The sequence below is a fragment of the Rhizobium hidalgonense genome, assembly GCF_002914525.1.
Taxonomy (GTDB): Bacteria; Pseudomonadota; Alphaproteobacteria; order Rhizobiales; family Rhizobiaceae; genus Rhizobium; species Rhizobium hidalgonense.
The window spans coordinates 1-56,963 of the sequence record NZ_LODW01000062.1 but is presented as its reverse complement, the minus strand read 5'-3'; the positions used below and the strand labels follow the sequence as shown (position 1 = coordinate 56,963).

Here is a 56,963-nt window from a genome sequence, read left to right as displayed (position 1 = left end):
CTGCCGGCCGGGGAAGACGCGCAGGTCGATATCCAGCGCCTTGGCCTGGGCCTCAGCACCGGCCTGATAGGCCTGGAAGAAATCACCAGCCGAGATGTAGCTGATCAGTGCTACCTTCACGCCACCCTGGTCGAAGGGCGCCGGCGCGCCGGACAGGCCGTCGGCGCTTGCACCCTGAATGAAGATGAAGGGAATGACGGCGGCAGACAGTGCAAGCCGTGCGAGGGATTTCATCGTCGCGTTCCTTTTAGCAAAAAGAGGCGTCGTCTGACAGGACCGGCAGCCCTCGCGACGCGTTGGATTATTTAGATATAATCTCTATGTTTTTAGTAGAGTAAATGATCCGATTTTACCTGCTGCGGGAGATTCTTTGTTTCCCGCAGACAGTTTGCAAGGGAAAGGCGTGCCTGGAGTTCGACCGTCCGGAGAGGGCACACTCCCGATACCGATACAGCCCCGGACAGAATCGATGCCGCTTCTTCAGATCGAAAACCTCACCCGCAGCTTCGGCTCGACACGGGCACTTGCCGGTGCCGATCTTTCGATGGAGCGTGGCGAGATCGTGGCACTGATGGGGGCCAATGGCGCGGGCAAATCGACGCTGGTCAAGATCCTGTCCGGCGTGCTTGCGGCCGACGGCGGCAGGGTCAGTTTCGACGGCCGCCCCTTTGCACCACGCAGCCCGGCCGAAGCGGCAAGAGCCGGCGTCGTCACCGTGCATCAGTCGACCGATCTGGTCGGCGCCGCCGGACTGACTGTTGCCGATGCCCTGCTTCTCAACCGGTTCGCCGATCGCAGCACACCCTTCTTCGTCTCGCGCGCCGGCATTCGTCGCGCCGCACAAGCCATGCTCGATGCTGTCGGTTTCAGCCTTCCGCTCGATCGTGATTTCGGCGAACTCACCAGCGCCGACCGGCAACTCGTGGCAATCGCCCGAGCGCTTGCCAACCGCGCCGACCTCCTCATCCTTGACGAGCCGACGGCGAGCCTTTCCGGAGAGGAAAGCCGCCGCCTCTTCGATATTCTGCTCAGGCTTCGCGAGCGGGGCCTGGCAATCCTCTATATCTCCCATCGCACAGCCGATCTCGAAGCCATTGCCGACCGCGCGCTTGTCATGCGCGGCGGCCGCGTCGTCGGCACCTTCGCGCGGCCGATCAATTTTTGGGCCGCCATCGAGACGATGATCGGCCGCAGGCTGGATGCGGCCCGGCCGGATGCCCGGCCGGCGACAGGACCTGCGATTTTCGAAATGCGCGATATCAATCTTCTGCCCGGAAGTGTGACCTTCGATCTGTCGCTGCATGCAGGCGAGGTGGTGGCTGTGACCGGCGTGCTCGGCGCCGGCAAGAGCCGGCTGCTCCAGGCGATCTTCGGCGTGACGGCGCTTCACCGCGGTGCGATGTTCCTCGACGGCCGTCCCTACCGGCCGAAAAGCCCGGCCGAAGCGATCGCGGCGGGTATCGCGATGGCGGCCGAAGACCGGCATCGTTCCTCGCTGATGCCGCCGGCATGGCCCGGCCATTCGCTGTCGGCGACGATCAGCCTGCCGCATCTCGACAAATGGTATCCGCACGGTTTTCTCCTCGGCGGACGGGAGCGGCGCGAGGCCGAGCGGGCGATTGCCCGCCTCGGTATCAAGGCCGCCGGCCCGCTCGCTTCGATCTGGTCGCTGTCCGGCGGCAACCAGCAGAAGGCGGTGATCGCCCGCTGGGAGGCGGAACCAAGCCGGCTGCTGCTGCTCGACGAACCCTTTCAGGGCGTCGACGTCGGCGCCCGCCACGACATCATCCGGGCAATCCGTTCCCGCACCGACCGGGCGACGATGATCGCGACCTCCGATCCGGAGGAGGCCTATGAGGTGGCCGACCGCATCCTGGTCATCGACCACCACGTGTTGGAACCCGCTGCAAGCGGCTTTGCCGCTCTTTCCGCCACTCAGGAAATATCCGCATGACGACGATCGACAACGACACTCTTTCCCAGGCAAGCGCGCGGCCAAAGGCGCCGCCTGAAGCCGAGAGCGGCCGTCTCGCCGCTCTCGGGGCCTTCCTGCGGGTGGGCGCGGTGTTCATCCTGCTTGCGGCTCTCGTCGTGGGCTTTGCCATCGCCGAGCCCGCCTTCATCAATATTGCCAATCTGATGAGCATCCTGCAGGCAGTGTCGGTGGTTGCGATCCTCGGGGCCGGCGTCACCGTCACGCTGGCTGTTGGCGGCTTCGACCTGTCGATCGGCGCGGTCGCCGCATCAAGCGTCATGGCGGCGAGCTATGCGATGATCGTCTGGGGTCTGGATGCCTATGCGACGGTGCCGCTGGTGCTCGCCTTCGGCGCCTTGGTCGGACTCGTCAACGCCCTGCTGATCGTCCGCCTGAAGGTGCCGGACCTGCTGGCGACATTGTCGACAATGTTCCTGCTTTCCGGCCTGCAGCTGATCCCGACTGCCGGCCGGTCGATTTCAGCAGGCCTCACGCTGCCTGACGGCTCGAAGGCGACCGGCGCCTACGACCCCGTCTTCCTGCTGATCGGCCGCTACAGCATCCTCGGCACCTTGCCCGTTTCCGTGGTGCTGATGACGGCGGTCGCCGTCGCGCTTTTCATTCTCACCGAACGCACCCGCATCGGTCGGCTGCTGTTTGCGACAGGCGGCAACGAGGTCGCCACCCGGCTTGCCGGCGCCTCGACCGTCAGGCTGAAGACGCTGGCCTATGTCCTGTCGGGCACGCTGGCCTCGCTCGGCGGCATCGTCATTGCCGCCCGCGTCGGGCGCGGCGACATTTCCTCCGGCGGCTCGCTGCTGATGGATTCTGTCGCCGCCGCGCTGATCGGCTTTGCCGTTCTCAATCTGCGCCGACCGAACGTGCTCGGCACCATCGCCGGCGCCGTCTTCGTCGGCGTGCTCCTGAACGGCCTCACCATGCTGAACGCTCCCTACTACACCCAGGATTTCGTCAAGGGCGCCGTGCTCGTCGCAGCCTTAGCCCTGACCTACGGCCTCGGCCGCAGCAATTCTTAAATTCCAAGGAAGAAAAGACATGACCCGCCAAATCAGGCTGAACGCCTTCGACATGAATTGCGTCGGACACCAGTCGCCGGGGCTCTGGCGCCATCCGCGCGACAAGTCCTGGACCTACAAGGATCTCGACTACTGGGTGCATCTTGCAAAGACGCTGGAGCGCGGCAAGTTCGACGGGCTGTTCATTGCCGACGTGCTCGGCGTCTACGATGTGCTGAACGGCAATGTCGATGCGGCTCTTCGCCATTCGGCGCAGGTCCCGGTCAACGATCCGCTGCAGCTCATCCCGACCATGGCTTATGCGACCGAGCACCTCGGTTTCGGCCTGACGGCATCGCTTTCATTCGAGCATCCCTATACCTTCGCCCGCCGCATCTCGACGCTCGACCACCTGACCAAGGGGCGCGTCGGCTGGAATATCGTCACCTCCTATCTCAACAGCGGCGCGCTCAATATCGGCCAGCCCGCGCAGACAAGACATGACGATCGCTACGACCTTGCCGAGGAATATCTGGAGGTCTGCTACAAGCTCTGGGAGGGAAGCTGGGAGGACGGCGCGGTTGTCCGCGATCGCGAGACCGGCATTTTCACCCACCCTGATAAGGTTCATGCGATCGGCCACTCCGGCAAGCATTTCAACGTGCCGGGCATTCACTTGAGCGAGCCTTCGCCGCAGCGCACACCAGTGCTCTACCAGGCTGGCGCTTCCAGCCGCGGCAAGGATTTCGCCGGCGCCCATGCCGAATGCATTTTTGTGGCGGCGCCGTCGAAACCCGTGCTCAAGCGCTACGTCGCCAATGTCCGCGAGGCCGCCGAACGCATCGGCCGCAACCCGCGGGAAATCCTCGCCTTCAACCTGCAGACCGTCGTCCTCGGCGAGACGGATGCCGAGGCGCAGCGGAAGTTCAACGAGTACCGCAAATACGCCTCCTTCGAGGGCGCGCTGACGCTGATTTCCGGCTGGACCGGTATCGATTTCGGTCAGTTCGAGCCGGACGAGGTGCTGCGCCACCGTCATACCAATGCGGTGCAGTCGGCGGTCGAGACCTTCACGACAATCGATCCGGCCAAGGAATGGACGGTGCGCGAAATGGCCGACTGGGTCGGCGTCGGCGGTTTCGGCCCGGTTTTCGTCGGCTCGCCGCAGACCGTCGCTGATCTGATGCAGGAATGGATCGAGGACACTGATGTCGACGGCTTCAACCTTGCCTATGCCGTCACGCCCGAAAGTTTTGAGGATGCGGTCGATCTGCTGGTGCCGGAACTGCAGAAACGCGGCGTCTACAAGACCGACTATACCAAGGGGACGCTGCGGGAAAAACTCGGGCGCGCCGGACCGCGTCTTGTTGCCCCGCATCCGGGTGCGGCCTATCGCAATCTCTTCAAGGAGCCCGCCCGTTTCGCGGCCAGTGGTTGAGCGAATAATGGCTGGGTGACAAAAAATGTCTCGCGGTGTCCGAGGTTTAGAATTTAACCTCTATGACAATCGCCATTTCACCCTGAATATGAGCGCTTGAAATTCGATCGATCAGGAGGGGTCATGACCGTAGCATCTATCTCGCGGCGCACGCTGATGAAGGGCACCGCCCTGCTCCTCGCTTCGACGGCGCTCGCTCGCCAGGCGCTGGCGCAGGCCACGCCTGCCGGCGGCCGGCTGATCGTTGCGGCAGATTCCGAGCCGAAGAACCTCAACCCTGCCATTGTCGCTTCGAACGGCGTCTTCTTCATCGCCAGCAAGGTGATCGAGCCGCTGGCCGAGGCCTCGTTCGACGGCAAGGACGGGCTGGCGCCGCGGCTTGCCACCTCCTGGGAAGGGGCGCCCGACGGCCTCTCCGTCACCTTCAAGCTGCGCGACGGCGTCACCTGGCACGACGGCAAGCCATTCACCTCGGTCGATGTCGCCTTTTCCGCGCTCAATATCTGGAAGCCGTTGCAGAATCTCGGCCGCCTGGTCTTTGCCAATCTCGAAGCCGTCGATACCCCTGACGATTACACCGCCATCTTCCGCTTCTCCAAGCCGACGCCGTTCCAGCTCATCCGCAATGCCCTGCCAGTTGTTACAAGCGTCGTCGCCAAGCACATTTTCGACGGCAGCGATATCGCCACCAATCCGGCCAACAACAAGCTTGTCGGCACCGGCCCCTTCACCTTCGCCGAATACAAGCCCGGCGAATACTACCGGCTGGCGCGCAATGAGAACTACTGGGACAAGGATCAGCCGAAGCTCGACGAGATCGTCTTCCGCGTGCTGCCCGACCGCGCGTCGGCGGGTGCGGCACTCGAAGCCGACGAAATTCAGCTTGCCGCCTTCTCCGCGGTGCCGTTGGCCGATCTCGACCGCATCTCCAAGGTCGAGGGCATCAAGGTGATCTCCAAGGGTTATGAGGCGCTGACCTATCAGCTCGTCGTCGAGATCAATCACCGCCGCAAGGAGCTCGCCGATCTCAGGGTCCGCCAGGCGATCGCACAGGCGATCGACAAGAAGTTCGTCGTCGACACGATCTTCCTCGGTTATGCAGCCGCTTCCACCGGCCCGGTGCCGAAGAACGCGCCGGAATTCTATACATCCGATGTCGCGACCTATGAATTCGACCCTGCCGCCGCCAACGATATTCTCGACAAGGCAGGGTACAAACAAGGCGCGGACGGCAACCGCTTCAAGCTAAAGCTGCGCCCCGCACCCTATTTCAACGAGACCCGGCAGTTCGGCGATTATCTTCGCCAGGCGCTCGCCGTGATCGGCATCGATGCGGAAATCGTCAATGCCGATGCGGCCGCACACCAGAAGGCGGTTTACACAGATCACGATTTCGACCTTGCCGTCGGTCCGCCGGTCTTCCGCGGCGATCCGGCAATCTCCACCACCATTCTCGTTCAATCCGGCACGCCTGCTGGCGTGCCCTTCTCCAACCAGGGCGGCTACGTCAATCCGGAGCTCGACAAGATTATCAAGCAAGCCTCCGAGACCGTCGATACGGCGGCCCGCACGGATCTCTATCGAAAATTCCAGGAGCTCGTCGTCGCCGATCTGCCGCTGATCAACGTCGCGGAATGGGGCTTCATCACCGTTGCGCGCGACAGCGTGCTCAACGTCTCCGACAATCCGCGCTGGGCCGTCTCAAACTGGGGCGATACCGCGCTGCAGTCGTGATAGGATCGGCGGCAATTCTCTTCCAGAGGCCCTGTCCGGCGTGAAACGTGCAATCATCCTCCTGAGGCGCAGGGCGATCAGCGCCATTCCGGTGCTGCTGATCGTGGTCATCTTCACATTTTTCCTGCTCGAATCCGCCTCGGGCGATGCCGTCGACGCCTATCTCGGCTCGATCGGCGGCGGCGATGCGGCACTGAGGCAGTCGCTGCGTGAGAGCTACGGCCTCAACCAGTCGATGCTTGCGCGCCTCTGGCTTTATCTCACTTCTCTGGCGCGGTTCGATCTCGGCTGGTCGGTCGCCTTCAACAGGCCGGTCGGCGAACTGATCGCCGAACGCCTGCCCAATACGCTGCTCTTGATGGGCAGTGCGACGGCGCTCTCCTTCGGCCTCGGCTCGGCGCTCGGCATCCTTGCCGGCGCGCGGCCGGGCAGCGCAAGGGACCGGCTGTTATCGATCGGCTCGCTTGTTGTTTATGCCATACCGAGCTTCTGGCTTGGCCTCGTCCTCAGCATCGCCTTTTCGGTGAAGCTGCGCTGGTTTCCGATCGCCGGCATCGAGACGATCGCTTCGGGCAAGACAGGGTTTTCCCGGGCGCTCGACATATCGGCTCATCTGGTTCTGCCGGTCGGCGCACTCGCCTTGATCTATCTCGCTCTGTTCCTGCGAGTGACGCGCGCCGGCATGGCTGAGGCCTGGACATTGGATTTCGTTCTCTTCGCCCGCGCCAAAGGCCTGTCGCGCAGCCGTATCGTGCTGCGCCATGTCGCGCGCAACGCACTGCTGCCGCTCGTCACCATGCTCGGGCTGCAAGCGGCCGCCATGCTTGGCGGCAGCGTGGTGATCGAGAGCGTCTTTGCCATCCCGGGTTTCGGGCGGCTGGCACAAGAGGCGGTCAACGGCCGCGACGCGCCGCTGTTGATGGGGATTATCGTCACCAGCGCCGTCCTCGTCATTGCGGTCAATTTTCTTGTCGATCTCGCCTATGCCGCGCTCGACCCGCGCATCGGCACTTCGGAGGGTGGCGCATGAGCCGTTTCCGGCGCCTCCTCAGCACGCCGGAAGGCGTGGCCGGGCTTGCGATCCTTGCCGTTCTGCTTTTAGCCGCGCTCTCAGCTCCTATCGTCTCGCCGGGTGACCCGCTCAGGATTGCCGGCCGGGCGCTGCTGCCGCCATTCGCCGATCCGGCCTTTCCGCTCGGTACGGATCGCTTGGGTCGCGACGTGCTCGCCGGCCTCATTTATGGCGCGCGCACCTCGCTTGCCGTCGGCCTTGCCGCGGCGTTTTCCGCGATGATCCTCGGCGTCTGTGTCGGCATGGCGGCGGGTTTTGCCGGCGGGATCGTCGACGAGGCGCTGATGCGTGTGGTCGACGCCTTCCAGATCGTACCGGGTTTTCTGCTGGCGCTCGCCTTCGTCAGCACCATCGGTGTCTCGACGCCCGTTGTCGTTCTAGCCATCGCGCTCGGCGCCTGGGCCGATCCGGCGCGGCTGACACGGGCGCAGGTGTTGGCGATCCGCGAGCAGGACTACGTCGCCTCGGCAAGGGTGATCGGCATGCATCCTGTGGAGATCGCTTTCCGGGAAATCCTGCCGAACGCGCTGCCGCCGGTGCTGGCGCTTTCGGCCACGATCGTTGCCGGCGCAATCCTCACCGAGGCGGCGCTTTCCTTTCTTGGCCTCGGCAATCCGAATATCGCCACCTGGGGTTCGATGATCGCCGAAGGCCGCAGCGTCTTGCGATCGGCCGCCTATCTCTCCGTCATCCCGGGTGCGGCACTTGCCGTGACCGTGCTCGGCGTCCATCTGTTCAGCGAGGGTCTCGTCAACGCGCTTGGCGATGACGGCGGGAGGACGGCATGAGCGGCATTTTCTGCAGCCTCCGGCAGTTTTCGGTCACCTATGCGCGCGGCAACAAAGCTGCCGCGCTCGACCGCATCGATCTCGATATCAAGGCCGGCGAAAGGCTGGCGATCATCGGTGAAAGCGGCTCCGGCAAGAGCACGCTTGCCCGTGCGCTCGCCGGTCTGCTGCCTGACGGAGCGAAAGTCGGCGGCGAGATGCACTGGCCGGCACTCGGCCATCCGCCCCGCCCGGGCCGCGATTTCGGCTTCGTCTTCCAGGATCCGGGCACGAGCCTCAATCCGCTGCTGACGATCGGCGAGCAGATTGCCGAGGGCGCCAGGCGCCATCTCGGCCTCGGCTGGAAACAGGCCTTAATCAGAGCCGAGGAATTGCTCGGGCGGGTGCGGATGCCGCAGCCCGACAAGGTGCTGCGGGCTTTTCCGCACCAGCTTTCCGGCGGCCAGCGCCAGCGCGTGGCGATCGCGGCGGCAGTTGCCGCAAGGCCGGCGCTGCTGATCGCCGACGAGGCGACCAGCGCGCTTGACGTCGTGGTCCAGGCCGAGATTGTCCGCCTGCTCGACGGATTGGTGCGCGAGGACGGCATGACGCTTGTTTTCATCACCCACGACATCGCGCTCGCCTCCGGCTTTGTCGACCGGATCGCCGTCTTCCGCGATGCGCGCCTCGTCGAGGCAGGCCCGGTCCGTTCGGTGCTTTCGGCGCCGAAAAGCGACTATACCGCGGTCCTGATCGCCAGTCATCGCGACCTCTCAACGCCACCGCTGATCGCGGAGGCGTCCCCATGAGCCCGCTGCTTTCTATCGAAAATATCTCGAAAGGCTTTTCGTCGGCGGGCCGCCAGATCATCGCTCTCGATAATGTTTCGCTAACGATCGCAGCCGGGGAAACGCTCGGTCTGGTCGGCGGCTCCGGGAGCGGAAAATCGACGCTATCGCGTATTCTGCTGCGGCTAGTTTCCTGCGACGCCGGCTCGATTCGCTTCGACGGAGAGGATTGGCTGAGGCTGAAGGGTGCCGCCCTGCGCCGCAAACGGGCGCGCATGCAGATGGTGTTTCAGGATCCGCTCGCCGCCTTCAACCCGCTGGCGACGGTGGGCACGGTTCTCGACGATCCGTTGCGCATACACGGCATTGTCGCCAGGGACCGTCGCCCCGGCGAGATCGCAATGCTTCTCGAACGGGTCGGCCTGACCGCCGATCATGCAAATCGGCCCGTTCGTGCGCTCTCCGGCGGCCAGCGCCAACGTGTGGCGATTGCCCGGGCGATCGCGACACGGCCGTCGCTGCTGGTGCTCGATGAGGCGGTCTCGGCCCTCGACGTCACCGTGCGCGGCAGGATCCTCGAACTTCTGGTCGATCTGCAGAAGCAACAGGGCATTGCCTGTTTGTTCATTTCGCATGATCTTGCCGTGGTCCGCGCCGTCTCCCACCGCGTCGCCGTCATGGATGGCGGGCGGATGGTCGAGATCGGTCCGGCAGCGGCGATCGTTGCCGCGCCGCAATCGGCGGCCGCCCGCGCCCTTGTTGCAGCCGTTCCGTGTCTCGTGACCGACCCGTCCTGAAGGAGATGTCCATGTTCGACCCCGGTTGGAATCCCCTGCACGGCGTCCCCTCCTATCCGGCGGAACGCTACGGCGTCCTCGCCGACAGGATCGGCGGCATCTTGCAGAGCCGCAGCGACATATTGCTTGTGCAGGCCGAGGCGGTGGTGGCGCTGGAGGCGGTGGCAGCCAGCCTTGCACGCCCCGGCCTCTCCGCCCTCAACATCGTCACCAGCCCCTATGGCGGCTGGTTCGGGCAATGGCTGCGGCGGGGCGGCGCGACGGTTCGGGATATCGTCGCCGAACCGGGCCTGCCGATCGTAATCGAGGCCGTCGCCGGGGCGCTCGACGCCGATCCCGGGATCGATGTGCTGGCTGTGGTTCATGCGGAATCGGCGAGCGGCATCCTGAACCCTCTGTCGGAGATCCTGGCGCTTGCGCGTGACCGCGGCATCGCTACCGTCGTCGATGCGGTTGCCTCGGTCGGCGGTCATAGCCTCGATGTCGATCATCTCGGCATCGACATCGCGGTGATCGGCCCGCAGAAGGCGCTCGGCGGTCCGGCCGGTCTGTCCGCGCTCTCGGTCAGCCGCCGCGCATGGAATATGATCCTGAGCGACGGCGCGCCGCGCGATTCGATCTTGTCATTGGCGGATCTGGAGGCATGGCTCGATAATGGCCGATGGGCTCTGCCGGGGACACCGGCGCCGCTGGAATTCTTCGCGCTGGAGGCAGCGCTCGACCGCATCGAGGCTGAAGGTCTGGAAAATCTCGTCGCCCGCCATGCGCTGGCGGCATCGGCGACAAGGGCGGGGCTGGCAGCACTCGGCACTCCAGCCTGGGTGCCGGCGGCAAGGGCCTCGAACCTGGTGACGGCGGTGCCGGCGCCGGTGGGCTTGGCGCCCGTTGCGCTGATAGCGGCCGCCGGGCGGCTGGGGGTGGAGCTGACCGAAGGTGTCGGGACTGCGCCCGCCCGTCTCCTGCGGCTGAACCATACGGGTCAGCGCGCCGCGTTCCAGACGGTGCTCGCGAATGTCGTCGCCTACGGCGCGGCCTTGAGGCAGGCTGGCCATTCCTGCGATATCGCCGCCGCTTCCGAGGCAATATCCGCGACCTACAGCCGCTGAACGGCATTCGGCTCTTGATAAACACGCTTCGTCAAGGCAGGAGAGTGGCATCACGGAGACTTGCTGCAGATGACTGGATTGCTGGATGCGCAGGGCCTGGAGATTTCGCATTTGGGGCATCGCACCCGGCTGAAATGGCACCGCCTGCGCAAACGGTTTGCCGATCCGCTGTTTTCTGCCGAAGTGATGGCCGAGGGTTTTGCAGCCGGTGCCTCGATGGAACTCGATCTGCGGGTGCGCGCCGATGGCGGTTTCGTCGTGCTGCATGATGAAGAGCTCGAAGGCGAAACAACCGGGCACGGACCGATCGCCGAAAAGAGCATCGGTGACATCGGCGATATCAGGATGAAAGAGGGCGACCGGCCGCTGATCCTTAGCGAGGATCTCGCCGCCATGCTGCAATCGGCACACCCCGCCGCATTGCTGCAGTTCGACATGAAGGACGATTATGGGGCGATCGGTGCCAGGGGCATCGAGCACCTTGCCGCGCATTTCCGCGATATCGCCGCCTCGGTGATCGTCAGCGCCGGCAGTCTCGACCTCATCGTCGCGGTCAAGGAGAAGATTCCCAATCTCATGCGCGGCATCGATCCGACCAACAAGCTCGGCGACATCGGGCAGGCCAGCGGCTGGAAGGCTGTCGAGACGGAATTGCGCGCCGACCTGCGCGGCCCGACCGAACCGGATACGATCTATCTCCACTGGCAGCTGATCCTTGACGCCGCCAAAGGAGGTCTCGACATGATCGCGCTCTGCCAGGATCAGGGCAAACGGGTCGATGCCTGGACTTTTACGCTCAAGGATCCGGAAGCCGGTTTCAGCGAAGAGGAATGGCGGAATTTCCAGGCGCTGATGGCTTTGAAGCCGGATCAGATCACCACCGACGAGGCGCCGGCGACCGAGCGCGCCTGGAGCCGCCGCATGGCCGTTTAACCGGCAGGCGTCAGCCCCTCAATATCGAGGATGAAGGCGAATTCGCCGGCAAGCCCCGGCGCGTGGGCAACGACAGGTCCGCCCTGCGCAAGCATCCTATCGACATCAGGCATCGCCACCATCGCGCCGGCCTCTTTGGCGATCAGTGCGCCAGCGAGCATGTCCCAGGCATTGAGATGGCGTTCGTAATAGAGATCGGCAGCACCTTCGGCGACGCGAACGAGGTCGATCGCCGCCGCGCCTGTGCGGCGATAGTCCATGCCGCGTTCGTGAAGCCGCTTGGAGAGCGCGAGATGGTCGTCAAAACTGGTCTTGCGGGAATGGCCGAGAATGACGAGCGCATGGGCAGGATCGGCGGTCGCCGCCGCATGCACTGGAATTCCGTCCTTGAAGGCGCCGCCGCCGCGGACGGCGTGAAAGACCTTATCCTCGCTGGCATCGTAGACCACGCCGATTTCGACCTTGCCGCCAGCGACGAAGGCGATCGAGACGGCCCAGTGCCGGAAGCCCCTGATATAGTTGGTCGTGCCGTCGATCGGATCGACGACCCAGGTGCCGGCTCCGCCCGATCTTCGGCCGCTCTCCTCGCCCATGAACGTATCGTCCGGAAAGCGCGAGATGAGCCCGTTGCGGATAGCTTGCTCGGCTCGCCTGTCGGCGATGGTGACGAAATCCTGCAATCCCTTGTTCTCGACGGCAAGCGTACCGGGGTTGGAGTCGCGCCGAAACCGGGCGGCTTCCCGCCCGACCTCAAGGGCGACTGTGATCGCGACCTCTGACCGTGTGCGGATGGCGGCGGAATCGAATGCGGAACTCATCAGGCAGTCCTTCTTTTTATCAACGTTACCGGCGTGAATTCGACACGTGCCGTCAAGTCCGACTCTGCGATCCGGCTCATCAGCAGATCGACGGTCTGTTCGGCCTGGATATCGCAGGGTTGGCGGATGGTCGTCAGGTCGTAGGCGGTCCAGCTCGCCTGAGGAATGTCGTCATGGCCGATGATGGAGAGCGGCGGCGCATCATCGCGGCTGCGGCCCCGCATGACGCGGTCGACCACGCCGCAGGCCATATAGTCGTTGGCGCAGAACAGTCCATCGATGCCGGATGCCGCAAGGTCGGCTGCCGCATCATAGCCGCTCCGGTAATCGTTGATCCTGACCTGCAGCATCTGCGCTTCCACCCCGAGCTGCTTGCAGCGTGCCAGGAACGCTTCGCTGCGCCGCCGCGCCGTATAGGATATGGCGGGAGCCGCCATAACGGCGAGTTTCCGCGCGCCGCTTTCGATCAGGTGGCTGGCGGCGAGATGGCCGGCCATCCGATCGTCGGAGATGATGCGGTCGACGAAGGGGATATCGTTGCCCTTGTTGATCAGCACGATCGGCACGCCTTCGGCCGCACATTGCTCGCAAATCTCGGTCGGCGGCGCGTCGGAGGTAACGATGACGCCGGAGACGGCGTAATGCAGCAGCTGACCGATGACCGTCGAGGTGTCCGCCTCCTGCGAGGTCGGCAGCAGGATGGGGCGAAAATTGCGGGCGATCAGCACCCTTGCCAGATTTTCGATCTGCAGCGTTCGAAATGGATTGTCGAGGCCTGCGGCAACGACGCCGACCAGATCGGAGCGTTTGTTGGTGAGGCTTCGGGCAAGATAGTTCACCCGATAGCCGAGTTCCTTGGCAGCCTCAAAGACCTTCTCGCGCGTCTTCGGCGAGACGCTGGCATCCGGCGTGAAGGCGCGCGACACGGCGGCGCGCGAAACACCAGCCACCCGCGCCACGTCGAAGGAGGTTACCTTGCGCGGTCCTTTATCCCTGTCTGGCAACTGCTTTTTCCCTCTCTGCCGACGGCCGCATCAGATCGGGAAGATCCGTGCAGATGCCGAGAACCGGAAGCTTCATGATGTCATCGAGAATGCTCCGCCGTTCCTCGTGCCAGAGCACGATCTCGCGGCCGGCCTCAAAGGCGCGGTGCATCAGTGCTTCGGTCACCAGATCCTGCGGCCGCTCGCCTGCCCTCTCCCAGCAGAGATGCAGTATATCGGCGCCGGCCTCGTCACCGAGCGCATGCGGATCGTGGCCGACCCGGATCAGCACCGAAAGCGGGAAGTCGCAGCCAGCGTCGCTGAGTTCGCGTACCTGCGCCGTATCGAAGGAGCCGAGGCAGGCGAAACGCTGATTCATCTCAGCAAGATGTTGCCAGCATAGCATGCCGGTTCCGGGCGCCTTGAGCTCGACATAGAGACCGGTGCCGGTCTCGCGGCCGAGAGCTGCGACCTCCGAAAAACGCGGCACGTCGATGCCGTCGAGGGCGGCGAGTTCCGCCGCGGTCATTTCGGAAATGCGGCGGTCGATGCCAAAGACCCGCGCGAGATGGTCGTCATGCGAGACGACGACCACGCCGTCGCGGGTCAGCTGCGTGTCGAGCTCCCACATTTCGGCGCCGAGTTCGGCAGCGCGGCGGAAGGCGGCGATCGTGTTTTCGCGCTCATGGCCGCTGTCGCCGCGATGACCAATGCAGAAGGGCAGCCGGCCCTTGGCCGTCGGCCAGCCGTGACGCTCGAAGAATGCCTGGAAATCGCGGGTCATCAGAGCCTCCTGCCATTTTCGTCGAAGACGAAGACGCCGCGGCTATCGATCGCCCAGCGGACATCGTCGCCGACATGGATATCATTGCGCACCGGCTGGATCGAGCGCAGCAGCGGGCCGCCAGCAAGGCGGACGTCGTAAAGGTTTTCCCGCCCCTGCGTTTCGGCGAAGGTGACCTTGCCGGACACCGGTGTATCGCCCGCAGGCGTAAAATGCTCCGGCCGGACGCCGAGCATCAGCTTCGTGCCCTCGGCGGCGCCAATGGAGCCTGGCAAAGGCACGCGGATTTCGCTTTCGGTGATGGCGAAGGCGCCCTTGTCGACGACGCCGCGCAGGAAGGTGATCGGCGGGTTGCCGAGGAAGCCGGCGACGAAGGCGGTCTTCGGATCATTATACATTTCGGCCGGCGTGGCGATCTGGACGATCTCGCCTTCCTTCATGATGGCGATGCGGTCGCACATGCTCATTGCCTCCACCTGGTCATGGGTGACGAGAATGGCGGTGATGCCGGTCTCGCGCTGCAGGCGTCGGATTTCCGAGCGCATTTCGAGGCGCAGCTTGGCGTCGAGATTGGCGAGCGGTTCGTCGAGCAGCAGCACGTCGGGCTTGCGGATCAGCGCTCGCGCCAGCGCCACGCGCTGCTGCTGGCCGCCTGAAAGCTGCGCCGGACGGCGTTCCATGAGATTGCTGATATGAACAAGCTCGGAAATGCGCTCGACCTCCTTGCGGATGTCGGCGGCAGGCATGCTCTTCACCTTCAGAGGAAAACTGATGTTTTCGGCAACCGTCATGTGCGGGTAGAGCGCATAAGATTGGAAGACGACGCCGACATTGCGGGCCTGGCTCGGGAGATCCGTGACGTCGCGGTCGCCGAAGAAGATGCGCCCGCTGGTCGGCCGGTGAATGCCGCAGACGGCAAAAAGCGTCGTCGATTTGCCGCAGCCGGAAGGGCCGAGCAGCGCCAGCATTTCGCCGTCGCCGACTTCGAGCTGCATATTTTCGATGACCTTGGTGGAGCCGAAGCTCTTCGAGAAATTGTCGAGGAGGATGCGCATCAGCCTTTGCTCCCGCCGCCATAGATGTTCATGAGATATTTGTTGAAGAGCGCGTAAGCGATCAGCACCGGAATGAGATAGAAGAGGCCGACCGCCTTGAACATATTGAAATCGTAATTGTTGTCGTCGGCGAGGAAGCCGGCGAGATAGACCGACAGGACCTGTACCTGATTGCCCGGCGCCAGCACCTGCGGCAGGATGAACTCGCCCCAGCCGGCGAGGAAGGAGAACAGGCCGAGCGCCATGATGCCGGGTTTGACCTGCGGTAGCACCAGGCTGCGCCAGACGCGAAAACGCGAGGCGCCGTCGACGACGCCGGCCATTTCGATTTCCCAGGGCACGGTGTCGTAGAAGCCCTTCATCAGCCAGATGCCGAGCGGCAGGTCGATCGCCGCCTTCACCAGGATGACGCCGATCAGCGAATTATAGAGGCCGATCATCTGCAGTACGATGAAGATGGCGATGATCAGCGTCACCGACGGGAAGGCGTGCAGCACCATGACGCCGGCGAGGAAGAAGCCGCGCGCCGGCACGTTCAGCCGCGACAGCACGTAACCGGCCATCGACGAGACGATCAGCACGACGCTGGTGGTGCAGGTTGCAAAGAGCAGCGTATTCACCGTCACCTGCCAGATGTTCGCCTTGCCCGGCGTCGTCTGCCACAGGAAACGCCAGTGATCGAGCGTCAGGCCGGAGGGCAGCAAAGCGTCCGGCTGCTTTACCGTCACGGTGTCGAGGAAGAGATAGACATACATCAAGAGCAGCGGCAGGCTGACGATGGTCAGCGCCGTTATAACAGGCCAGCTGCGGTAATTTGCCGAGGGCTGCGAGCGTTCGACCATGGTCAATCCTCGATCAGGGGCTTGGCGACAAGCGTGCCGTAGTTGAAGACGCGCAGATAGAGAAGCGACAGCGTGACGCCGATGACGACGAGCACCAGCGCCATGGCGGCACCCAACCCATATTCGAGATTGCCGGCGTAGTTCCTGAGCGCGGTGTGATAGGCGGACAGCGCCCAGACCTCGGTCGCATTGCCCGGCCCGCCATTGGTGGCGAGCAGGATTTCATTGAAGGAGGCGAGCAGCGACAGCGTCTGATAGCAGGTGACGAAGAGGATCGGCCAGCGCATCTGCGGCAGGATAATGTAGCGGATCTGCTGCCAGCGCGAGGCGCCGTCGACCTCACTCGCATAGAACTGGCTCTTCGGAATGGCCTTCATCGCCGAGGAGAACACCAGCATGCCCATCGAGGCGCCGATGAAGCCGTTGATCAGCACGACGAAGAACCAGGCATGATAGGCGGTATCGAGCAGGTAGTTCTTCGGAGGGTAGCCGAATTTGCCCATCAGGACAGAGATGAAGCCGCTGTCCCAGGCGAGCCACTTCCACAGCATGACGTAGATGACGACGGGCGTGATGCGCGGCAGGAGCCAGATGCCACGAAAGATCGAGGCAGACGTCGGCGGCATGTAATGCGTCCAGATGGCGAGCAGCAGCGCATAACCGACGTTGAAGAGCATCAGCACCAGCGCGACATAGAGCACGGTGTTGAACAGCACACGCGCCATGTCGGGCGAGGTGGCCATGCGTGAAAAATTGTCGGTCGTCCAGGTCCAGCCGGTATAGGTGGTCTTGGCGACGGTTTCCTTCTGCTCCGGCGTCAGCTTGAAACCCAGGCTGTCCAGCGCCGAAAACAGCTGTTGCTTGCTGTCGAAACGGGTATTGAGGACAGAGCGGTTGAACTGTTCGGAGATCTGCTTGACCTCGCGTGTCGAAGGTCGCTCAGTGAGATCCTTGATCATGCGCTCGACGTCGCGGCGCGCCGGGAAGACCTCGCCTATATGTTTGGCGCGCAATTCCGCAACAATCCCCGGCGCCATGCCGAGGTCCTCGACGGCCGTGAGGCCCGCCTCGTCGATGGTGTAGCGCGGTTCGGCCATCTCGGTGGCAATCTCGGGCAACGCCGATTTCAGCGCGATCAGCGAGCTGGGCGCGATCTGGTAGACGCCTCCCGATATGCCGGTCGCCGTCGTCATGTTGGTCATCGAGAAAACCGCCGTCAAAACCACCGGCATCAGGAAGAACAGGACTATCATGATCGCCGCGGGCGCGATCATCACCAGTCCGAGCGTTCTGGACGATTTCATGGAAGGCCTCCTCGCGGACCCGACCGGGCGGCGGGAGTGCCGCCGCCCGGCGGAATGCTTCAGCGGATGACGATCTTGTCGCCGAGCGTGCTCTTCAGCTCGCTCTCGGCATCACTGACCGCGGCGTCGACGGTCTTGGCGCCGGTCCAGGATGCTTCGAGGTTCTTCCACATGATGTTCCAATATTTGCCGAAATCGGAATTGTTCGGCATCGCATTGGCATGCGGCAGCAGGCGCTCGGTGGCTTCGCGGGTCCAGCGGTCGGCCGAGTAGAAATCGACTTCCGATTCCGCCTCGGAAATGCCGAGATGGGCTGATTTGACCGCATGCAGCGCGTTGATGCGCGGCTCGGAGGCGATGGTGACCAGCTGGGCGGCGATCTCGGTATCTTCCTTGTCGTGACCTGCGGTCAGCAGATAGACCAGCGGGTGGGTCAGCGTGTTGGCCTTGCCGCCTTCACCGGCGGGGATCAGCGTGAAGATCACGTTGCCGAAAAAGTCCTTCAGGCCTTCCTGGTTGACGAGGCGGGCATAGTGCCAGGTGCCTGCGTCCCAGATGCCGGCCTTGCCGGTGGCGACTTCCTTCCACCACTGGTCGCCCGGCATGCCGATGTGGTTCTTCTTGGTGACGCCCGCCTTAACGGCGTCAGCGAAGAACTGATAGGTGCGGGTCATCGCCGCCTTGTCGAAAACGAGCTTGCCGTTTTCCTCCATCGTGCCGCCGAAGCTGGTATAGAACTGCCAGTAGTCAGGGCCATTGCTGGTGCGAGGATAGAAGCCGTAGCCGGGCTGGACGAGGCCCTTGTCCTGCATCTTCTTGGCGTCGTCGAGCAGGTTCTTCATGGTGTACTTGCCGTCCTGAACACTCTGCGGCAGCGCATCCAGATCGGCGTCGCTATAGCCGATCGCCTTCATATAAGGCTTCCAGAAGAACATCGGCCGGGATTCGGCATCCTGCGGAATGCCGTAGACGGTGCCATTATAGGAGGCGATCTGCAGCAGGTTCTCGTAGATGCCATTGAGCGGCCAGGAGTCGAGATCGACATAATCCTCAATCGGAACGATGAGACCGGCCTGGGACCATGGTGCGATGTCTTCGTGGCCGCTGACGACGATGTTCGGGGCGGTCTTGGCTTCCGCCGCAAGGGTCAGCGCCTGCTTGAAGTCCTCCCAGGCGGAATAGGGCTTCTTCTCGACGGTAATCTTCAGATCTTCACCCTTCAGCGCGGCCTGGCGCTGCAGCTGCTGGGCTGCGATCTCGATGGCGTCGAGGCGATAGACGTCGTTGGGGCCGGTGCCGCCGGCCCAGACGCTGATGTGAACGTCCTTGGCAAGCGCAATTGCAGAGCTCGAAGCCAGGATGGCGGCTGCGATGGCGAGGGATTTCAGTGTCGGCAAAATGGTCATCTTCTTCGTCTCCCTAGAAGAGCAGCGTGAAGCCTCTTGGCGGGTCAGCACTGCTGATGATGGCCGCTCCGAAACCCCACGAAAACGTGACGATGTCCGCTCTAGGGGTTTGATGTAACGGCCGAATGACAAAATTGAGCACGTGTGCAAAATTATTATGACGATGTCTGTCAGACTTGCAAGCGACGGTTTTCGGGAGTGGCTTTTACGCTTCAAATTGCGCTTGTCATCCTGCAGCGCAGCACGTCTTTCGAGGCGCGCAACCGACGTTGCAACAGTTTCGCCCCTCGCATCCTGCTTTCGGAAAATCGGTTCCGATTTCCGGGCCGATGCGCTAGCATGCAGCCATGAGCCTTGCATCCGTCCGCGCTTTCCTGCGTGCGCACGCACCCGATATCGACATCATCGAAACCGCCGAGAGCTCCTCGACGGTGGCGCTTGCGGCCGAGGCCCACGGCGTCGAGCCGGCCCAGATTGCCAAGACGATCTGCCTGCGGGTCGGCGAAAAGATGATGCTGGTCGTTGCCGGCGGCACGGCAAGGCTCGACAATCGCAAGTTCAAGGACACGTTCGGCGCCAAGGGGCGCATGCTCGACGCCGAGGAGGTCGTGACTGTCACCAGCCACCCGGTCGGCGGCGTCTGCCCCTTCGGCCTTCCCTCGCCGCTGCCCATCTATTGCGATATCTCGCTGAAACGCTTCGATGAAGTCGTGCCGGCCGCCGGCTCGACGAATTCGGCGATCCGCATCGAAACCGGACGGCTGGCGGAGCTGACCGGCGCCAGCTGGGTCGACGTCTGTCAGTAGCGTGCGGCAGTAATGCAGCCGAAGAACTTCAAACCTGAGAAAGAGTCCCTATATTCTTTCCCGACATGCCGTGATTGCGCATGACAGGAGACCAGGAATGCCGAGTGCCATTTCGCGTTTTGCCAAGTTCGCGGCCATTGCCGTTCTGACGAGCGCTACAGTTTTTGCCTCCCTTGGCGATGCAGAAGCACGCCGGGCCGGCAGCGGCGGCTTCGGAAGCCGCGGTACCCGCACCTTCCAGGCTCCGCCTGTCACCTCAACTGCGCCTGCGCCCGCCGCGCCGATCGAACGGTCGATGACGCCGCGCCCGCAGACCACGGCACCCGCCACAGCACAGCAGCCCTTCGGCGCCCAGCGCCCCGGTCTCTTCGGCGGATTCGGCCGTTCGATGATCGGCGGCCTGATTGCCGGCGGCCTCCTCGGCATGCTGCTCGGTCACGGTTTCGGCGGCGGCTTCGGCTTCCTCGGCATGCTGCTGCAGATCGCGCTGATCGGCGGTGCCGCCATGCTCGCCATGCGTTATTTCGCCAACCGCCGCCAGCCTTCCTACGGCGCTGGTGGCCAAAGCGGTTCCTTCAGCCGGTCCTATAATATGTCGCCGGCCAACCATTCGTCGTTCCATATACCGGCGATCGGTTCGGGTGCCGGTTCAGGGTGGTCCTCGCGCGGCAACCGACCGAGCGACGAGATCGGGCTGGCGCAGGCCGATCTCGATCAGTTCGAGGAATTGCTGACCGACGTTCAGACCGCTTACGGTGCCGAGGATTACGCCACGTTGCGCCGGCTGACGACGCCCGAAGCGATGTCCTATCTGGCCGAGGAACTCGGCGAAAACGCCACCAACGGCGTGCGCAACCGCGTCTCCGATGTCAAGCTGCTACAGGGCGACATTGCCGAGGCCTGGCGCGAAGACGGTCAGGAATATGCGACGCTCGCCATGCGTTACTCCTCGATCGATGCCATGGTCGAACGCGACAGCGGCCGCGTCGTTTCTGGCGACGCTCGCCGCCCGAGCGAAAGCATCGAGGTCTGGACCTTCGTACGCAAACCCGGCGCCGACTGGAAGCTCGCCGCGATCCAGGGAAGTGAGCAGCGCGCCGCCTGAGGTGGCGCGGTCCGAGGGCAATCCGTTGCAATTGAGATTGGAGCTATTTGTCGAAGCGCCGGAGCAATCGCTCAGTTTCTATCGGCGGATTCTGGGCTTTGAAATCCAAGGCCCGACAAACGCGGACTATACTTTGCTGACGAACGATGACGCAGTCATCGCGATCAATAGGCGAAGCGCCCTTTCGAGCGATCATCCGTTGCGGATCGAAACCGGCGAGAAAGTTGGTCTTGGTGTCGAGATCGTTTTAAGCGTCACCGACATTGAGGGTGCCTATCGCAAGGCGAAAGAGAGCGGCTGGCCACTCACCGATCTTGCCTTGCAGCCTTGGGGACTTCGTGACTTTCGCCTCATCGATCCTGACGGCTATTACGTCAGAGTGACCAGCCGACATACGAGCTGATTGTGTGTGAGCAGCGCGCCACAAAGTGGAGCGTGCGGGAACCCCGGCAACGGGTCATACCGAACGTCGTCGCGGTCGCTCATCCATCATCGGCCTTCCGGATCGACTCGAAGTCAATTGACCGCGACCGGTTTGGAGCGCATGCGCGAAACCGTTTCGCGCTCCGCCCGCTTGCAGCGCATCGGCGGCAGGACGCGATCCATCAGGTCCATGTCCTCGAGCACCATGTCGCCCATCTTCTTGAAGGCGCTGTCGAGCGCGCCGGCGCGGTGGGCCGAGCGGATGAAGCCTTTGAGGTTCCGCACCGGATGGTCGGGCGGCAGCGGTTCTTGCGGATAGACGTCGCTTGCTGCAACGATATGGCCTGACGAGACGGCCGCCATCAGCGCTTTGAAATCGACGACATCGGCGCGGCTGAGCAGGATGAAGGCCGCGCCTCTACGCATGCTGGCGAAGGCCTCTCTGCCGAGAAACCCCTTGTTTTCGCTGGTGACGGCCGCGACGACGAAGACGAAGTCGCTCTTCGTCAGCACATCCTCCAGGCTTGCGGGTTCGACGCCGTTTTCCTCGAGGATCGAGCGGGGCAGCCAGGGATCGAACACTCTGACGCGGGCCTTGAAGCCGGAGAGCAGCCGGCGCAGCGCTTTGCCGAGATCGCCGAAGCCGACGATGCCGATCTCGGAGCCGGCGATCAGCCGCGCATTTGCATTGCCTTCCCCGCCCCAGAGTTCGTTGCCCTCGCGGAACGCGCCATCCGCGTCGACGATGCCGCGCGCCAAGGCGATCGCGAAGCCGAGACCGATTTCGGCGACCGGCTCGGCAAAGACCTGGCCTGTGGTGACGACATGGATGCCGCGCTCGAAGAGCACCTCATAGGGCATGTTGTTGAGAAGATTGCTTTCGACGTTGAGGATCGAGCGCAGGGCCGGCATTCTCGCCAGCGTTTCCGCCGAAAGCGGCGGCTGGCCGATGATGTAACGCGCCCTGCCGAGGATCTCGTCACCAAGGCCGGCGATATTTTCCGGATCGGCTTCGACGATCTCGTATTTGGCATGCAGTTCGGCGCGCGCCTTTTCGGTGAAGATCAGATCGAGCGTGCGCGGCTCAGGCGCGCTGATCGCCAGCGGCCGGTCGGTGTTTGTCATCGGCATCTCCTCCATCGCGGCAGTTTGCGCCATCTCGGTGGGACGATTGATAGCCTCTGTGCGGGAGCCTTTCCAGTTCACGAAAGGAAGAATTCGAAACAAGCCGGCGCTTCTCCGCGTCGACCTTCGCTGCTGCGGCGCTGTCGAAAGCGGCATCTGCCTACTAGATAAGCACTTGAATTGGCTTGGCATTTGCTCTGAATACAGCGTTGACGGCGCAAACGCTTTGAACTAGCTTGATGCCCGCGCCTGGACCCATGCCTTTGTTCAGCGGCCGCAGGATACTCGAAACTCGCGAGGTGAATGAGCAATGAAATCAGCACTCAAGAGCGGCCTGCTGGCTTTCGCCGGCGCAGCGCTTCCAGCCGTTGCCTCCGCCCATCCCGCGATAGGCGATGCTGCTGGTTTCAGCCATGGCTTTGCCCATCCGATGTCGGGCCTCGATCATGTCCTCGCCATGGTAATGGTCGGCGTTTTTGCATTCCAGCTCGGCGGCCGCGCCACCTGGCTCGTGCCGACGACCTTCGTTCTCGTCATGGCGCTCGGTGGCGCCCTCGGCGCCGCCGGTATCAATGTTCCCTTCGTTGAATTGGGCATCGCGCTTTCCGTCGTCGTCCTCGGCGCCATCGTTGCGCTTGATGTCAAGGCGCCGCTCGCTGCAGCGCTCGGCATTGTCGGGCTCTTTGCGATCTTCCACGGTCACGCACACGGCGCCGAAATGCCGGATAACGCTGCCGGTGCCGCCTATGCTGCCGGTTTCATGATCGCGACCGCGCTGCTGCACCTCACGGGCCTTGCTCTTGGTTACTTCGTCGGCCGCGCCGGTGAACGTCGGGGCGCCTTCGTGACGCGCGCGGCCGGCGGCATCGCCGCCATATCGGGCGTCGGCATCCTGGCCGGCTTGATCTGAGCCGGCTCAATCGGCGGCGGGCTTAAACGCCGCTCGTTATACCAGTCAAATCAGAACGCCCGGCATGCGTAGCGCATTGCCGGGCGTTTCCGTGTCATGACTGCAAAGTGCTGCGGAATTGATCCAAGTCAAATCCGACCGCGTCGCTTCCTGTTATATCCGACGCACGATCTGAACGGCCATCCATATTGACGCAGGGCCGCCTTGACGATTGTCGGCGGGGCGCGAAGGTCGATATAGTGATTTCAGAAATTACTGAAATCACAGACGCAACGGAAAAGACTATGAACCTGCCGCCTCTCGTCCAGTCCTTCGTTCTCCATTTCGGCGAAATGGGTTCCCGCTGGGGAATCAACCGCACGGTCGGCCAGATCTATGCCCTGCTCTACGTCTCGCCCGCGCCGATCTGCGCCGAGGAGATTGCCGATGCACTCGGCATTTCGCGCTCCAACGTCTCAATGAGCCTGCGCGAATTGCAGGCGTGGAACCTCGTGCTTCTCAAACACAAGCCGGACGACCGCCGCGATTTCTTCACCACGCCCGATGACGTCTGGCTCATCTTGCGGACGCTTGCCGAGGAGCGAAAGAAACGGGAAGTCGATCCGACGCTGTCGGTGCTGCGTGAAATCCTGATGCAGCGGCCGGCGAGCGACGCCGAACGGCATGCGCAGGCGCGCATGAGCGAGATGCACACGCTGATCGAGCAGCTGACGCATTGGTATGAAGACGTAAAACAACTTGAAACGGAAAGGCTTGCAACGCTACTCTCGCTAGGCGCGAAAGTGACGAAGCTTCTGGAGGCCAAGGACCGGGTCGTTTCGCTCGGCCGCAGCCGCCGGCCGAATCCTGCGAACAAGAGTTAGCGCCATGGGCACTGCTTTCTTCGACGCGAGAGATAAACCGGAGGTACAGCCGCGGGATGGCGATGCTGTTTCGTCCCGCCGTGATCCGGTAAAAAGCGGGCTGCGCAGAGCGGCGATACTGCAGTCATTGGCCGCAGCCTTCTGGATTCCGCAAGCTGCATTGCTGGCGATCTCGGGCGGCCGCATCGCCGCTGGCGGCGGATTGCAGGGCGTTGTCTGGCCGGCCCTCGGCCTCCTCGCGCTCGGAATGGCAAGAAGCTGTTTCGACGCCGCTGGCGGCCGCCTCGCCTTTCATATCGCGCGCGTCGAACTCAGCCGCAGACGGCAGATCGCCACCGCCGCCCTTTCCCTGTCATCGCCGATCGATCGCAGCCGGAAGGCCTCCGGCAAGGCCGCAAGTATCGTCGGCGAGCAGGCCGAACTGATCGTGCCCTACCTCGCCCGTTTCTATCCGGGACGCATGAAGGCGAGCCTTGTGCCGCTGATCATCCTCGCCTGCATCCTTCCGGTCTCCTGGATTGCTGCGCTTGTGCTGTTGTTCGCCGCGCCGCTGATCCCGATCTTCATGGCGCTGATCGGTTGGCGTGCGCAGGCGGCCAGCGAAAAGCAACTCGTTGCAACGGGTGGCCTCAACGGCTTCCTACTCGATCGACTGCGCGGACTGGCGACGATCCGCGCGCTCGATGCGGTTGATGCGACCGCGCTGCGGCTGCGCCGCGAGTCGGAATCGCTGCGCCTGCGGACCATGGCAGTGTTGAAGATTGCCTTTCTCTCCTCGGCCGTGCTTGAGCTTTTCGCAGCACTCGGCGTGGCGATGATTGCCGTCTATGTCGGCTTCAGCTTGCTCGGCGAAATCCGCTTCGGCACTTGGGCAGGCCGGCTCGACTTGACCGAGGGGCTGTTCATCCTGTTGCTGGCGCCCGCCTTCTTCGAGCCGCTGCGCGAACTTTCGGCCGTCTGGCACGATCGGGCCGCCGGCGAAGCGGCACTGAAAGCGTTGGATACGCTGGCTGCAGGTGGTTTGCCGATCCGGGGATCGGCAGATGCAACTGTGGGTGCCGTGACCGGGGCGCCGGCCATCCGTCTTGAAAATCTCGCCTTCCGCTACGGCGCCGACGAACCGCTTATTCTCAACGGTTTCAACCTCGATATGGCTGCCGGCGAACATCTGGCGTTGCTCGGCGCCAGCGGTTCCGGCAAATCGACGCTTCTTTCGCTGATATCAGGGCTGGCGCCCTGCGCCGACGGGCGCATCGTCATCGGCGGTGCCGAGCTTGCAGATGACACTGCCGGCAGCCTGCGCGGGGCAATGGCATGGATCGGCCAGAAGCCGCATATCTTTGCCGGCACGATCGCAGGCAATATTTCGCTCGGCAGGCCGGGCATCGCACGTGGTGATGTCACGGATGCGCTTGCCACTGCAAGACTCGAAAAGGTGGCTGAGGCCTATGGCGGCCGGCTGCTCGGCGAGGGCGGCATCGGGCTTTCCGGCGGAGAGGCGCTGCGGCTGGCGATTGCGCGCGCGGCCTGCAATCCGCATCTGAAGATCATCCTCGCCGACGAGCCGACCGCGCATCTCGATGCGGCCACCGCCGCCGAAGTGACCGAGAGCCTGCTCTTGCTTTCCAGGGGACGCACTTTGATCGTCGCGACCCACGATCCACTGCTTGCCGCCCGTATGCATCGCACCATCCGCATCGACGCCGACTGTATCGTAAGGGAGGCCGCCGAATGAGCAGATATGCTGCAGACCTCAAGCCGATCCTGCGGCTGTTCTTTGCCGAGCGCCGGCGTGCACTGCTGCTCGGCGCAGCACTTTCGGCAGCGACGGTCATGGCCGGCATCGCCCTGCTCGGTCTGTCCGGCTGGTTCATCACCGCCACTTCGCTTGCCGGCCTTTCCGCCGCCGCCGCCATCACCTTCGACGTCTTTGCGCCTTCGGCCGGCATCCGGCTGCTTGCGATCATCCGGACTGTGGCCCGTTACGGTGAAAGGCTTGCAACCCATGACGCAACGCTCGGCGTGCTCACCGCTCTTCGCGAAAGGCTGTTTCGCGGCTTTGCCGAAGCGGGTGCGGCGCGCGCCCTGTCGCGCCGCCCCGCAACGCTGCTGTTCCGTCTGACGGCCGATATCGATGCGCTCGATTCTCTCTACCTGCGCATTCTCGTGCCGGCCGCGGTCGCTGTGGGGGCAGCCCTGGCTGCGAGCGTGGTGCTGGGGATCATGCATCCACTGTTCGGCCTGTTCTCCGGTCTCTTTCTCTCTGGTGCCGGCCTCGGCCTGCCTTTGATCGCCGCTCGGGCGGCGCGCAAACATGCCCGCAGGCGGGCCCATGGCATCGAGGCGCTGCGGTCGCGGACGATCGACCTCGTCGCGGGCCAGACCGACCTCCTGATGGCCGGCCGGCTCGCCGCGCAGAGCAGCGCGATCGCTGCGGCCGATCATTATGCCGGTCGCGCCGACGACCGGCTGAACCGCGTCGAAACTGGCCTGACATTCGGCTTCGGTCTCGTCTCCACCCTGCTGTTGACGGCGTCGCTGCTTGCCGTCGCCGCGCTTGCGGAAACCAAGGCGATTACCCCTCCTGTCGCAGCCCTCGGCCTGCTCGTTGCCTTCGCGGCCGTCGAACCTTTTACGGCGCTGCGCCGCGGCGCCCTGGAACTTGGGCGAACGCTGCTTGCGGCAAAGCGCGTCGCCCCGCGGCTTGCTGCCGCTGAGGCATCCGAACCTTTGGCGGCGCCACTGTCGGGATATGCTTTTTCACTGGCTGCTGTGACTGCCTTCCATGAGAATTCTGCCGTGCCGGCGCTCGTGGGCATAGACCTCACGCTCCCGCAGGGTGAACGCCTGGCCGTCATCGGCAGCAGCGGCGCCGGCAAGTCGAGCTTGCTCGCCCTGCTTTCCGGCGAATTGCCGGCAAGGGCCGGAACCGTTGCGGCGGTCACGGCAACCTTGCTGACGCAGCGGACGGAGCTCTTCGAGGACAGCCTGCGCGGCAATCTCGCTCTTGCCAACCCGGATGCAAGCGAGGCCCGCCTTCGTGAGGCGCTCGCCGCCGCCGGTCTGCTCGGTGATGTCGAGGCCATGCCGCGCGGGATTGACACGTTGCTCGGCGAAGGCGGGCTCGGCCTTTCCGGCGGCCAGTCGCGCCGGCTGGCGCTGGCCCGGCTCTTCCTGCGCGACACACCGCTCTGGCTGATCGATGAGCCCACAGAAGGCCTCGACGGCGCCACCGCCCGTAATGTGCTCCAGCGCCTTTCGAAGATGGCAGCTGGCCGCTCGCTGGTGATCGCAACGCATATCCGCCGCGAGGCTGCCATCGCCGACCGCATCGCCGTCGTCGAAGGCGGCCGCATTTCAGAGATTTCGCGCCGCGGAGAGGCGGCGTTCGAAAAGGTGCTCGACCGGCTTCGGCCGGATTGAGCGATACCGCATGCCCTCAGGCGCCGGCCGGCGCTGAGGAACGCTCCGTACCGCGTGGGACCGTGGGAGAAAGACAATGGAACTAGATATCGTAGCGCTATCGCGCTTCCAATTTGCGCTGACGGCGCTTTACCACTTCCTGTTCGTGCCGCTGACGCTCGGCCTGTCCGTGCTCCTGGCAATCATGGAAACCGTCTATGTCATGACCGGCCGCCAGATCTGGCGGCAGATGACGAAATTCTGGGGCACGCTATTCGGCATCAATTTCGTGATCGGCGTCGCCACCGGCATCGTCATGGAATTCCAGTTCGGCATGAATTGGAGCTATTACAGCTATTATGTCGGCGATATCTTCGGGGCGCCGCTGGCGATCGAAGGCCTGATGGCCTTCTTCCTCGAGGCGACTTTCGTCGGCCTGTTCTTCTTCGGCTGGGACAAACTCTCGAAGGTCGGCCATCTCGTCGCCACCTGGGCGGTAGCGCTCGGCTCGAACTTCTCAGCCCTCTGGATCCTCATCGCCAATGGTTGGATGCAGAACCCGGTGGGATCGGCGCTCAATCCGCAGACGATGCGCATGGAGATCACAAGCTTCTTCGAAGTCGTCTTCAATCCCGTCGCCCAGGCAAAATTCGTCCACACGGTATCGGCTGGTTATGTCTGCGCCTCGATCTTCGTTCTCGGCGTCTCGGCCTGGTATGTGCTGAAGGGCCGGTATATCGAGCTTTCCAAGCGCTCGATGACGGTCGCTGCCTCCTTCGGCCTTGCCTCGGCGCTCTCGGTGGTCGTGCTCGGCGACGAGAGCGGTTATCTCGCGACCGAGAACCAGAAGATGAAGCTCGCCGCGATCGAGGGCATGTGGAAGACCGAGCCGGCGCCGGCCGCCTTCACCGCCTTCGGCTTCCCGGATCAGGAAGCGCGCGAGACGCATTTTGCCGTGCATATCCCATGGATCATGGGCCTGATCGGCACCCGGTCGCTGACAACCGAGATCCCCGGTATCGACAAGCTCGAACAGCAGGCCGAAACCCGCATCCGCGACGGCATCAAGGCTTACGACGCCTTGATGCAGATTCGCGCGGCGCCGAAGCAGGACCAGGTGGCCCAGGAGGTGCGCAGCTCTTTCGAGGATCTCGGCCATGATCTCGGCTACGCCCTTCTTCTGAAGCGCTATGTCGATGACCCGCGCCAGGCGACCGAGGAGCAGATTGTCCAGGCCGCGCGCGATACGATCCCGCATGTGCCGACGCTCTTCTGGTCCTTCCGCATCATGGTCGGACTCGGCATCTTCTTCATCCTGCTGACATCAACCTTCTTCTGGCTGTCGGCGCGGCGCCACCTCGACAAGTACCCGCTGCTGCTGCGGATTGCGGTGCTGGCGATCCCCCTGCCCTTTGTCGCCATCGAGCTCGGCTGGGTCGTCGCCGAATTCGGCCGCCAGCCCTGGGTGATCGAAGGCGTGCTGCCGACCGCGGCAGCCGTCTCCAGCCTCGGCGCCGGCACCGTGCTTTTGACGATCATCGGTTTTGCCGCGCTCTACACGGTGCTGATCGTTATCGAGATGAGCCTGATGATCAAGGCAATCAAACAGGGGCCGGAGCCGGACGACGAGCCGGAAGCCGTGCTGATTTCCGAAACCCTCGTCCCGGCCGCGGAGTGACCTCCATGATCCTTCACGAACTCATCGACTATGAAACCCTGCGCGTCATCTGGTGGCTGCTGCTCGGCGTGATACTAATTGCCTTTGCGACGACGGGCGGCTTCGATCTCGGCGTCGGCACACTTCTGCCTTTCGTCGCCAGGACGGATACGGAACGGCGCGTGGCGATCAACACCATCGGCGCCACCTGGGAAGGCAACCAGGTCTGGCTGATCCTTGGCGGCGGCGCCATCTTCGCCGCCTGGCCGCCGCTCTATGCGGTCTCCTTCTCGGGCTTCTATCTGGCGATGTTTGCGATCCTGTTCGCGCTCATCCTGCGCCCGGTCGGCTTCAAATACCGGTCGAAACGGGAAAGCGCCCGCTGGCGCAACGGCTGGGACTGGGCGCTCTTTGTGGGTGGCTTCGTGCCGTCGCTGATCTTCGGCGTCGCCGTCGGCAATGTGCTGCAGGGCGTGCCCTTCCGCTTTGCCGACGATATGCGGATCTTCTACGAAGGCTCGTTTTTCGGTCTGCTCAACCCCTATGCGCTGCTCTGCGGGCTGCTTTCGGTCGCCATGCTGACGATGCACGGCGCGGCCTGGCTGGTGTTGAAAGCGAGCGGCCTGGTTGCGGAACGGGCCAGAAGCTATGGCAGCATCGCTGCTCTTGCCGCTATCGTGTTCTTTGCCCTCGGCGGTCTGTTTCTGTGGACCGGCGTCGACGGCTATCGCATCACCAGCGATATCAGCCCGATCGGGCCGTCCAATCCGCTGCTGAAGACCGCGGTGCTCGAAAAGGGCGCATGGCTTGTCAATTACACCGCGCATCCGTGGATGATCCTGGCACCGGTCCTCGGCTTTGCCGGTGCGGCATTGGCTTTCATCGCCATGCGGGCAAGGCGCGAGGTGATGACGCTGCTCCTCAGCAAACTCGCAATCTTTGGCATCATCTCGACAGTCGGTCTCTCGATGTTCCCGTTCATCCTGCCCTCCTCGCTCGATCCACGATCGAGTCTGACGGTCTGGGATGCATCCTCCAGCCACATGACGCTGTTCATCATGCTGGTGGTGTCGGCGATATTTCTGCCGATCATCTTTGCCTACACGGCCTGGGTCTATAGGGTTTTGTGGGGCAAGGTCGATGAGCAGTCCGTCACTGACAAAAACAGCCACGCCTACTGAGGGAGACGAAACAATGTGGTATTTCGCATGGATCCTTGGCCTGCCTCTGGCCGCCGCCTTCGCCGTCCTCAACGCCATGTGGTATGAGTTGATGGACGACGCCGCGAGAAAAAGGGCGTCCGAAACACGCAGGTAGATATGGAAAGGGCGCGGCTTCAAACCGCGCCCTTTGCTCTTTCGTCAGCCTTCCAGCCATTTCACCTGATCAGGCGTCAGCTTGATGTCGAGCGCCGAAAGGCTGTCTTCCAGCTCGGCGACGGTGCGCGGCCCGATCAGCGGAATGACCGGGAAGGGCTGAGCGATCACATAGGCGAGTGCGATGTGGATTGGATTGCGGCCGAGCTTGTTGGCAAGTTCGATGGCGCGATCGCGGCGTCCGAAATTGCGCTCGGAATACCACACCCGCACGATCTCCTCATCATCACGCTTGTCGCGGCCGGCGCGGTCGGTAAAGAAGCCGCGGCCCTGGCTCGACCAGGCGAAGTTCGGGATCTGCTTCTCGTTCAGCCACTTCTTCCAGTCGTCATCGGAGGCGGCGACGCAGCCGGCCCAGATCGGATCGAGCATCTCGGCGAGCGAGAAGTTGTTGGAGAGCGTTGCCGGTGCCGCCTTGCCGGTCTTTTCGGCATAGGCGATCGCTTCGTCGAAACGCGCCCGCGTCCAGTTCGAACCACCGAAGATGCCGCGGATGCGGCCGCGCTTGACCTCGGCATCCATGGCATCGACGAACTCGCCGACCGGCACGTCGGTATTGTCGCGATGCATGAAATAGATGTCGACATAGTCGGTCTTCAGCCGGGCGAGCGACTGGTCGAGCTGCTTGGCGATCATATCGGGATAGCAGAGCGGCGAATGCGCGCCCTTGCCAATCAGAACGATCTCCTCGCGCGGCACTTTGCGGCTGGTGTGCCAGTCGCCGAAGATCGCCTCCGTCTTGCCGGCGCCATAGACAAAGGCCGTGTCGAAGGCATTGCCGCCGGCTTCGTAGAAAGCGTCGAGGGTCAGCGAGGCGGAGGCGAAGTTCGGGAAGAACTCGAAGCCGAGGGTGACGACAGAAGCCGGCTTGGAAATGCCCGGAATCTGACGCTGCGGAATGCTGTTGCCGCGCTTGACGATGCCGCCTGCAATGTTGGCCGTGCGCTTGACGGCTTTCTCGACGCCGTATTCGAGACCGACCGAGGCGCGCCACTGGTCGAGCACGCGCAGGTTTCCGATCGAATCGGCCCAGCTCATGCCGGGAGTGCTGAACTCGGTCTTGCCGGCGCGGATGGCGTCGCCTGCCGCGTCCGCCTCGAAGGAATAGAGCCAGCGCTCTTCCTTGATCTCGACGGTTTCCTGTTTGCCGCCCTTGAAGATCTCGATCTTGCCGACACCGCCCTTATGGCCGGAGGCGAACCAGAAATCGGCGACCTCGATCCGGCCTTCGGAGCCGATGATGCGCAGCACATTGTCCTGCTGGGCCATGATCGAGCAGGAGACTTCGGCGATGATCTCGTTCGGGAACTTGAGCACTGCGGACGCCCATTCATCGACGCCGCTCTCACCGAGATGGGCGACGCCGGAAACTTTCTCCGGTTCGAGGAAGGCTTTACCTTCCGCCGCGCCAGCGATCAGCCTCGCCATGGAAACTGGATAGCCGCCGACATCGAGAATGCCGCCGCCGGCGGTATCATTGGCGAACAGCCGGTGTTCCGGTTTGTAGCTGCCCATGTTGAAGCCGAAGCTCGAGCGGATGATGCGGACGTTGCCGATGATGCCGCTCTTGATGAGTTCGACCAGCTTTTCCGTCTGCGGATGCACGCGGTACATGAAGGCCTCGCCGGCAAACACACCGGCCTTCTTGGCTTCGTAATAAACGGCTTCGGCATCATAGGCCGAAAGCGCGATCGGCTTTTCCACCAGGATATGCTTGCCCGCACGCGCGGCCTTGATTGCCCATTCGGCGTGGCCGGTATGGGGCACGGAAATATAGATCGCATCGACCTCGGGGTCGGAAAGCAGCGCCTCGTAACCCTCGACGATGCGGGCACCCGGGAAATTCTCGGCAAGGCCCGGCTTTGCAGGATTGCGGGTGGCGATCGCCACCAGTTTGCCGGTGCGCGAATGGGCGACGCCATCGGCAAAGGTGCGGGCGATGGTGCCGGGGCCGATGATGCCCCAGCGGATCGGTTGATCGGAAGTCATGGAAACCTCTTTCGTCTTTCTGCCTTGGGATTGCGGTTTAGCGAAGCCGTTTGCCGGCGCCGTCGAAAAGGAATGTGTGGCGCGCGGGAAGGCCGACGGTCAGCGTTTCGCGGTTGCCGGCGGTGCGCGATTCCGGACGCTCGATGATCAGCTGCTCGCCGCCGATGGCGGCGTAGATATAGCTGGTATTGCCAAGATGCTCGGCAACGTCGATTGCGACGGTGAGATCGGCATCCCCCATGCCGGCATCGACGAAATGTTCGGGACGGATCCCGAGCGTCACCTTCGTGCCGGCTTCGATGGCTTCGTTGACGGGCAGCGGCAGGCGCGTATCGGCGTCACTTTCCAGCGCGACCACCACCCTGCCCGGCTGCCGCTCGACCACCACGGCTTTCAGGAAATTCATCTTCGGTGAGCCGACGAAACCGGCGACGAACTGGTTGGCCGGATCGTCGTAAAGGTCGAGCGGCGCGCCGATCTGTTCGATATTGCCGGCGCGCAGCACGACGATCCGGTCGGCAAGCGTCATCGCTTCCGTCTGGTCGTGGGTGACGTAGATCATCGTCGTACCGAGCTGCTTGTGCAGCCTGGAGATTTCGACCCGCATCTGCACGCGCAGTTCGGCATCGAGGTTCGACAAAGGCTCGTCGAACAGGAAGACCTCCGGTTCGCGGACGATGGCGCGGCCGATCGCGACGCGCTGGCGCTGACCGCCGGAAAGCTGTTTCGGCCGCCGGTTCATCAGCTCGGTGATCTGCAGGATCTCGGCCACATGGCGCACGCGCCGCTCGGTATCTGATTTCGGGTTGCCGTTCATCCGCAGGCCGAAGCTCAAATTTTCCTCGACCGTCAGGTGCGGATAGAGCGCGTAGGACTGGAAGACCATGGCGATGCGGCGATCGGCCGGCTCGACGTCGTTAACGACCCGGCCGCCGATCCGAAGCTCGCCAGATGTAATATCCTCGAGACCCGCTATCATCCGCAGCAGCGTGGACTTGCCGCAGCCGGAGGGGCCGACGAAGACGACGAATTCGCCGTCCTTCACCTCCAGATTGGCGCCGTGGATGATCTCGAAGCCGCCGAAGCGCTTGATGATGTTGGTGAGTGAAAGCTCTGCCATGCGGCCTCCCCGATTATTTAATTGCGCCGGCGGCGATGCCGGCGATGAAATGACGCTGGAGAGCCACGAAGACGACGAGGATCGGTGCCGTCAGCAGCACCGCGCCGGCCATGATGCCGCCCCAGGAGACCTTGGTGAGTCCGATCAGCGTTCCCAATGCCACAGGCGCCGTCATCATTCCGGGTCTGGAATTGATCAGCAGCGGCCAGAGATAGTTGTTCCACGACACGAGAAAGAGGATGATCGCCAATGCGGCCATCGTCGGGCGCGCCAATGGTAGGGCGATGCGCAGGAAGATCTGCCATTCCTTGACGCCCTCGACGCGGGCCGCATCGAAAAGCTCGCCGGGCATCATCGAGAAGGACTGCCGCATGAACAGCACGCCGAGCGAATTGAAGAGCGGCGGCACGATCAGCGCCACCCAGGTGTTCGCCAGTTTGAATTCGCGTGCCACCATGATGAATTGCGGGATGACAACCACCGAGAACGGCAGCGTGATCGTGCCGAGGATGATGGCAATGACGATGGAGCGTCCAACGAAACGATAACGCGCCAGCGCCCACCCCGCCATCGAGGTCAACATCACCGAGAGCACGGTGTAGATCATCGCGACGCCGATAGAGATCACCATTGCGCCGATGAAATCGGTATCGGCCTGCAGGTTCTTGAAATTCGCAATGAAGTTGGTCGATGGCCAGAGCACGATGTCGGGGCTGAAGATGCCGTTGTCGGGCATTGTAGAGAAGACGAACATCATCCAGAGCGGAAACAGCCAGAGCAGTGCCAGCGGCGCCAGCGCAGCGTGCAGCGCGATCTGACGGATGAGAAGGGATTGCGACTTGGATCTCATTTCGGGTCCCTTCCGATCCAGAGATTGAAGAGGGAGATCACCACGGCGAGAGCGGCCATCGTATAGGCGATCGCCGAGGCATAGCCGAAGTTCAGCGCGGTGAAACCCTGGCGGTAGAGGAAGAGGCCGAGCGTCTCCGTGCCGCCGCCCGGACCACCGCGATTGGTGATGAGGAAGGGCTCGGTAAAGAGCTGCATTGTGCCGATCACCGAGAGCACCACACAGAAGAGGATGATCGGTTTCAAAAGCGGCAGGGTAATGTGGAAGAATTGCTGTGTCTTGCTTACCCGGTCGAGCGTCGCGGCCTCGTAGACATCGTCCGGAATCGACTGCAGGCCGGCCAGGATGATGATGGCATTATAGCCGGCCCAGCGCCATGTGACGGCGAGGATGATCACCGCCATCGCCGCATTGGCGTTGTCGAACCAGGATATCGGGCTGAAGCCGATTGCTGAGATCATCTTGTTGATGATGCCGAAATCGAGGCTGAACATCAGCCGGAACACAGCCGCATATGCGACCTCGCCGACGACGACGGGGGCAAAGAAGGCGAAACGGAAAAGCGGGCGCGCTTTCAGGAGCGGCGAATTGAGCAGCACGGCCATGACGGTCGCCAGCGCGATCATCACGGGCACCTGGATCACCAGAATGATCAGCGTGTTGTAGAGGGCGTTATAGAAGGCCGGATCGAAGAAGAGCCGGCCCCAATTGGCCTGGAAACTGTATTTCCACGGATTGATGCGGGTGTTCTGAAAGGAAATCAGGAATGAATCGATGATCGGCCAGACCCAGAAGGTGGCAAAGACCAGCAGATAGGGAGCGAGGAACGCATAGGCGCTCCGGGTTCTGAATGGCATCGAGCCTCCTCCACGTAAAACGGACGAATGACCCGCCCGCCCTACGGCAGGCAGAAAGCCGGGCGCCTGAAGCGCCCGGCATCGTCATTCATTGCGCGATCGGAAGTCCGGTTGCCGCAGCGATCTGCTTGGCGGCATCGTCGAGTGCCGTCTTCGCATCGGGATAGCCGCCTGCGAAGAATTTCGCCTGCGTTGCCCTGAAGATGCCTTCTGCATCGCTCTGGAAGGCGGTGCCGCGGCTCGGCACGATTTTCGGCAACGTCGCCAGGATATCGGCCCAGACCTTCTGGCCGCCCCAATAGGCCTGCGGCTCGCTGACGAAGGGATCTTTCTCGGCAGAGAGCAGCGACGGCACCAGGCCGAATTCCTTCAGCATGGTGACCTGACCCTCGTTCGTGCCAAGGGCGTAGTTGACGAATTTCCAGGCGGCTTCCTTGTTTGCGGAGGTTGCCGAAATGGCGAGCGACGAACCGCCGAGATTGGCGGCATGCGGGCCATCGGCCGTCAGGCTCGGCATTCTGTAGACGCCCCACTTGCCCTTGAGATCAGGCGAGGTCGAGCGCACGGTGCCTTCATACCAGCCGCCATAGAGCTGGCTTGCCGCCTTGCCGGCGGTGTTGGCCTGGATTTTTTCATCCCAGTTGGCCGCCGTCAGCGTGCCAGCATCCTTCATCTCCTTCACTTTCTGCAGCGAGGCGACGCAGGCGGGCTGGTTGATGGTGATGTTCTGGCCATCGGTCGAGAAATAGCCGCAGCCCTGTTCATTGGCGATCATGCGGAACCATTCGCTGTCGCCGTTGAAGTCGGCCTGGGCCATGACGGTGCCGGGATTGGCGGCGGAAATCTTCTTGCCGGCGGCGATGAAATCGTCCCAGGTGCTGATCGTGCTCGGATCGACGCCGGCCTTTTCATACATGTCGCGGCGGTAGAAGACGGCGACGGGACCGGAATCCCATGGCATGGCGTAGGCGACATCGCCGACCTCGAGCTCGGTGCGCTTGAAGTCGGGAAACTTCGACTGGATATCGGCGGTGTAGCCGAGTTCCTTCAGATTGGCGAAGCAATCCGGGAAACGGCTCCAGAAGATTTCAGCCTCGAAATTCTCGATGCTGACGATATCGGGCAGGCCGTCGCCGCCGGCAGCGCAGGCAGCGAGCGTCTTGTCGAACACCTGGCTGTTTCCAAGGTCCTCGACGGTGACCTTGATATCGGGAAACTGTTTGTTGAAGCCCGGAAGCGTGGACTTCAACGCCGAGGCGGCGACATTCCAGCTCCAGATGGTGAGATTGGCCGACTCAGCGAATGCAGAGCCGGTAGCGAGCAGTGCGATCGCTGCGGTCGCAGCGAGAAGTTTGAAGCGCATTGAAAATCCTCCCTTTTCAATTGCCGATCTTTCACGAACGCGGTTAGACTATCTGCAAGGGAGCGGGTGTCTCCTAAAAAGGGAACATGGACTTGGCGGAAAGTAAGGTCGGCACGAGTGCAATCTATCAGCCCGGCGCAAGCAGTATCGAGGGTTCGCCGACGGCGCTGCAGATGTTTCATGCCCATCCGCTCGTCATGGCCATGCCGCACTGGCATGCGCAGGTCGAGGTCAACTACGTCATGCGTGGCACTGTTCACTATCGGATGAGTGACCACGAATTCCGACTGAACGCCGGGGAAATGTGCCTGTTCTGGGGTGGGCAGCCGCATCAGATGGATGAATCCTCGGATGATTCGCTCTATGCCGGCGCCCATCTGCCGCTCATCTATTTCTTCCGACTGCGTCTGCCGATCAGCGTTTCCAGCCGGCTGATGAAGGGCGAGACGCTGCTGACCTCGGCAACCGATGCCGCCGACAACGAGAACTTCGCCCGCTGGTCTCGCTATTCCAAGTCTGGCGATGCCGCCAAGGCCCAGCACGCGGTCGACGAGTTGCTGCTGCGCATCGAGCGCATCGCGCTCGAACCCTATTCGATGACGACGTCGAAGACGGCCGTCAGCCTGGAAGGCGATCAGCCGCATCCGAATTCCTCCCGCAGCGTCGCGCGCATGTGCGATTTCATCGCCGCCAATTTCCTGCAGGACATCGATTCGGTCGATATTGCCCGCGCCGCCGACCTGCATCCGAAATATGCGATGAACCTGTTCAAGCGATCGACCGGCATGACGCTCAGCAAATATGTGACGCTGCTCAGGCTATCGCGCGCCCAGGCGATGCTGATGAGCGAAGGCGCCAATGTGCTGCAGGTGGCGATGGACAGCGGCTTCGGCTCGATCAGCGCCTTCAACAAATCCTTCCGCCACATCGCCGGGATGTCGCCGTCGGACTTCCGCCGCGATATAAGGCTGGTGACGACGATCCCCGCCGGCGCCTTCCGGAATTAGCTGTGGATCTTCCGGTTTACCGTTTTTCGGCGAGCTCGATCTGAATGCCATCGGGATCGCGCAGGAAGGCGACCTTGTGAAGGACCTCGGCGTTGACTGCCAGTCGCGGCCGCTCCTTGATCTCGACGCCGGCCTTTTCCAGCCGGGCGAAAGTCTCATCGACACTGTCGAACAGGAAGGTTAGATGGCGCAGGCCGGCCGTACCCTCCGGTACATCGACCGCCCTTGCCGCGCCGGTCGCCGGTGCGACGATTTCAAGCATGCCGCCACCGGCGTCGAGAAAGGCGATCTCTCCGCCGTCGGCCATGACCTTGCGTAAATGCAGGCTGAGGCCGAGCAGACCGCAGTAGAAATCGACCGTGCGGTCCATATCGCTGACCGTCATGCCGACATGCTCGAAGGATTTCAGCATGGGGCGCCCTTCCCTGCTCAGCCGGCAGCCGCGCGTCGCTGTTCCTCCGGAAGCCAGGAGCGATAGAGCGGATGATCGGCGGCGATCGGCATCGGCGTCGGCCGTCCGGTGCGCTGCGAGAAATAAGCGGCCGTTACCAGTTCCAGCGAATTGCGGGCATCCTGCAGCGTCACTGGCGGTTCCTTGTCCTCGACGATCGCCTTATGGAAAAGCTCGAACTGACGGGTATAGCCGTCCTCGCCGGGCACGTAGGCGGCGAGCGCCGCGTCGATTTTCGCCTGATGCTCCTCCGTCCCCGCGGTGAAGACCCAGGGATCGCGGCCCATCGTATAGGGCTCGATGATGCTTTCGGCGACGAGATCGCTGAAGCAGAAGCGCAGCCGCGAAATTTCCTGGCGCGAGCCGAGCGTCATCGACAGCGTCGCCAGCGAGCCGTTCTGCATCTTCACCGAAAGGGCCGCCGTATCCTCCACCTCGATCGGATTGACCAGCGTCGCGCCATAGGAAAACACCTCGGCGCAGGGACCATGCACATAATTCAGCATGTCATGGGCGTGTATGGCATGCCCGAGAAGGCCGCCGCCGAGCTCGCTCGCCCATTTGCCGCGCCACGGCACAGCGTAATAATCCGGGCCGCGCCACCAATGGGTCTCGATCGTCGTCAGGAAGGGCTTGCCGGCGAGGCCTTGCTCGATCAGCAGTTTCAACTTCTGAAGGCCGGAGCCATAACGATACTGGAAGATCGGCATCAGCCTCCTGCCGGGAAAGCGGGCGAGGATGCGGCCCATTTCATCGACCTCGGCAATCGAACCGAAAAGCGGCTTTTCGCAAATCACATGTTTGCCGGATTCGATGCCCTTGCGGCACAATTCGAAATGCGAGCTCGGCGGCGTCGATATGTCGATGATGTCGAGATCGTCGCGGGCAAACAGCGAATCCGTATCCTGCGTATATTCGGCAATGCCATATTCCTGGCACAGCGCCCTGCCGCGCTCCTCATCGAGCGAGCAGAGCACGGGAACCTCGAAAAGATCCTTGTTCCAGCCGAAGCCGGCCAGATGCCGCGCGGCAATGCCTGCGCCGATGACGCCGACGCGCAATTTCCTGGTCATGATATCCTCCTCAGCGAGCGCCGATGCGCGCGGCTTTCATCTGGGCTTCGAGCGAAAGGCGGCAAACTTCGAAAACGTGATCCTGCGTCATCGCCGTCTGTGTGCGGTTTGCGACGTCGGCGGTGAAAGCATCGAAATAGTCGAGCTTTTCATCGCTGCAATCGATATGGGTCATTTCCTTGCCGTTGACGAGGAAGAGGTGATCCTTGCCCGGCCGGCCGGCGATATCGATATATTTGCGCAGCTCGATATAGCCCTCGGTGCCGAGGATGGTCAGGCGTCCGTCACCCCAGGTCGGCAGCGCTTCCGGGGTGAACCAGTCGACTCTGATATAACCCGCCGCCTTGTCGGAACGCAGCAGCACCTCGCCGAAATCCTGGAAGGCGGGTTTGTCGGGCATGCCGAAATTGCCGATCGAACTGGCGATGACCTCGCCTGTGATCGAACCGGTATAGAACAGGAACTGATCGACCTGATGCGAGGCGATGTCGACGATGATGCCGCCGAAGGCTTCCGGATCGAAGAACCAGTCCGGCCGGGTCGGCAGCTGCAGCCGGTGCGGGCCGACGCCGAGCGTCTGGATCACCTTGCCGATCGCGCCTTCCTTTACCAGCTTGCCGGCTTTGACCGCGGAGCGCACGCAGTGACGCTCGGAAAAACAGATCGAGAAGATTTTGCCAGTTTCGGCAACGGTGCGCTTGACCTCTTCGAGCTGGGCAAAGGTCGTCATGCCGGGCTTATCGGTCATGACATCCTTGCCCGCCTTCATTGCGCGGATGGCAAGCCCGGCGCGGTCACGCGGGATCGCGGCAATGCAGATGACGTCGATCGACGGATCGTCGAACAGTTTCTCCCGATCGATCTGCGGGGCATCGGGATAGGTCTTCTCGAAGGCCTCCCGCAATGCCGGCACGGAGGTCTGCGGGCAATAGCCGACAAATTCGCCGCCCGAGGCAAGCAATCCCTTCACGTGATCGAACGTATGCCCATGGTCGATTCCGACGACGGCAAATCTCAACATCGCTGCACTATCCTCCCGGGATTTTTTGAGCACCGGCTAGGCCGGCATCCTCCATGTCGGAGCAAAACAGATAACGAAAGCTGGCGCCTGTCAAGGCAAGATTGGGAGTGAAATCGTCCGAATGGCAAATTAAATATATGAAATATAATGATAATTTTGTATCTAAATAGTTATTTTGCGACCATTCCGGGGTTTCGAATTCTGCCGAAAAGGCGCCTTTCGATTCGACCGGGCGAAAGTCTTTTTCCCTAGCGTCTCTTGCCCGATCTCAATGAATGTGATCGATTTCAACCGCCGCCGGGCCGGAGGGCGGCGACGACCCCGAAAATTTTCAAGAGCGCTCCCGGCCCGCTGTGACGGAAGATCACCATGACTTATCCCCTTCTCGATGCCGCCGCTTCGGGTGGTCTTTTTGTCGGCCGCGTCTGGAATCCCGAGGTTGCCGGGCCGAGTGTCGTAACTCTTCGGGATGGCTTACTGGTCGATATGACCTCGTGCGAGGCGCCGACACTAAGCGCCCTGCTCGAGAGAGAGGATGCCGCCGGCTTCGTCCGCGCTGCAAGCGGCAAGGTAATCGGCCCGCTGGAGGAAATCGCCGCCAATAGCACGGGAGCGCCGGATGAGGCGCGCGCCTATCTGCTTGCGCCTGCCGACCTGCAAGCGGTCAAGGCCTGCGGCGTCACCTTCGCCCAGTCGATGATCGAGCGTGTCATCGAGGAGAAGGCCGCCGGCAATCCGGATCGCGCCGCAGTAATCCGCGAGCGCGTCAGCACGCTGATCGGCGGCAGCCTCACCAATCTCAAGGCCGGTTCGCCCGAAGCCGCCAAGGTCAAGCAGGCGCTGATCGACGAGGGCATGTGGTCGCAATATCTCGAAGTCGGCATCGGTCCCGATGCCGAGGTCTTCACCAAAGCTCCGGTGCTCTCCTCGGTCGGCTGGGGTGCGGATGTCGGTCTGCATCCGATCTCGACCTGGAACAATCCGGAGCCGGAAATCGTGCTCGCCGTCAACAGCCGTGGCGAGATCAAGGGGGCGACGCTCGGCAACGACGTCAATCTGCGCGACGTCGAAGGCCGCTCGGCACTACTGCTCGGCAAGGCCAAGGACAACAACGCCTCCTGCTCGATCGGCCCCTTCATTCGCCTGTTCGATGCCGGTTACGGCCTGGGTGATGTGCGCAAGGCCGAACTCGATCTCAAGGTAACCGGGCAGGATGGCTTTGTGATGCACGGCAAGAGTTCGATGTCGCAGATCAGCCGCGACCCGACCGATCTGGTCAAACAGACGGTGGGCGCCCATCATCAGTACCCCGATGGCTTCATGCTGTTTCTCGGCACGTTGTTTGCACCGACCCAGGATCGAGGCGCTCCGAAGCAGGGTTTCACCCACAAGATCGGCGATGTCGTCCAAATTTCCTCGGCCGGCCTCGGCACGCTCGTCAATACGGTGCGGCTCTCGACCGAATGCCCGCCTTGGACCTTTGGCATTTCGGCGCTGATGAGCAACCTTGCAAAGCGTGGGTTGCTCTAAGCAATTCCCGCAAAAGTGCGCAGCGGTTTTGCGTCCGGAATTTACGCAAACGCCAGGAGCTATTGATTTCGCCGCCTGCCCTGCAGCAGGTCAAGGACGGAGTTTGCCGCTTCCAGCACGTTCGTGCCCGGACCGAACACGGCTGCAACGCCATGTTCGTGCAGGAATTCATAGTCCTGCCGCGGGATGACGCCGCCGCAGACGACGATGATATCCTCACCGCCCTTTTCCCTCAGCCTGTCGATCAGCTGCGGCAGCAGCGTTCTGTGACCTGCCGCCAGTGACGAGACGCCGACGACGTTGACCTTTTGACCAAGCGCCATCTCGACAGCCTCGTCAGGCGTCTGGAACAGCGGACCGGCGAGCACATCGAAGCCGATATCGCCGAAAGCCGAGGCAATCACCTTGGCGCCCCGGTCGTGCCCATCCTGACCGAGCTTGGCGACCATGATTTTCGGCCGGCGCCCCATCGCTTCCGTGATCTCCGTCATGCGCTCCTTGAGGACGGCGAGTTCCGGCTCGTTGTCATAGGCCTCGCCATAGATACCCGTGATGACCTCAGGCGTAGCAGTGTGATCGCCGAAGGCCTCGCGCATCGCGTCCGATATTTCGCCGACGGTGGCGCGCGCCCGCGCCGCTTCGATGGCGGCTTCCAGCAGGTTGCCGCGGCCGCTGCGTGCGGTCTCGGCCAGGGCGGCCAGTGTCTCGCGCACGGCGTTGCCGTCGCGGCGGCGCTTGGTTTCTTCGATGCGTTTGATCTGCGCGGTGCGCACTGCGCTGTTGTCGATCTCCAGAATGTCGATCGGCTGTTCGGTGTCGAGCCTGTATCGGTTGACGCCGACGATGACCTCCTCGCCCTTGTCGACGGCGGCCTGGCGGCGGGCGGCGGCCTCCTCGATCAGCCGTTTCGGCAGTCCCTCTCTAACAGCTTTCGTCATGCCGCCGAGCGCCTCCACCTCCTCGATCAGCGCCCAGGCCTTGTCGGCAAGCTCCTTCGTCAGGCTCTCGACGTAATAGGAGCCGGCCAGCGGATCGACCACCTTGGTGACACCGGTTTCATGGCTCAGGATCAGCTGGGTGTTGCGGGCGATGCGGGCTGAAAATTCCGTCGGCAGCGCGATCGCCTCGTCGAAGGAATTGGTGTGCAGCGACTGCGTGCCGCCGAGCACGGCCGACATCGCCTCGAAGGCAGTGCGGATGATGTTGTTATAGGGATCCTGTTCCTGCAGCGAGACGCCGGAGGTCTGGCAATGGGTGCGCAACATCAGCGAGGATGACTTTTTCGGCTCGAACTCCTCCATGATCTTCGTCCAGAGCAGCCGGGCGGCGCGCAGTTTCGCCGCCTCCATAAAGAAGTTCATGCCGATCGCGAAGAAGAAGGACAGCCTTCCGGCGAAATCGTCGACATTGAGGCCCTTGGCGATTGCCGCCCTGACATATTCGCGGCCGTCGGCCAGCGTGAAGGCAAGTTCCTGCACCAGCGTCGCGCCGGCTTCCTGCATGTGGTAGCCGGAGATCGAGATCGAGTTGAATTTCGGCATCTCCTTCGCGGTATATTCGATGATGTCGGCAACGATCCGCATCGAGGATTCCGGCGGATAGATATAGGTGTTGCGGACCATGAACTCCTTGAGGATGTCGTTCTGGATTGTCCCCGACAGATCGGCCTTCGAAACGCCTTGCTCTTCGCCGGCGACGATGAAGGAGGCGAGAATCGGGATGACGGCACCGTTCATCGTCATCGACACCGACATGTCGCCGAGCGGAATGCCGTCGAATAGGATCTTCATGTCTTCGACGCTGTCGATCGCCACACCCGCCTTGCCGACATCGCCTTCGACGCGGGGGTGGTCGCTGTCATAACCGCGATGGGTGGCGAGATCGAAGGCGACCGACAGGCCCTTCTGGCCGGCGGCGAGGTTGCGGCGGTAAAAGGCGTTCGACGCTTCCGCCGTCGAGAAGCCGGCATATTGGCGGATCGTCCAGGGCCGGCCGGCATACATCGTGGCGCGCGGGCCGCGAGTGAAAGGCGAAAAACCGGGAAGCGAACCCAGGTGTTCGGCGCCTTCGAGATCCTCGGCCGTATAGAGCGGCTTGACGCCAATGCCTTCCGGGGTTTGCCAGGTCAGCGTTTCGGGCGCGGCGCGCAACTCCTTTTGCGCCAGTTCCGCCCAATCCGATAGCGTCTTTTTCGTCATGCCTTCCTCCGGCTTTTTCATCCGCACCCTACCATTTCACAGGATCGCCGTGCGATACAGGTCCTTGATTTTTATTCCCGGCTAAGGACTCGTCTCATGAAGAAAATGCAGATCTATGCCTTCGACATGAATTGCGTCGGGCATATCAACCACGGCTTATGGACACATCCGCGCGACCGGTCGGCGCGCTATACCGATCTCGATTACTGGACGGAGTTCGCCAGCATCGCCGAACGCGGCAAGCTGGATGGTATCTTCCTGGCCGATATTGTCGGCGTCTATGACGTTTATAAAGCCAGCCCGGCGCCGGTGATCGAGACGGCGGCGCAGATTCCCGTCAACGATCCGTTGATCCCGATTTCGGCGATGGCCTATGTCACGAAACATCTGGGTTTCGGCGTCACCGTCAACACCACCTACGAGCCGCCCTTTTTGCTGGCGCGGCGCATGTCGACGCTCGATCATCTGACCAGGGGGCGAATCGGCTGGAACATCGTCACCGGTTATCTCGATAGTGCTGCTCGCAGCATGGGTTTCGACACGCTGCCGGAGCATGATGCGCGTTATGACGCAGCCGAGGAATATCTCGAGATCCTCTACAAGCTCTGGGAAGGCAGTTGGGATGACGATGCGGTTCTGCGCGACAAAGCGGGCGGTATCTATGCCGATCCGTCCAAAGTGCGCGCCGTCAGTCACGACGGCAAATATTACCGCATGGAGGGCATCCATCTTGCCGAGCCCTCGCCGCAGCGTACGCCCCTACTCTTCCAGGCTGGCGCTTCGGCCCGTGGGCAGGATTTCGCCGCCCGCCACGCCGAATGTGTCTTTATCGCCAGCCCGAACCCCGGAGCAGCCCGGCCGACCGTCGATGCGTTGCGGGCGAAGGCGGCGGCATTTCGGCCGTGGCGCCGACGCCGTGAAGGTTCTCAACCTGATCACCGTTGTCGTCGGGCAGACGGAAAAACAAGCGCAGGAGAAGTTGGAGGATTATCGCCGCCATGCGAGCGTCGAGGCCTCGCTTGCGCATTACTCCGCCTCCGTTGGTATCGACTTTTCGAAGTACGAATTGGATGACGTCATCGACCGGAGCTCGACCAACGCCAATCAATCGGCGCTTGCGGCAATCACCAAGCAGGCGGCAAAGCCGGTGACGAAGCGAGAGATCGTCGACCAGATGATCCTCGGCAGCCGGATGAAGCCGATGGTGGGCGCGCCGGAGCAGATTGCCGATCGTCTCCAGACATGGATCGGAGAAGGCGACATCGACGGTTTCAACCTGGCACGGACGGTGGCGCCGGAGAGCCTGCGTGATTTCGTCGAATTAGTGGTGCCGGTGCTGCAGGAGCGCGGCGTCTTCAAGGCGGACTATGAGCAAGGGCCGTTGCGGCAGAAGCTTTTCGGCGGCGGCAACGGCAGATTGCCCGCCGCTCATCCCGCCGCGCTCTTCCGCCGCTGACCTATCTCCGGTCCAGCCTGGCGACGAGCCGGTCGCCAAACCACTGAATGCCGCAGACGAGGACGATGAGGACGGCCACCACCGCGACCATCACACTGGTTTCGAAACGCTGATAGCCATAGCGGATAGCGAGATCGCCAAGGCCACCGGCGCCGATCGCGCCGGCCATGGCCGAAGCGCCGATCAACGTCACCAGCGTGACCGTGAAACCGGCGACGATGCCGGGCAGCGCTTCAGGCACCAGCACCTCGCGGATGATCGTCCAGCGGTTGCCGCCCATGGCGCGCACCGCATCGATCAGCCCGCGGTCGACTTCGCGCAGCGATACTTCGGCGATGCGGGCGTAATAGGGCGTGGCGGCGATGGCGAGCGGCACGATGGCTGCCCAGGTGCCGAGCGCCGTGCCAACGATCAGCCGGGTCAGTGGGATCAGCGCCACCAGCAGGATGATGAAAGGCACCGAGCGGAAGCCGTTGATGACGGCACCGAGCCCGCGGTTGATCCAGAGATTTTCAGCAATGCCGCCGCGCGCCGTGACAACAAGGGCAAGACCGAGCGGCAGGCCGGCAACGAGCGAGATCACGCCCGAGGCGACGGTCATCAGGATCGTCTCCCACAGCGAGCGGATAAGCAGTTCAAGCATGATCGGTGTCATAACCCAGCACCTCCACCCGGGCGGACCGGGCCGTCAGAAATTGTTCGACCTTTCCGGCCAGCGCGAGATCGCGCGCGGGAACGGCGATGAAGAACCGCGCCACCGGCCGGTTCTGGATGTGGTCGATGCCGCCATGGACGAGGCGGAAGGAATGCGGCAGCGCCGCCGAGAGTTCGGTAAACAGGGCGCCCTGCGCCTGCGGTCCGGCGAGATCGACACTGAGGATCGCCTCGCTGCCCGCCGTCGCCGACAGCCGGGAGGCGATATGATCGGGGAGTTGCGGGCGGATGCCGCCGAGCAGGCTCCGGGTGATGGTTTGCTCGGGATCGGCAAAGACCGACCAGACCTCCCCCTCCTCGACGATCCGCCCGGCATCGATAACCGCGACGCGATCGGCAATGCCGCGCACCACCTCCATCTCATGCGTGATCAGCAGAATGGTTAGCCCGAGCTTGCGGTTGATGTCCTTGAGCAATGCCAGGATCGACCGCGTCGTCTCAGGATCGAGCGCCGACGTCGCTTCGTCGGACAGCAGCAGCGCCGGGCGTGCCGCGAGCGCGCGAGCGATGCCGACGCGCTGCTTTTGACCGCCGGACAGCGATGCCGGATAGGCTTTCGCCTTGTCGGCAAGGCCGACGAGATCGAGCAGCTCATGCGCCCGCTTCAAGCGCTCGTTCCTGGCGACGCCCTCGATCTTCAGCGGCAGCGCGACATTTTCCTCGACGGTCTTGGCGGAAAGCAGGTTGAAATGCTGGAAGATCATGCCGATGCGGCGGCGCAGCGGCTGCAATTCCTGTTCGCCCAGCGCTGTGATGTCGCGGCCTTCGATCAGGATCTCGCCGCTGTCGGCGCGCTCCAGGCCGTTCAGGCAGCGGATCAGGGTCGATTTGCCGGCACCGCTGCGGCCGATGATGCCGAGAATCTCGCCTCTCCTCACCGTCAGCGAAATACCGTCGAGGGCGGCGGTGGTTGCGAACCACCGTTTCACGTCGGTCAGCCTCACCACCTCTTCGACCGCCGCTGCTTGCGGCTGTGCCTCGATCGCTGTGGCGGAAACAAAGGAATTCATGTGCTTTTCCTTACAATACTGAAGGCGGCCCGGGCAAAAACGCCCGGGCCGCCTCTCGGCAGGCCTTAACCCCGGCCCTGTTTCGGATCAATAGGCGCTGAGACCGGTCCCCTTGTAGACCTTGTCGAACTCGGCCTTGACGGTGTCGTTCTGATAGGAAGACACGAGCGTCTTGACCCAGTCGGCATCCTTATTGTCGTCCTTGACGGCGATGAAGTTGCGATACGGATTGTCAGCGATCGGCTCCTGGGCAATGCGTTCGGCCGGAGAAAGGCCGCTCTTCAGCGCCCAGTCCGTGTTGACGACCCCGGCATCCAGATCGTCGATCGACCGGCCGATGATGCCGGCATCGAGCTCCTTGATCTCGATCTTCTTCGGATTGCCGGTGACGTCGGCGACGGTTGCGAGAATGCCGGTGCCGTCCTTCAGCTTGATCAGGCCTTCGCTCTGAAGAACGCGCAGCGCTCGGCCTTCGTTCGAGGGATCGTTCGGTACGCCGATGACGGCACCTTCCGGAATCTCGGCGACCGACTTGTACTTCTTGGTATAGAGGCCGATCGGCCAGACGCCGGTATAGCCGACGCGGGTGATGTGATAACCGTGCTGCTTGATCTGATTGTCGAGATAGGGTTGGTGCTGGAAAGCATTGGCATCGACCTCGCCGCGCTCCAGCGCTTCATTCGGCTGCGTGTAATCGTTGAAGATAACGGTCTCGATCTTGAGGCCTTTCTTGGCGGCTTCGCTGGCCACGACGCGCCAGATGTCCTCTTCCTCGCCGGCCATGATGCCGACCTTGATCGACTTGTCCTCGGCAAAGGAAGGCGCGGGCGCTGCAAAAGCAAGGAGCGCAGCAGCGGAAACGGCAGCAAGAGCCGCGCGTCGCGAAAGGTGGAAGCCGTGAAGATCTTTGTTCTTGGTCATTTTATATCCCGTCTGACTGAATGAGGCCGAACGCCCCGAGCTGGCGGATCATGGCAAATGCACGCATCGGGGGCGAAGCACGAATGTCCGATGTGGAGGAAGGCTTGGAAAAACTCTTGCCCGGCCATCGATATCGGCAGGATAAATTTCCATCAAATTTATGGATTATAGCGCCGTCCTGGGTGGTCCGAAACGAGAAACGGCGCCTCGAGGGCGCCGTTCCAAGTCGTTGCCGGTGGCTTTACTCGGCAGCGATAAGTGCCTGATGGCGGCTGGGAAAGAAGGCCGAAAGCTCGGCGATGACCTCGCCGATCCGCTTCGAAAGCGGTTCGGATGCGACACGGTAATCGGTGAAGTCGCGATCGGATGCGTAGACGGCGGTCGGCAGCGTGTGTGACATAAAGAAGCCGAAGAGCGGCCGCAGCTGATGCTCGACCATCAGCGCATGCCGGTCGCCGCCGCCGGTTGCGGTGATGATGATCGGCTTGGCGCGCAACTCATGCGGCTCGATCAGATCGATCAGATGTTTGAACAGGCCGGGATAACTGCCCTTGTAGGTCGGTGCGCCGATGACGAGCAGATCGGCATTGACGATATCTTCGATGACTTCCCTGGCGCGACTGTCGAGATCGTCGCGGCGCAGCGCCTGGCCGAGCGACGGACCGACATCGGTCAGATCGTAGAGGGTGTTGTCGAAGCCGTATTTTTCACCGGCAAGGCCGGCGATGTTTTCAACCAGCGTAAAGGTCTTCGAGGGACGGTTGAAGCTACCCGCCAAGCCGACCAGTTTGTAAGCAGACATGCCATTTCCTTCCAATATCGTGCCGCGACCGATTATTGGACAGATATTATCTATAAAAATAGTGGATTAAAGAAATGCCTATCTCTCTTCGCCATGATGAGGAGAAAAAATACATTCTCATCTGCAGGTGATCGCCCGTTGCGAAACCGCGTCGTACATCGAGCCCGGAATATGATGATATTCGGGGCTCGATACTTTGTCGAAGCGCGATGTCGCCTCAGGCAGGTTTTTGCTTCGGAACGCGCGGCAGAAAGATCGTCAGCAGACCGAGAAGCGGCAGGTAGGAGCAGATGCGGTAAACGAAGTCGATGCCGTGAGTATCGGCGAAACTGCCGAGCAGTGCTGCACCCAGCCCGCCAGCCCCGAACGCAAAACCGAAGAAGACGCCGGCAATCAGTCCGACGCGACCCGGCACCAGTTCCTGCGCGAAGACGACGATTGCCGAGAAAGCCGAAGCGAAAATCAGGCCGATGGCGACGCTGAGCACGCCCGTCCAGAAAAGGTTTGCATAGGGCAGCAGCAGCGCGAAAGGAATGACGCCGAGGATCGAGAACCAGATGACGAAACGGGCGCCGAAGCGATCGCCGATCGGCCCGCCGAGGAAAGTGCCGACGGCGACCGAGCCGAGGAAGAGGAAGAGCATCAGCTGAGCCTGCTGGACACTGAGCGCAAACTTGTCGATGACATAAAAGGTGAAGTAGCTCGACACGCTGGCCATGTAGACGTTTTTCGTCGCCGTCAGCAGCACGAGGATCGCGAGCGCCCAGACCACCCTGTTCTGCGGCAGCGGCAGAGCCCGGCTCACCGCAGGCTTGCTGGCATTCTGGCGCCGATGACCAATATACCAGTTGCCGACCCAGCTCAGCACGCCCATGCCGACCATGGCGATGGCGGCGAACCAGGAGACGCTGTGCTGGCCGAGCGGCAGCACGATAAATGCGGCGAGCAACGGGCCGATCGCCTGGCCGGCATTGCCGCCGACCTGGAAAAACGACTGCGCGAAACCGTGGCGGCCGCCGGAGGCAAGACGGGCGACGCGCGAGGATTCCGGATGGAAGACGGCCGAGCCGAAACCGATCAGGCTGGCGGCAACAAGCAGCAGCGCGAAGCTGCCGGCATTGCCGAGCAGGATGAGGCCGCAAAAGGTGCTCGCCATGCCGACCGGCAGCGAATAGGGCATCGGCCAGCGGTCGGTGACGATGCCGACCAGCGGCTGCAGCAGCGACGCGGTGACCTGGAACGTCATGGTAAGAAGGCCGATCTGCACGAAATCGAGATCGTAGTTCGCCTTGAACAGCGGATAGAGCGAGGCGAGCAGCGACTGCATGATGTCGTTCAGCATGTGGCAGAAGCTGACCGCCACCAGGATAGACATTGTTGTCTTTTCGAAACGGGGCGCGCTCTCGGCAACTGTTGCCATGGACATTCCTCCTGGACGGCCCGGTTGGTTGCCGTGCCGCGTCGCTTTTGTTCGTTGGATTACGGGCGACCGGGCTGGGGAAGATGATCAAGCGACGGTCGTTAAAATGCATTTAGCGCAAGCCGGGGGGCAATCACAGCCCAGCTTCATCAGGATCGGTACGGCTTTTGTTCGATTTGCCCTTTGCCGACGGATTTCTGCGCGGCCGATCTTTCCGTGCTTTCATATCACAGTGAATCGCGATCATCGCATGTCGACACGCTATATGAAAACAAAGCATGGAAAAACAACGCGGGGGATACTACAGCTTGATCGATTGAAAATGCGATCGAGGCTGAAACACGCGATGAATGTCAAGACACCGAATGCAATCGACGGCTATGTCGGAGCGCGCATAAGGCTGCGCCGGCAGTTGCTCGGAATGAGCCAGGAACGGCTTGCCGAGCAAATCGGCGTGACCTTTCAGCAGGTTCAGAAATACGAGAAGGGCATCAACCGCATCGGCGCCAGCCGTCTGCAGCGAATCGCCGAAGTGCTTCACACGTCGCCGAGCTTCTTCTTTGAGCAGGAAAATTCCGAGCCTTTGACGCTGCAAGGGCTGGATCTGCCCGCAAATACCGATCCGGTCGCCGAATTCCTGCGTACGAAAGAGGGATTGGTGCTCAATCGCGCCTTTCTGAAGATCGCCGACCGCAATGTCCGCGGAACGATCATCGCACTGGTGAATGCGATGGCGCAGGCGGAAAGCCGTGGTGTAACATTGGGCGCGCCCATCGCGGAAAGCCCCCTCCCGCTCGGAGAATAGTCAGGCATATCGGCAGGCATTATCCGCATGAAGCTCAGGCTCGAGTCATTTGGTGAATTGCGGCTGATCGACCCGGCCGGGCGACCGGCGGCGTTCCCGGAAAAAGGCCTGCTGGCGATTTGCTATCTGCTGGATCGTGATCTGCAGGACGGGGCCGGGAGCGAATATCCGCGCTCGGCACTGGCGCGCTTCTTGTGGGACAGCCATGATAATTCCGACATCATGGCCAACCTGCGCAAAACCATATCGCGCATTCAGGCGCGTCAGACCGAGCTCGGCGCCGAGCTCCTAGCCTTCACGGCGACCGGTGTACGGGTCAGGCCGGATGCGTTTTCCGGCGATCTCTTCGAACTTGCCAACTCGAAAGGCGAAGGCGCGGTTGAGAGGCTGCGGCGGCTGGTTGCCACCCTTCGCCAGGATTTCCTGGCCGGGCTCGCCGACCAAAGCGCCAGCACGCGGCAGTGGATCGCCGGCCAGCGCGACCGGCACATGGCATTTCTGGTGGATGCGTTGAAGATAGCGCTGCCGATGGCCCAGTCGCGAGAGGATGTCAGCCTGATCAAGGAGGCGGCGCTCAGGATTTTCCGCGAGGCACCGGATGACGAAAACATTCGTCGTATCCTTCTCGATGCCTACGAGTCCGAAGGAGAGCTCGAGAAGGCGCGGCGACTTTTCGAAACGAGCAGGCATCAGCTGGAAAGCGCATTCGATATCGGCCTGGACATGCAAGCGCTGCGAGAGGTCCGCAAGATCTTTGCCGGTGGTCAACCGTCGCAGAGCGCTGCTGTGCCGCTCAGCGACGGCGTCGCCCGGGTTCCCGGTCCCCTGCCCCGCCTTGTGCTGCTGCCGCCGGCCGGGACGGATGCGGCCGGTGCCTTGCCGATGCTCTCCGAGGCGCTGATCGAGGACGTGACCATCGGCCTTTGCGCACTGAATACGGTTTCGGTGGTGGCACCCCATACGGCCGCTCGCATCGCACAAGATACCGACAAGGCCCAGCTGATCTTGCGCCATTCTATTTCCTATGTTCTCGACACGAGGCTGACCGATCGTGCGGGCAGCCCTGCGCTCTTTGTCCAGCTCGTCTATGCCGGCAGCGATGAAGTCATCTGGGCCGAGCGTTTCAGTCTCGAGAAATACGAATTGATAAGCCACCGGCGCGACATCGCCCGGCAGATTGCCAGAGAGCTTGCCGGACAGGTCCGCCGGCACGAAACCATGCGCGATTCCTTCGAGGGCAATTCGGCCGCCTATCACAGCTACCTTCTCGGTCTGCGGGATGTGAAGAGGCTTGCCCTCCCCGATGTACGCCGCTCCCGAAAGGCTTTCCGCGAGGCGCTTCAACACAGCGCACATTTTGCCCCTGCGCTCAGCGGATTGTCGCGCACGTTTCTCGTCGAGTGGCTGCTGACGGCACGCGGCGACAGCGAGTTGCTCGGGCTTGCGGAGGACTATGCGAACCGGGCGATCGCCGCCGATCCGTCGTTTGCGGCCGGCTTTCGTGAACTCGGCGTTGCAAAACTTTATCTCGGGGACATTGATGAAAGCGTCCTGGCGTTGAAGCTCGCGGAAGAGCTGAGCCCGCATTATGCCGACGGCATCGCGAGTTACGCCGATACACTCGTCCATGCGTCGCGCCCTGCCGATGCATTGGCCAAGATCGAGCGGGCCATCTCACTCAATCCGCTGAGCCCAACCGACTATCTATGGACGGCGGCCGGTGCGAATTTTGCCCTCGGCCATTATGCCGAGGCGCTCGATCAGATTGCCCTAATGGACGACCGCACACCGGCCGACCGGCTTTCGGCTGCCTGCTGGGCCATGCTGGGCCATACGAAAAACGCGCGTCTCTATATGCGCAAGGTGCGCGAGATCTATCCGGATTTCGATGTCGACAAATGGCTTTCCGTCGTCCCCTTCAAGGAGCAATGGCAGAAGGAACAGTATCGCGAGGCGTTACGCAGGGCGGGGTTCTAAAGTCAGGCACCGAAAAGTGTCAGCCGGCAAATCCTGTCACGCCTGTGTCACGCGCGTCTTTCGTTCAAGAGGATTAAGCTGTCTTTGCTCTGTCGGCATGCGCCGGCACGGGAAGCCGGAGAATTTTCAGATGCACGACGTAGCCGAAGCAACGATCCCGCCGAAAAGTGACGAAGAGCTCAAGGAGCTGGTATCGCTCGCCAGATTGGTTGCCTATGCCCGAGAAAATGCCAAAGATCTGAACGCCGAATTCTCCGCCTATTGCCTGGATCTTGCGCTTGGCGCCCTGCTGCAGGACCTCGACAGAAGCGGCGTGTCCATTTCTCACGAAAGCGTCCAGGACGGTCATCTGCTCGGCACCCGACACTGAACAGCCATCCCGATCCAGCTGACCAGCCGTTGCAGGCTTGCCGGGGAGAGCTGCACGCATCCATATTTCGATGCCTGCTTGTGCCAAACGGCTATCATACCGAGAAGGTGTTGCTCTGGCGATTCGGCCCGTAAACAGGCGGCTGCTGCGCGGGCAACGCCAGAGGGCGCCACGTCCAAGCCGTTGAAAAAGATTAGACAACTCAGCGGTAGGGTCTTGTTAACCCTATTTGCCTTGCCACTCCTCCAGAATTGGCGATAAATGCAGTTTCAAAGCTCGCAGGGCTTTTAAATCGCATTTTCGAGATTTCCATGAATATGGCACCGCAGATAGAAAAAGCAATTTCTGATGTCGACCAACTGATCATTGGTCAGGCGCAGGAGCTATCCGACAAGCTGAAGCAGCATCGGCTCGAAATGTTTCCGCCGCGCGCGCTGAAAGGGCTCAGGGAGTTTCAGCTGGCCGAAGTGGCGCGGTTTCTCGGCGTGACCAGCGGCTATCTTCGCAACCTGTCGCTGGAAGGCAAAGGCGCCCTTCCCCAGGTCACGCCGTCGGGTCGACGGTCCTATACGGCCGAACAGATGGAAGAGATGCGCAGCTTCCTGGAGCACAATGCCCGCGCCGGAACGCATTATATGCGTCACCGCCAAGGCAGCGAACATCTGCAGGTCGTTGCCGTCGTCAATTTTAAGGGCGGCAGCGGCAAGACCACGAGTGCAGCACACCTTGCCCAGCACCTTGCCCTGACCGGCCACCGTGTGCTTGCCGTCGACCTCGACCCACAGGCGTCCCTTTCGGCCATCCACGGCTTTCAGCCTGAGTTCGACGTCAACGAGAATGAGACGCTCTACGCCGCCATCCGCTATGACGATCAGCGGCGGCCGCTGAGCGAGATCATCCGGCCGACAAATTTCCCGAACCTGCATCTGGTGCCGGGCAATCTTGAGCTGATGGAATTCGAGCATGATACTCCGCGCGTGCTTGCTCAGGGCAAGGCAGGCGACTATGGTCGCGTCTTCTTCGCCCGCCTGGACGAGGCGCTGTCTTCGGTCGCCGACGATTACGATGTCGTCATCATCGACTGCCCTCCCCAGCTCGGCTTTTTGACGATGAGCGCCATTTGCGGCGCAACAGCCGTTCTGATCACCGTGCACCCGCAGATGCTCGATGTCATGTCGATGTGCCAGTTCCTTCAGATGCTTGGCGAAGTGCTGAATACGCTGAAAGGCGCCGGCGGCAACATGAACCTCGACTGGTTACGTTATCTCGTGACCCGTTACGACCCACAGGACGGGCCGCAGACGCAGATGGTCGCCTTCATGCGTTCGATGTTCAAGAACCATGTGCTGACCAATCCGATGTTGCGCAGCGTCGCGATCTCCGATGCGGCGATGACCAATCAGACGCTTTACGAAGTCGAGCGGAGGCAGTTCACCCGCGCGACTTATGACCGCGCCATGGAGGCGATGGATGCCGTCAACAATGAGATCGGCGATCTCATTCATAAGGCTTGGGGGCGAAAATGACCGAGAAGTTTACTGCGGTAAACCGAGGCGAGGAGCGGACCGATGGCACGTAAGAATCTCCTTTCCGGCCTGATGGACGATTCCAAGGAGTTTACTGCGGTAAACAATGAGGACGACCCGCTTCAGAAGGACGAGAAGCATATCACCTATAAGGGGATTGGCGCTCTCGGCGCGGTTACGCGCAGTATCGATGCTCTGGCTGCCAAGGCGGATGCGGCCAAAGCGATCGAGGAGAAGCTGGCGACCGGCGAGACGGTGATCGATCTCGACCCTGCCCTGATCGAAGATTCGTTCGTGACCGACCGGCTGACGCACGCCGACGAACAGTTTCGCGAATTGGTCGAGGCCATCCGCCTGCGTGGCCAGGATTCGCCGATCCTCGTCCGCCCGCATCCTGACAAAGACGGACGGTACCAGATCGCGTTCGGCCACCGCCGCGCCCGGGCCGCCCAAGAACTCGGCAGGCCTGTCCGCGCCGTCGTCAAGAAACTTGACGATCGCGACCATGTCATCGCTCAGGGCCAGGAGAATTCGGCGCGCGCCGATCTCTCTTTCATCGAGAGGACCATGTTCGCCGACAAGCTCGACAGCTTGGGTTTCGACAGGGAAACGATCATGTCGGCGCTCAGCGCCGACAAGACGACGGTTTCCAAAATGCTGTCCGTCACCAAGCGGATCCCAGCCGAGGTCCTGGCCGCGATCGGTGCGGCAAAGACGACCGGCCGCGACCGCTGGCACGATCTGTCGGTAAAATTCGAGACAGAAGACCTCTCTGCCCGGGCGATCGAGTTCAGCAGGTCGGCGGAGTTCGTAACGGCGGATCCGGATGCCCGCTTCGATATGCTGGCTGCCTTTATCAGCAGGAGGCAACAACCGGCGCCATTCGCCGCAGTGCCGCTTCAGCCTGCGGCTCACGCTTGGCAGCACAAGGACGGCGCGGTCAGGGCGAAGATCAAGGATGACGGAAAACAATTCACCATCGCGTTGAAGGCGGAAAAGGCGTCTGCCTTTGGAGCCTATATCGCCAGCAATCTCGATCGTCTTTACGAGGCGTTCGAAAGGACACAAGATTTGACGAAAAACGGAGATCAATAAGAAATAGAAAAGGCCCCCGAACGTTGCCGTCGCGGAGGCCCTCTCTGATCTAGGCACCCAGAGACGCGAATCACAGGTCGCAGCCACCCTCGACGAGATGGAGCTGTTGCGCGAAGAGATCGTCAGTTGGAAATGCAGGTTCAAACTTACAATCCAGGCGGCAATGCCCAACAGTCTGAGCGCCGCGTACAGAATTCAAATCCACATTCTATTTCTGAACTTGAACCAAGCTTCGAACGGAAGCAGGGCGCCACCTCGGATGATCGATCGGAAGGTTGGGCCGTACGATAGCCCAAATACAGAAAGATGAAGAAAAGAACGAGCATGTCTCCGCGGCACGCGCTGTCGCCGCTGCCAACGGTGGGCTGAAATTTCCGCTGGGATTGGTGCTGCAGGCCTGCCCCGGGATTGCGGCCTGCGGCCCCCCAGGGGTCGGTCGGCACTTGGCGCGATCTGATGGCGGCGGCCGTGATCGTTCGTTCGATGCTCGGCGTCAGCCCTTCGGCCTATGAGCAGGCCTGCATATCATGGCACCAGAAAATGCCGCCACCGTCATGGCTTGCGTCCTCGAAAGGGCAGGGCATATCAACTCGGCCGGCGGTTATCTGCGCGATCTGACACGCCGCGCCGAGAGAGGAGAATTTGGCATCGGTTCGATGTTGATGGCCCTTGCCCGCACCAATTCGCCGAGGGGAAGGCAGGATGAAGCTTCGCGCTTCGCCTGTCGGACGCAACTGTTATGGTTAATGAATGTGACGGAAATGAAGGCGGAGATCGCTTCGGATTGGGGAATTCTTACTTTTCGATCATGGGGTTAGACGGCTGCATATCGCGAAGCGGGACGGGCGATCAATGTAAGCGGGGCAAATCCGGTGGCAATGCCAGCACAATGAGCAGGGACAAGCCTTCAGGCGCGTGCCGCA

General features: G+C 62.2%; 50 protein-coding genes and 2 pseudogenes (1 of these 52 running past the window's edge). 29 read left to right on the top strand and 23 right to left on the bottom strand.

Annotated features, from left to right (window positions below; translation table 11 throughout):
• Positions 1–234, bottom strand: partial view of a substrate-binding domain-containing protein gene (locus ATY29_RS20340; RefSeq protein WP_097537166.1) — the beginning only. Its footprint begins 813 nt before the window's first position; 234 of the gene's 1,047 nt are visible here — the first part of the coding sequence; it begins with the start codon at positions 232–234; its stop codon lies beyond the left edge, outside the window.
• A 235-nt stretch (positions 235–469) separates the two neighbouring features.
• Here ATY29_RS20340 and ATY29_RS20335 point away from each other — a divergent pair, with 235 nt between their 5' ends.
• The 10 genes from ATY29_RS20335 to ATY29_RS20290 all read left to right on the top strand — a co-directional run bounded on the left by ATY29_RS20335 (position 470) and on the right by ATY29_RS20290 (position 11,626).
• The gene (locus tag ATY29_RS20335) at positions 470–1,954 is read left to right on the top strand and encodes a sugar ABC transporter ATP-binding protein (RefSeq protein WP_097537165.1); all 1,485 of its coding nucleotides are present in this window, start codon (positions 470–472) and stop codon (positions 1,952–1,954) included.
• Positions 1,951–3,012, top strand: coding sequence for an ABC transporter permease (locus ATY29_RS20330; protein ID WP_097537164.1), 1,062 nt, complete (start codon positions 1,951–1,953; stop codon positions 3,010–3,012). The genes ATY29_RS20335 and ATY29_RS20330 overlap by 4 nt, the downstream gene beginning before the upstream one ends.
• Positions 3,013–3,031: 19 nt before the next feature.
• Entirely contained in the window at positions 3,032–4,429 is a 1,398-nt protein-coding gene (locus ATY29_RS20325; protein WP_097537163.1) for an LLM class flavin-dependent oxidoreductase, read from the top strand.
• Positions 4,430–4,552: 123 nt separating this feature from the next.
• On the top strand, positions 4,553–6,163 hold the full coding sequence (locus tag ATY29_RS20320) for an ABC transporter substrate-binding protein (RefSeq protein WP_003571928.1): 1,611 nt from the start codon (positions 4,553–4,555) through the stop codon (positions 6,161–6,163).
• Between the two features lie 40 nt (positions 6,164–6,203).
• Positions 6,204–7,193: an ABC transporter permease gene (locus ATY29_RS20315; protein ID WP_097537162.1), complete on the top strand. Its 990-nt coding sequence runs from the start codon at positions 6,204–6,206 to the stop codon at positions 7,191–7,193.
• Complete coding sequence (locus ATY29_RS20310; RefSeq protein ID WP_025418042.1) at positions 7,190–8,023, top strand: ABC transporter permease; 834 nt, start codon at positions 7,190–7,192, stop codon at positions 8,021–8,023. The genes ATY29_RS20315 and ATY29_RS20310 overlap by 4 nt, the downstream gene beginning before the upstream one ends.
• Positions 8,020–8,811 (top strand): ATP-binding cassette domain-containing protein, encoded by a 792-nt coding sequence (locus tag ATY29_RS20305; RefSeq protein ID WP_097537161.1) that lies wholly within the window; start codon positions 8,020–8,022, stop codon positions 8,809–8,811. The genes ATY29_RS20310 and ATY29_RS20305 overlap by 4 nt, the downstream gene beginning before the upstream one ends.
• The gene (locus tag ATY29_RS20300) at positions 8,808–9,587 is read left to right on the top strand and encodes an ABC transporter ATP-binding protein (RefSeq protein WP_097537160.1); all 780 of its coding nucleotides are present in this window, start codon (positions 8,808–8,810) and stop codon (positions 9,585–9,587) included. The genes ATY29_RS20305 and ATY29_RS20300 overlap by 4 nt, the downstream gene beginning before the upstream one ends.
• A gap of 11 nt (positions 9,588–9,598) precedes the next feature.
• Positions 9,599–10,693, top strand: a complete 1,095-nt coding sequence (locus tag ATY29_RS20295) for a pyridoxal-phosphate-dependent aminotransferase family protein (RefSeq protein ID WP_097537159.1) — start codon at positions 9,599–9,601, stop codon at positions 10,691–10,693.
• A gap of 69 nt (positions 10,694–10,762) precedes the next feature.
• On the top strand, positions 10,763–11,626 hold the full coding sequence (locus ATY29_RS20290; RefSeq protein WP_097537158.1) for a glycerophosphodiester phosphodiesterase: 864 nt from the start codon (positions 10,763–10,765) through the stop codon (positions 11,624–11,626).
• Here ATY29_RS20290 and ATY29_RS20285 read toward each other — a convergent pair.
• The 7 genes from ATY29_RS20285 to ATY29_RS20255 are packed head-to-tail and all read right to left on the bottom strand — an operon-like array spanning position 11,623 to position 18,818.
• Positions 11,623–12,444: an inositol monophosphatase family protein gene (locus tag ATY29_RS20285; RefSeq protein ID WP_097537157.1), complete on the bottom strand. Its 822-nt coding sequence runs from the start codon at positions 12,442–12,444 to the stop codon at positions 11,623–11,625. The two genes, ATY29_RS20290 and ATY29_RS20285, sit on opposite strands and share 4 nt — an antisense overlap.
• Entirely contained in the window at positions 12,444–13,448 is a 1,005-nt protein-coding gene (locus ATY29_RS20280; protein WP_097537156.1) for a LacI family DNA-binding transcriptional regulator, read from the bottom strand. Before ATY29_RS20280 ends, ATY29_RS20285 begins: the two co-directional genes overlap by 1 nt.
• Positions 13,432–14,211 (bottom strand): glycerophosphodiester phosphodiesterase, encoded by a 780-nt coding sequence (locus ATY29_RS20275; protein WP_097537155.1) that lies wholly within the window; start codon positions 14,209–14,211, stop codon positions 13,432–13,434. Before ATY29_RS20275 ends, ATY29_RS20280 begins: the two co-directional genes overlap by 17 nt.
• Complete coding sequence (locus ATY29_RS20270) at positions 14,211–15,266, bottom strand: ABC transporter ATP-binding protein (RefSeq protein ID WP_097537154.1); 1,056 nt, start codon at positions 15,264–15,266, stop codon at positions 14,211–14,213. The genes ATY29_RS20275 and ATY29_RS20270 overlap by 1 nt, the downstream gene beginning before the upstream one ends.
• The gene (locus ATY29_RS20265) at positions 15,266–16,108 is read right to left on the bottom strand and encodes a carbohydrate ABC transporter permease (RefSeq protein ID WP_003571908.1); all 843 of its coding nucleotides are present in this window, start codon (positions 16,106–16,108) and stop codon (positions 15,266–15,268) included. The genes ATY29_RS20270 and ATY29_RS20265 overlap by 1 nt, the downstream gene beginning before the upstream one ends.
• Positions 16,109–16,110: 2 nt before the next feature.
• On the bottom strand, positions 16,111–17,412 hold the full coding sequence (locus ATY29_RS20260; RefSeq protein WP_097537153.1) for a carbohydrate ABC transporter permease: 1,302 nt from the start codon (positions 17,410–17,412) through the stop codon (positions 16,111–16,113).
• A gap of 59 nt (positions 17,413–17,471) precedes the next feature.
• Complete coding sequence (locus tag ATY29_RS20255; RefSeq protein WP_003571906.1) at positions 17,472–18,818, bottom strand: extracellular solute-binding protein; 1,347 nt, start codon at positions 18,816–18,818, stop codon at positions 17,472–17,474.
• A 347-nt stretch (positions 18,819–19,165) separates the two neighbouring features.
• On the opposite strand from ATY29_RS20255, the gene ATY29_RS20250 reads away from it, so the two are divergent.
• The 3 genes from ATY29_RS20250 to ATY29_RS20240 all read left to right on the top strand — a co-directional run bounded on the left by ATY29_RS20250 (position 19,166) and on the right by ATY29_RS20240 (position 21,132).
• Complete coding sequence (locus ATY29_RS20250) at positions 19,166–19,624, top strand: YbaK/EbsC family protein (protein ID WP_097537152.1); 459 nt, start codon at positions 19,166–19,168, stop codon at positions 19,622–19,624.
• Positions 19,625–19,721: 97 nt separating this feature from the next.
• Positions 19,722–20,729 (top strand): Tim44 domain-containing protein, encoded by a 1,008-nt coding sequence (locus ATY29_RS20245; protein ID WP_097537151.1) that lies wholly within the window; start codon positions 19,722–19,724, stop codon positions 20,727–20,729.
• 25 nt (positions 20,730–20,754) lie between these two features.
• A complete protein-coding gene (locus tag ATY29_RS20240) occupies positions 20,755–21,132 on the top strand; it encodes a VOC family protein (RefSeq protein ID WP_003571903.1) in 378 nt (125 codons plus the stop codon).
• Between the two features lie 113 nt (positions 21,133–21,245).
• Here ATY29_RS20240 and ATY29_RS20235 read toward each other — a convergent pair whose 3' ends face one another.
• Positions 21,246–22,277: a hydroxyacid dehydrogenase gene (locus ATY29_RS20235; RefSeq protein WP_097537178.1), complete on the bottom strand. Its 1,032-nt coding sequence runs from the start codon at positions 22,275–22,277 to the stop codon at positions 21,246–21,248.
• Between the two features lie 310 nt (positions 22,278–22,587).
• Between ATY29_RS20235 and ATY29_RS20230 the strand changes: the two genes are divergently transcribed.
• The 7 genes from ATY29_RS20230 (at position 22,588) to cydX (ending at position 30,426) form a co-directional block, all read left to right on the top strand.
• The gene (locus ATY29_RS20230) at positions 22,588–23,187 is read left to right on the top strand and encodes a HupE/UreJ family protein (RefSeq protein ID WP_097537150.1); all 600 of its coding nucleotides are present in this window, start codon (positions 22,588–22,590) and stop codon (positions 23,185–23,187) included.
• Between the two features lie 284 nt (positions 23,188–23,471).
• A complete protein-coding gene (locus ATY29_RS20225; RefSeq protein ID WP_003571898.1) occupies positions 23,472–24,050 on the top strand; it encodes a GbsR/MarR family transcriptional regulator in 579 nt (192 codons plus the stop codon).
• A 4-nt stretch (positions 24,051–24,054) separates the two neighbouring features.
• Positions 24,055–25,785 carry a thiol reductant ABC exporter subunit CydD gene (gene cydD, locus ATY29_RS20220; protein WP_097537149.1) on the top strand — a complete coding sequence of 577 codons (1,731 nt, stop codon included), beginning with the start codon at positions 24,055–24,057 and terminating at the stop codon, positions 25,783–25,785.
• A complete protein-coding gene (locus ATY29_RS20215; protein WP_097537148.1) occupies positions 25,782–27,473 on the top strand; it encodes an amino acid ABC transporter ATP-binding/permease protein in 1,692 nt (563 codons plus the stop codon). The genes cydD and ATY29_RS20215 overlap by 4 nt, the downstream gene beginning before the upstream one ends.
• Before the next feature lie 76 nt (positions 27,474–27,549).
• Positions 27,550–29,130 carry a cytochrome ubiquinol oxidase subunit I gene (locus tag ATY29_RS20210; protein ID WP_097537147.1) on the top strand — a complete coding sequence of 527 codons (1,581 nt, stop codon included), beginning with the start codon at positions 27,550–27,552 and terminating at the stop codon, positions 29,128–29,130.
• Positions 29,131–29,135: 5 nt separating this feature from the next.
• Positions 29,136–30,290, top strand: coding sequence for a cytochrome d ubiquinol oxidase subunit II (gene cydB, locus ATY29_RS20205; protein ID WP_097537146.1), 1,155 nt, complete (start codon positions 29,136–29,138; stop codon positions 30,288–30,290).
• 13 nt (positions 30,291–30,303) lie between these two features.
• Positions 30,304–30,426: a cytochrome bd-I oxidase subunit CydX gene (gene cydX / locus ATY29_RS20200; protein WP_003571891.1), complete on the top strand. Its 123-nt coding sequence runs from the start codon at positions 30,304–30,306 to the stop codon at positions 30,424–30,426.
• Positions 30,427–30,470: 44 nt separating this feature from the next.
• Here cydX and ATY29_RS20195 read toward each other — a convergent pair whose 3' ends face one another.
• From ATY29_RS20195 to ATY29_RS20175, 5 genes are all read right to left on the bottom strand, one after another.
• A complete protein-coding gene (locus tag ATY29_RS20195) occupies positions 30,471–32,474 on the bottom strand; it encodes an aldo/keto reductase (protein ID WP_097537145.1) in 2,004 nt (667 codons plus the stop codon).
• 37 nt (positions 32,475–32,511) lie between these two features.
• Positions 32,512–33,594, bottom strand: coding sequence for an ABC transporter ATP-binding protein (locus ATY29_RS20190; RefSeq protein ID WP_097537144.1), 1,083 nt, complete (start codon positions 33,592–33,594; stop codon positions 32,512–32,514).
• Positions 33,595–33,607: 13 nt separating this feature from the next.
• Complete coding sequence (locus ATY29_RS20185) at positions 33,608–34,444, bottom strand: carbohydrate ABC transporter permease (RefSeq protein WP_003571888.1); 837 nt, start codon at positions 34,442–34,444, stop codon at positions 33,608–33,610.
• Positions 34,441–35,301 carry a carbohydrate ABC transporter permease gene (locus ATY29_RS20180; RefSeq protein ID WP_003571887.1) on the bottom strand — a complete coding sequence of 287 codons (861 nt, stop codon included), beginning with the start codon at positions 35,299–35,301 and terminating at the stop codon, positions 34,441–34,443. The genes ATY29_RS20185 and ATY29_RS20180 overlap by 4 nt, the downstream gene beginning before the upstream one ends.
• A gap of 88 nt (positions 35,302–35,389) precedes the next feature.
• A complete protein-coding gene (locus tag ATY29_RS20175) occupies positions 35,390–36,664 on the bottom strand; it encodes an ABC transporter substrate-binding protein (protein WP_003571886.1) in 1,275 nt (424 codons plus the stop codon).
• A gap of 86 nt (positions 36,665–36,750) precedes the next feature.
• On the opposite strand from ATY29_RS20175, the gene ATY29_RS20170 reads away from it, so the two are divergent.
• Positions 36,751–37,671 carry a helix-turn-helix domain-containing protein gene (locus ATY29_RS20170; RefSeq protein ID WP_003571884.1) on the top strand — a complete coding sequence of 307 codons (921 nt, stop codon included), beginning with the start codon at positions 36,751–36,753 and terminating at the stop codon, positions 37,669–37,671.
• Between the two features lie 16 nt (positions 37,672–37,687).
• Here ATY29_RS20170 and ATY29_RS20165 read toward each other — a convergent pair whose 3' ends face one another.
• Genes ATY29_RS20165 through ATY29_RS20155 form a run of 3 tightly spaced genes read right to left on the bottom strand, consistent with a single transcriptional unit; the run spans position 37,688 to position 40,216 of the window.
• Positions 37,688–38,083 carry a VOC family protein gene (locus ATY29_RS20165; RefSeq protein ID WP_097537143.1) on the bottom strand — a complete coding sequence of 132 codons (396 nt, stop codon included), beginning with the start codon at positions 38,081–38,083 and terminating at the stop codon, positions 37,688–37,690.
• A gap of 17 nt (positions 38,084–38,100) precedes the next feature.
• Positions 38,101–39,195, bottom strand: coding sequence for a Gfo/Idh/MocA family protein (locus tag ATY29_RS20160; protein ID WP_097537142.1), 1,095 nt, complete (start codon positions 39,193–39,195; stop codon positions 38,101–38,103).
• 10 nt (positions 39,196–39,205) lie between these two features.
• Complete coding sequence (locus tag ATY29_RS20155) at positions 39,206–40,216, bottom strand: Gfo/Idh/MocA family protein (protein WP_097537141.1); 1,011 nt, start codon at positions 40,214–40,216, stop codon at positions 39,206–39,208.
• Between the two features lie 369 nt (positions 40,217–40,585).
• Between ATY29_RS20155 and ATY29_RS20150 the strand changes: the two genes are divergently transcribed.
• Complete coding sequence (locus tag ATY29_RS20150) at positions 40,586–41,746, top strand: fumarylacetoacetate hydrolase family protein (RefSeq protein WP_097537140.1); 1,161 nt, start codon at positions 40,586–40,588, stop codon at positions 41,744–41,746.
• Between the two features lie 59 nt (positions 41,747–41,805).
• Here ATY29_RS20150 and scpA read toward each other — a convergent pair whose 3' ends face one another.
• Positions 41,806–43,944: a methylmalonyl-CoA mutase gene (gene scpA, locus ATY29_RS20145; RefSeq protein ID WP_097537177.1), complete on the bottom strand. Its 2,139-nt coding sequence runs from the start codon at positions 43,942–43,944 to the stop codon at positions 41,806–41,808.
• Between the two features lie 96 nt (positions 43,945–44,040).
• Here scpA and ATY29_RS20140 point away from each other — a divergent pair.
• Positions 44,041–45,400: pseudogene (locus ATY29_RS20140) on the top strand (LLM class flavin-dependent oxidoreductase).
• Between the two features lies 1 nt (position 45,401).
• On the opposite strand, the gene ATY29_RS20135 reads toward ATY29_RS20140, so the two are convergent.
• The 5 genes from ATY29_RS20135 to ATY29_RS20115 form a co-directional block, all read right to left on the bottom strand.
• Positions 45,402–46,055, bottom strand: a complete 654-nt coding sequence (locus ATY29_RS20135; protein WP_097537139.1) for a methionine ABC transporter permease — start codon at positions 46,053–46,055, stop codon at positions 45,402–45,404.
• Complete coding sequence (locus tag ATY29_RS20130; RefSeq protein ID WP_097537138.1) at positions 46,036–47,124, bottom strand: methionine ABC transporter ATP-binding protein; 1,089 nt, start codon at positions 47,122–47,124, stop codon at positions 46,036–46,038. Before ATY29_RS20130 ends, ATY29_RS20135 begins: the two co-directional genes overlap by 20 nt.
• Before the next feature lie 87 nt (positions 47,125–47,211).
• Entirely contained in the window at positions 47,212–48,045 is an 834-nt protein-coding gene (locus ATY29_RS20125; RefSeq protein ID WP_097537137.1) for a MetQ/NlpA family lipoprotein, read from the bottom strand.
• Between the two features lie 241 nt (positions 48,046–48,286).
• A complete protein-coding gene (msuE, locus tag ATY29_RS20120) occupies positions 48,287–48,847 on the bottom strand; it encodes an FMN reductase (protein WP_097537136.1) in 561 nt (186 codons plus the stop codon).
• A gap of 217 nt (positions 48,848–49,064) precedes the next feature.
• A complete protein-coding gene (locus ATY29_RS20115) occupies positions 49,065–50,267 on the bottom strand; it encodes an MFS transporter (protein ID WP_097537135.1) in 1,203 nt (400 codons plus the stop codon).
• Positions 50,268–50,613: 346 nt separating this feature from the next.
• Here ATY29_RS20115 and ATY29_RS20110 point away from each other — a divergent pair, with 346 nt between their 5' ends.
• From ATY29_RS20110 to repC, 6 genes and pseudogenes are all read left to right on the top strand, one after another.
• Positions 50,614–51,072, top strand: coding sequence for a helix-turn-helix domain-containing protein (locus tag ATY29_RS20110; RefSeq protein WP_003571865.1), 459 nt, complete (start codon positions 50,614–50,616; stop codon positions 51,070–51,072).
• A 27-nt stretch (positions 51,073–51,099) separates the two neighbouring features.
• Positions 51,100–53,049 carry an AfsR/SARP family transcriptional regulator gene (locus ATY29_RS20105; protein ID WP_097537134.1) on the top strand — a complete coding sequence of 650 codons (1,950 nt, stop codon included), beginning with the start codon at positions 51,100–51,102 and terminating at the stop codon, positions 53,047–53,049.
• Between the two features lie 130 nt (positions 53,050–53,179).
• A complete protein-coding gene (locus ATY29_RS20100) occupies positions 53,180–53,419 on the top strand; it encodes a hypothetical protein (protein ID WP_097537133.1) in 240 nt (79 codons plus the stop codon).
• Positions 53,420–53,730: 311 nt separating this feature from the next.
• Positions 53,731–54,945 (top strand): plasmid partitioning protein RepA, encoded by a 1,215-nt coding sequence (gene repA / locus ATY29_RS20095; protein WP_003571859.1) that lies wholly within the window; start codon positions 53,731–53,733, stop codon positions 54,943–54,945.
• A gap of 42 nt (positions 54,946–54,987) precedes the next feature.
• A complete protein-coding gene (repB, locus tag ATY29_RS20090) occupies positions 54,988–56,040 on the top strand; it encodes a plasmid partitioning protein RepB (protein WP_097537132.1) in 1,053 nt (350 codons plus the stop codon).
• A 156-nt stretch (positions 56,041–56,196) separates the two neighbouring features.
• A pseudogene (repC, locus tag ATY29_RS20085) lies at positions 56,197–56,741 on the top strand (plasmid replication protein RepC); the annotation flags it as partial.
• Positions 56,742–56,963 lie beyond the last annotated feature (222 nt).

Coding starts and splice junctions, on each gene's coding strand:
- ATY29_RS20195 (WP_097537145.1), bottom strand. CDS start 32,474: ATGACTTCCGATCAACCGATCCGCTGGGGCATCATCGGCCCCGGCACC.
- repB (WP_097537132.1), top strand. CDS start 54,988: ATGGCACGTAAGAATCTCCTTTCCGGCCTGATGGACGATTCCAAGGAG.
- ATY29_RS20295 (WP_097537159.1), top strand. CDS start 9,599: ATGTTCGACCCCGGTTGGAATCCCCTGCACGGCGTCCCCTCCTATCCG.
- ATY29_RS20115 (WP_097537135.1), bottom strand. CDS start 50,267: ATGGCAACAGTTGCCGAGAGCGCGCCCCGTTTCGAAAAGACAACAATG.
- cydB (WP_097537146.1), top strand. CDS start 29,136: ATGATCCTTCACGAACTCATCGACTATGAAACCCTGCGCGTCATCTGG.
- ATY29_RS20290 (WP_097537158.1), top strand. CDS start 10,763: ATGACTGGATTGCTGGATGCGCAGGGCCTGGAGATTTCGCATTTGGGG.
- ATY29_RS20255 (WP_003571906.1), bottom strand. CDS start 18,818: ATGACCATTTTGCCGACACTGAAATCCCTCGCCATCGCAGCCGCCATC.
- cydX (WP_003571891.1), top strand. CDS start 30,304: ATGTGGTATTTCGCATGGATCCTTGGCCTGCCTCTGGCCGCCGCCTTC.
- ATY29_RS20325 (WP_097537163.1), top strand. CDS start 3,032: ATGACCCGCCAAATCAGGCTGAACGCCTTCGACATGAATTGCGTCGGA.
- ATY29_RS20335 (WP_097537165.1), top strand. CDS start 470: ATGCCGCTTCTTCAGATCGAAAACCTCACCCGCAGCTTCGGCTCGACA.
- ATY29_RS20275 (WP_097537155.1), bottom strand. CDS start 14,211: ATGACCCGCGATTTCCAGGCATTCTTCGAGCGTCACGGCTGGCCGACG.
- ATY29_RS20250 (WP_097537152.1), top strand. CDS start 19,166: ATGAGCCTTGCATCCGTCCGCGCTTTCCTGCGTGCGCACGCACCCGAT.
- ATY29_RS20210 (WP_097537147.1), top strand. CDS start 27,550: ATGGAACTAGATATCGTAGCGCTATCGCGCTTCCAATTTGCGCTGACG.
- msuE (WP_097537136.1), bottom strand. CDS start 48,847: ATGTCTGCTTACAAACTGGTCGGCTTGGCGGGTAGCTTCAACCGTCCC.
- ATY29_RS20185 (WP_003571888.1), bottom strand. CDS start 34,444: ATGAGATCCAAGTCGCAATCCCTTCTCATCCGTCAGATCGCGCTGCAC.
- ATY29_RS20135 (WP_097537139.1), bottom strand. CDS start 46,055: ATGACACCGATCATGCTTGAACTGCTTATCCGCTCGCTGTGGGAGACG.
- ATY29_RS20170 (WP_003571884.1), top strand. CDS start 36,751: ATGGACTTGGCGGAAAGTAAGGTCGGCACGAGTGCAATCTATCAGCCC.
- ATY29_RS20130 (WP_097537138.1), bottom strand. CDS start 47,124: ATGAATTCCTTTGTTTCCGCCACAGCGATCGAGGCACAGCCGCAAGCA.
- ATY29_RS20125 (WP_097537137.1), bottom strand. CDS start 48,045: ATGACCAAGAACAAAGATCTTCACGGCTTCCACCTTTCGCGACGCGCG.
- ATY29_RS20160 (WP_097537142.1), bottom strand. CDS start 39,195: ATGACCAGGAAATTGCGCGTCGGCGTCATCGGCGCAGGCATTGCCGCG.
- ATY29_RS20230 (WP_097537150.1), top strand. CDS start 22,588: ATGAAATCAGCACTCAAGAGCGGCCTGCTGGCTTTCGCCGGCGCAGCG.
- cydD (WP_097537149.1), top strand. CDS start 24,055: ATGGGCACTGCTTTCTTCGACGCGAGAGATAAACCGGAGGTACAGCCG.
- ATY29_RS20155 (WP_097537141.1), bottom strand. CDS start 40,216: ATGTTGAGATTTGCCGTCGTCGGAATCGACCATGGGCATACGTTCGAT.
- repA (WP_003571859.1), top strand. CDS start 53,731: ATGAATATGGCACCGCAGATAGAAAAAGCAATTTCTGATGTCGACCAA.
- ATY29_RS20150 (WP_097537140.1), top strand. CDS start 40,586: ATGACTTATCCCCTTCTCGATGCCGCCGCTTCGGGTGGTCTTTTTGTC.
- ATY29_RS20105 (WP_097537134.1), top strand. CDS start 51,100: ATGAAGCTCAGGCTCGAGTCATTTGGTGAATTGCGGCTGATCGACCCG.
- ATY29_RS20175 (WP_003571886.1), bottom strand. CDS start 36,664: ATGCGCTTCAAACTTCTCGCTGCGACCGCAGCGATCGCACTGCTCGCT.
- ATY29_RS20225 (WP_003571898.1), top strand. CDS start 23,472: ATGAACCTGCCGCCTCTCGTCCAGTCCTTCGTTCTCCATTTCGGCGAA.
- ATY29_RS20330 (WP_097537164.1), top strand. CDS start 1,951: ATGACGACGATCGACAACGACACTCTTTCCCAGGCAAGCGCGCGGCCA.
- ATY29_RS20190 (WP_097537144.1), bottom strand. CDS start 33,594: ATGGCAGAGCTTTCACTCACCAACATCATCAAGCGCTTCGGCGGCTTC.
- scpA (WP_097537177.1), bottom strand. CDS start 43,944: ATGACGAAAAAGACGCTATCGGATTGGGCGGAACTGGCGCAAAAGGAG.
- ATY29_RS20165 (WP_097537143.1), bottom strand. CDS start 38,083: ATGCTGAAATCCTTCGAGCATGTCGGCATGACGGTCAGCGATATGGAC.
- ATY29_RS20260 (WP_097537153.1), bottom strand. CDS start 17,412: ATGAAATCGTCCAGAACGCTCGGACTGGTGATGATCGCGCCCGCGGCG.
- ATY29_RS20265 (WP_003571908.1), bottom strand. CDS start 16,108: ATGGTCGAACGCTCGCAGCCCTCGGCAAATTACCGCAGCTGGCCTGTT.
- ATY29_RS20285 (WP_097537157.1), bottom strand. CDS start 12,444: ATGAGTTCCGCATTCGATTCCGCCGCCATCCGCACACGGTCAGAGGTC.
- ATY29_RS20215 (WP_097537148.1), top strand. CDS start 25,782: ATGAGCAGATATGCTGCAGACCTCAAGCCGATCCTGCGGCTGTTCTTT.
- ATY29_RS20270 (WP_097537154.1), bottom strand. CDS start 15,266: ATGCGCATCCTCCTCGACAATTTCTCGAAGAGCTTCGGCTCCACCAAG.
- ATY29_RS20310 (WP_025418042.1), top strand. CDS start 7,190: ATGAGCCGTTTCCGGCGCCTCCTCAGCACGCCGGAAGGCGTGGCCGGG.
- ATY29_RS20305 (WP_097537161.1), top strand. CDS start 8,020: ATGAGCGGCATTTTCTGCAGCCTCCGGCAGTTTTCGGTCACCTATGCG.
- ATY29_RS20180 (WP_003571887.1), bottom strand. CDS start 35,301: ATGCCATTCAGAACCCGGAGCGCCTATGCGTTCCTCGCTCCCTATCTG.
- ATY29_RS20245 (WP_097537151.1), top strand. CDS start 19,722: ATGCCGAGTGCCATTTCGCGTTTTGCCAAGTTCGCGGCCATTGCCGTT.
- ATY29_RS20110 (WP_003571865.1), top strand. CDS start 50,614: ATGAATGTCAAGACACCGAATGCAATCGACGGCTATGTCGGAGCGCGC.
- ATY29_RS20100 (WP_097537133.1), top strand. CDS start 53,180: ATGCACGACGTAGCCGAAGCAACGATCCCGCCGAAAAGTGACGAAGAG.
- ATY29_RS20300 (WP_097537160.1), top strand. CDS start 8,808: ATGAGCCCGCTGCTTTCTATCGAAAATATCTCGAAAGGCTTTTCGTCG.
- ATY29_RS20235 (WP_097537178.1), bottom strand. CDS start 22,277: ATGACAAACACCGACCGGCCGCTGGCGATCAGCGCGCCTGAGCCGCGC.
- ATY29_RS20320 (WP_003571928.1), top strand. CDS start 4,553: ATGACCGTAGCATCTATCTCGCGGCGCACGCTGATGAAGGGCACCGCC.